A 48,976-nucleotide genomic window follows, 5' to 3' on the forward strand; every position below is an offset into this window, starting at 1 on the left:
CACCGTCTGCGGCCTCGCCCTGCCGGAAGGCCTGACCGACGGCAGTGAACTGCCCGCCCCGATCTTCACCCCGGCCACCAAGGCCGAGGTCGGCGAGCACGACGAGAACGTCTCCTACGAGGAGGTCGCCCGCCAGGTCGGCGCGGACACCGCGGCCCGGCTGCGCCAGGCGACCCTCGCCGTCTACTCCCGGGGCCGGGACATCGCCCGTGAGCGCGGCATCATCCTCGCCGACACCAAGTTCGAGTTCGGCTTCGAGGGCGACGACCTGGTCCTCGCGGACGAGGTCCTCACTGCGGACTCCTCCCGCTTCTGGCCGGCCGACCAGTGGCAGCCGGGCCGCGCGCAGCCGTCGTACGACAAGCAGTTCGTCCGCGACTGGCTGACCTCGGCGGAGTCCGGCTGGGACCGCAAGAGCGAGCAGCCGCCGCCCGCCCTGCCCCAGCAGGTCGTCGACGCCACCCGCGCCAAGTACGTGGAGGCGTACGAGCGCCTGACCGGCACGAGCTGGTCGTAGAACGCGTCGCCAAGGACACGAAGAAGCCCCCCGGCCGGAACCGGGGGGCTTCTCGATGGAGCGAACGACGAGGTTCGAACTCGCGACCTCAACCTTGGCAAGGTTGCGCTCTACCAACTGAGCTACGTTCGCATGCGCCGTGGCGCGAGAACCACTATACCCAACCTCGCTCCCGCGCGAGCCGTACCGCCGCATGCCGGTTCTCCGCCCCGAGCTTCGAGGCGGCCGACGACAGATAGTTCCGCACGGTGCCCTGCGACAGCGCGGCCCGCTCGGCGATCTCCGCGACGGGCGCCCCGTCGCCGGCGAGTTCCAGGACCTCCGCCTCCCGAGCGGTCAGCGGCGAGTCCCCGGCGGCGATCGCGTCGGCGGCCAACTCCGGGTCGACGTAACGGTTCCCGGCGTGCACGGTCCGGATGAGCTCCGCGAGCCGCTGCGCGCTCACGGTTTTCGGCACGAAGCCGCGCACCCCGGCCTGCAGCGCCCGCTTCAGATGTCCGGGCCGCCCATGGCTGGTGACGATGAGCACCTTGCAGCCGGGCAGTTCGGACCGCAGGGATGTGGCGACCTTCACACCGTCGGCCCCGGGCATCTGGAGATCCAGTACGGCGACATCGGGCCTGTGCGCCCGGGCCATCGCCATCGCCTCGGGCCCGGTGGCCGCCTCGGCGACCACGACGAGGTCGTCCTCCAGGGACAGCAGCGCGGCGAGCGCCCCGCGGATGAGGTGCTCGTCGTCGGCGAGCAGCAACCGGACGGGCCCCACGGCCGTCATGAGGTGACCTCGCTCACGGAACGCGCCGCGGCGGCCGGAGCGGCGCCGGAAGCTGTGGACGGCGACGGCAGCGGAATCTTCGCCGTCAGCCGGAACAGCCCGCGTCCCACGGGTCCTGCCTCCAGCGTCCCGTCGATCTCCGCCAGCCGTTCCCGCAGCCCGGCGAGCCCCGAGCCGGCCGGTCCGGACCCGGACTCCACCCGCGCTTCGCTCACCCCGTCGTTCTCCACGGACAACACCACCCGCCCCTCCAGCACCCGTAGTCGTACGTCACACCGTTGCGCGTCCCCGTGCCGCAGCACGTTGGTCGCGGCCTCCCGCACCACCCATCCCAGGGCGGACTGCACCGCGGGCGGCAGGCCGGCCGCCGGCACCCCGCCGATCGTGCAGTCGATGCCGGCCGCCGCCAGCACCCCTTGCGCCCCGGCGAGTTCCGAGCCGAGGTCGGCCTCCCGGTAGCCGCGCACGACCTCCCGCACCTCCCGCTGCGACTCCTGTGCGAGCCGCTGCACCTCGACCATCTGCGGCACGGCCTCGGGCCGTCCCCGCTGGGCGAGCTGGACGGCCAGTTCGCTCTTGAGGGCGATCACGGCGAGGTTGCGCCCCATGACGTCGTGCAGATCCCGCCCGAACCTCAGCCGCTCCTCGGCGACGGCGAGCCGGGCCCGGGTCTCGCGGGCCTCGTCGAGTTCGTAGACGGCGTTCAGCAGCCACACCGAGAAAACGGCCGTGAAGGCGATGAACGTGCCGCCGACCAGCACGATCAGTGCCGTCAGGAGCGCCGTGAGAGCGGAGGCGCCGAGCGCGAACGCCATGACCCAGGCGCCGGCCGCGAAACCGCCCGAGATGCCGAACGCGCGCCGGCGGTCGCGGACGCCGAGGGCGATGATGCCGGGGCCGAAGATCAGGATCACTCCGAAGACGCCACTGGCGGCGGTGGCGACGCCCTCGCGGTCGGGGCCGCGCTCGGCGAGGCCGAGTGCTACGGCGGCGATCACGGCGGTGACGGCGCCCAGTGTCCACATCAGTCCCGTGGGCTGGGGCCTGCGGCCGCGCGTCCAGTCGATCGCCCGGGACACGGTCACGAAGCAGAGGGCGGCGTGCACGGCCACCACCAGCATGGCGGCACCGCCCAGCCGCGCGCCGAGTGGAGCCACGGACGTGAGCCCGACGGAGAAGAACTCCATCACCGCGAAGAGGTGGAACGACGACCGGGTGTACGTCTCGACCTTCTCCGGTGTGCTCTTGTGCCGCCACCACCTGCCCGGCATGCGCATCGCCCCGTCACTCCCCCTCGGTCAGCACCACGGTCTTCGGTCAGCACCACGGTCTTCGGTCAGCACCGCGGTCTTCGGTCAGCACCGCGGTCTTCGGTCAGCGCCGCGGTTCCCAGCGGAACCACCGCCGTACAGCAAACACCGCGATGAGGATCCAGGCCACGGCGGTCGCGAGAGCGCCCAGTGCCTCGTACGCGGAGAGGTCCCCGGTCCAGCCGCCGCGCACCAGCGTGACGACGGGCGTCAGCGGCAGCAGCTCGCACACGGAGGCCACCTTGTCCGGCAGCAGCTCCAGCGGTACGAACATGCCGGAGCCCATCATCGAGACGAGCAGCAGCGGCATGGGCGTGGCCTGGGCGCTCTCGCCGGTCCGGGTGAAACTCGCGGTGGCCGCGGCGAGGGCGGCGCACATCACGAGCCCCAACAGCAGGCCGAGCACGACCAGGTGGGGCGCCGACGGCGCGGACAGGTCCAGCAGCGCGACGCAGCCCGCCGTCAGCAGCAGGCACTGCGCCAGCCCGGTGAGGGCGGCCGGCAGCGCGGAGCCGGCCAGGATCTCGACGTCCCGCAGCTCCCCGGTGCGCAGCCGCTTCAGGACGAGTTCCTCACGCCGGACGACGAACACGCCGACGAGCACCGAGTAGACGGCGAACAGCAGGGAGAATCCGATCGCGGCGGGCAGCACCAGGGTGCCCGTGTCCAGCCCGGCCCCGGCGAGGTCCATCTCCTCCGCGGCCGACCGCACGCTGACCGGCATCACCAGCGGCACGAACAGGGCGGCGACGAGCGCGCCCCGGGTCCGCCCGAGCAGGGTCAGCTCGGCGCGGGCGAGCGCGGTCATGCGGCTGAGCGGGGTCGTCGCCGCCACCGCCGGGCGGGGTGTCGTGTGCGTGGCGCTCATGCCGCGTACTCCTTCGTCGTCGTTCCCGTGGCCTGCTCGGCGGAGACGTTCTCGGCGATGTGGAGGAACGCCTCTTCCAGGGAGGCCGAGCGCACGTCCAGGCGGTGCAGCTCGACCCGGGCCCGCTCGGCCCACACCAGCAGTGCGGTGGCCGTGCGCTGCAGTTCACGGGTGCGGAGCCGGACGGTCCGGCCGTCGGCCTCGTGCCCGGTCACGCCGAGTTCGCCGAGCGGCGGCAGATCGCCGACGAAGTAGCCGTCGGGCAGCTCGAAGGAGATCCGCGACGGCTCCGCGGCGGTCACCTCGGCCGGGGTGCCGGTGGTGGCGATACGGCCCTCGTGCATGATCGCGAGCCGGTCGGCGAGGTTCTCGGCCTCCTCCAGGTAGTGCGTGGTCAGCAGCACCGTCGTCCCGCCGTCGCGCAGCGCGCTCACCAGCTCCCAGGTGGCGCGGCGGCCTTCGGCGTCCAGCCCGGTGGAGGGCTCGTCGAGGAAGAGCACCTCGGGATCGCCGAGCAGGGCGAGCGCCAGGTCGAGGCGGCGCCGCTGGCCGCCGGACAGCTGCTTGACCCGGGTGCCGGTCCTGGACTCCAGGCCGACCAGCGCCAGTACCTCCGCGGGCGGCCGTGCCCCGCTCACGCATCCCGCCCACATCCGAGCGGTCTCGGCGACGGTGAGCTCGGAGGGGAAGCCGCCTTCCTGCAGCATCACGCCGGTGCGGGGCCGTACGGCGGCCCGGTCCGTGTACGGGTCGTGGCCGAGGACCCGCACCCGCCCGCCGGCCGGCCGCGCGAGTCCCTCCAGGAGTTCGACGGTCGACGTCTTGCCCGCGCCGTTGGTGCCGAGCAGCGCGAAGATCTCGCCGCGTCGGACGGAAAAGCTGATTCCGCGTACCGCCTCGAACCCGCCCCCGTACACACGTCGCAGGTCAGTGACCTCAATCACGTGTTCGTGTCCGTTGGTTTCCATGATTCAAGCGTCCCGGCCGCGCGGGCCCGGAAGCAGTGCGCGCTGTCATCACTCGGCATGACAAATGTCAGAAGGCCGGAAGGAGCGGGCGGAACACGACGAAGGCCCCGGTCCTGATGGACCGAGGCCTTCATTTCCGAGCGGACGACGAGGCTCGAACTCGCGACCTCAACCTTGGCAAGGTTGCGCTCTACCAACTGAGCTACGTCCGCATATGCTCCCGATCAGCTTGCACTGATCGGTGCGGGCACCAGCCTACCTGATCCACAACAGTGGTTGGTACGGCGATGCAGAGCGGGTGACAGGAATCGCACACTGCGCCTTCCCCCTGGAAGGGGGATGTTCTACTACTGAACTACACCCGCATGTTTCCGTGAGCCGGGCCTTTCGGCCTCGCCCCTCGGCGTGCTCCAGACTCTAGCTGATCAGCCGGGGTGGTGCGCAAGTCGGCTGCCGCGAGGGGCGGGTGACCGGGCATCGGTCCGGGCTCGACGGACCGTCACTGCGCGGCGGTGAACGCCTCGTAGACCTTCTTGGGGATGCGCCCGCGCGCGGGGACGTCCATCTTGTTGGCCTGCGCCCAGGCGCGCACGGCCGACGGGTCGGGGGCGACCTCCGTCTGCCGGTACGCCTTGCCCGAGCGGGACCGCTTGCGGCCGGCCTCCACGTAGGGCGCGAGCGCCTTCCGCAGCTCTCCGGCGTTGCCTTCGCTCAGGTCGATCTCGTACGACTTGCCGTCCAGTCCGAAGGCGATCGTTTCCGCCGCTTCCGAACCGTCGATGTCGTCAGAGAGAGTGACCACGACCTTCTGCGCCACGAATATCGGTCCCTTCATGCGGCACTATGCCAATTTATTTGTACAGTGCCCGGCAATACATTGTGAAGCCCGACTAAATCCTTCCGCGTGTCCGAAGGCAATAGGTTTCGGGTGTCGATCCGGAATCTTTCCCGAAAATTTCGCGTGTGGGTCCGTCGATGCCGGATCGTGATGACGGTCACGTAGTTTCCTACAAGTCAACGCGCGTAGAAATTTTGTGCGGGTAGTCTGAAGGAACCTGCTCAGCACCACACACCGGGAGTGCCAGTGGCACGCGTCGTAGTCGACGTCATGCTCAAGCCGGAGATCCTCGACCCCCAGGGCCAGGCGGTGCAGCGCGCACTGCCGCGGCTGGGTTTCGACGGGATCTCGGACGTCCGCCAGGGAAAGCGTTTCGAACTGGAAGTTGACGGGCCGGTCGACGAGGCCGCCCTCGCCCGCATTCATGATCTTGCGGAGTCCTTCCTCGCGAACGCCGTGATCGAGGACTTCACGATCCGGGTCGAGGAAGTCGCGGAGGCCGCGAAGTGACCGCTCGTATTGGCGTCGTCACTTTTCCCGGCAGCCTGGACGACCGTGACACCCAGCGCGCGATCCGCGTCGCCGGCGCCGAGCCGGTCGCCCTCTGGCACAAGGACAAGGACCTCAAGCAGGTCGACGCCGTGGTGCTGTGCGGTGGTTTCTCCTACGGCGACTATCTGCGCGCCGGGGCCATCGCCCGTTTCTCACCGGTGATGGAGCCGCTGCTGGAGCAGGCGAAGGCCGGTCTGCCGGTGCTCGGCATCTGCAACGGCTTCCAGATCCTCACCGAGGCCCACCTGCTGCCCGGCACGATGCTGCGCAACGACCACCTGCACTTCATCTGCCGCGACCAGAAGCTGCGTGTGGAGAACGCCGAGACCTCCTGGACCACCGACTACTCGGCCGGCCAGGAGATCCACATCCCGCTGAAGAACAACGACGGGCAGTACGTCGCCGACGAGCGCACCCTCGACGAGCTGGAGGCCGAGGGCCGGGTCGCCTTCCGGTACGTCGACTTCAACCCGAACGGCTCCCAGCGGGACATCGCCGGCGTCACCAACGCGGCCGGGAACGTCGTGGGCCTCATGCCGCACCCCGAGCACGCCGTCGAGCCGCTGATCGGCACCGGTCGCACCGACGGCCTCCCGTTCTTCACCTCGATCCTCAAGAAGCTGGTCAACGCATGAGCCGGACGCCTCTGGACACGGTCGAGCACGCGGCCGCGACCCCCGACGTCGAGCTGCCCTGGGCCGAGCTGGGCCTGAAGAAGGACGAGTACGAGAGGGTCGTCGAGATCCTCGGCCGCCGCCCCACCGGGGCCGAGCTCGCCATGTACTCGGTGATGTGGTCGGAGCACTGCTCGTACAAGAGCAGCAAGGTCCACCTGCGTCAGTTCGGCGAGAAGGCCCCCGAGTCCGACGCGATGCTCGTCGGCATCGGCGAGAACGCCGGTGTCGTCGACGTCGGCCAGGGCTACGCGGTCACCTTCAAGGTGGAGTCGCACAACCACCCGTCGTACGTCGAGCCCTACCAGGGCGCGGCCACGGGTGTCGGCGGCATCGTCCGCGACATCATCGCGATGGGTGCCCGCCCGGTCGCCGTCGTCGACCCGCTGCGCTTCGGCGCTGCCGACCACCCCGACACCAAGCGCGTCCTGCCGGGTGTCGTCGCGGGCATCGGCGGCTACGGCAACTGCCTGGGCCTGCCCAACATCGGCGGCGAGGTCGTCTTCGACGCCTGCTACCAGGGCAACCCGCTGGTCAACGCCGGTGCCATCGGCGTCATGCGGCACGAGGACATCCACCTGGCCAAGGCCTCCGGTGCGGGCAACAAGGTCATCCTGTACGGGGCCCGGACCGGCGGCGACGGCATCGGCGGCGCCTCGATCCTGGCCTCCGAGACCTTCGACGACGCCAAGCCCTCGAAGCGCCCGGCCGTGCAGGTCGGCGACCCCTTCCAGGAGAAGCTCCTCATCGAGTGCACCCTGGAGGCCTTCGCCGAGAAGCTGGTCGTCGGCATCCAGGACCTCGGCGCGGCGGGCCTGTCCTGCGCGACGAGCGAGCTGGCCTCGAACGGCTCCGGCGGCATGCGCGTCACCCTGGACGACGTGCCCCTGCGCGACTCCACGCTCTCGCCCGAGGAGATCCTCATGAGCGAGTCGCAGGAGCGCATGTGCGCGGTCGTCGAGCCGGGGAAGGTCGACCGCTTCCTGGAGATCTGCGAGAAGTGGGACGTCATCGCCACCGTCATCGGTGAGGTGACCGACGGCGACCGCCTGGAGATCTACTGGCACGGCGGCAAGATCGTCGACGTCGACCCGCGCACGGTCGCGCACGAGGGCCCGGTCTACGAGCGCCCCTACGCCCGCCCGTCCTGGCAGGACGAGCTGCAGGCGGACGACGCGAACAAGCTGCCGCGTCCGGAGACGTCCGAGGAGCTGAAGGACCAGGTCCTGAAGCTGGTCGGCTCCCCGAACCAGGCCTCCAAGTCCTGGATCACCAGCCAGTACGACCACTTCGTCCAGGGCAACACCGTCCTCGCCCAGCCCGAGGACTCCGGCATGATCCGGATCGACGAGGAGACCGGCCTCGGCGTGGCCATCGCCACGGACGGCAACGGCCGGTACGCCAAGCTCGACCCGTACCACGGTGCCCAGCTGGCCCTGGCGGAGGCGTACCGCAACGTCGCCACCACCGGTGCCAAGCCGCTCGCGGTCTCCGACTGCCTGAACTTCGGCTCGCCCGAGGACCCTGCGGTGATGTGGCAGTTCGCGGAGGCGGTGCGCGGTCTGGCGGACGCCTGCCAGCAGCTCGGCACCCCGGTGACCGGCGGCAACGTCTCCCTCTACAACCAGACCGGCGAGGCCGCCATCCACCCGACCCCGGTCGTCGCGGTCCTCGGCGTCATCGACGACGTGGCCCGCCGCACGCCCGTCGCCTTCCAGGAGGAGGGCCAGCTGCTCTACCTCCTCGGCGACACGCGTGAGGAGTTCGGCGGCTCGGCCTGGTCGCAGGTCGTGCACGACCACCTCGGCGGTCTGCCCCCGAAGGTCGACCTGGAGCGCGAGCGCCTGCTGGCCGAGATCCTGATCTCCGCCTCCCGCGACGGCATGATCGACTCCGCGCACGACCTGTCGGACGGCGGTCTGATCCAGGCGGTCGTCGAGTCGGCGCTGCTCGGCGGCAAGGGCGCCCGCCTGATCGTCCCGGACGGTCTGGACGCCTTCACCTTCCTCTTCTCCGAGTCGGCGGGCCGCGCTGTCGTGGCCGTACCGCGCTCGGAGGAGGTCCGCTTCAACGACATGTGCGGTGCGCGGGGCCTGCCGGTCACCCGCATCGGTGTCGTGGACGGTGACACCGTGGACGTCCAGGGCGAGTTCGCGCTCCCCCTGGCCGAGCTGCGCGATGCGCACGAGGGCACGATCCCGGCGCTGCTGAAGTAGGCAACCGCTCCGAAGCCCCCGCCCGGTCCGCCGGGCGGGGGCTTCGCTGTGCCCGCACGGATGCGGGCGCCCGACTCTTGCATGTAATTACGTAGTTCCGTAATCTTTGGGCGTGGACCTGGAACAACGCGTCACAGACCTCGAGCGCCGTCTGGAGGCCCTGGAAGGCCCCCAGCGCACCGGCCCCCGCATCGACGGAGGCGACTTCTGGGCTCTGAACGGGCTGAAGGAGCAGCTGTCCGAGGCGGGGGTGGCCGACGGCGGTGTCCTCTACACCGGCTCCGTGGGCCTGCCGACGGGCGAGCAGTACGCCTGGCAGATGGCCGCCCTCACGGAGGACCTGCTGGGGGGCGACTGGACGACGGCCGCCGAGTCGTTCGCGGCGCTCGGCCACCCGGTCCGGATCCGCCTGCTCCGCGAGATCCTCGGTGGCCGGCGCACCGCCACCGCACTCGCCGAGCTGGAGGAGGTCGGCACGACCGGCCAGATCTACCACCACCTGCGCCAGCTCACCGCCACGGGCTGGCTCCACACGCCCGGCCGGGGCCGCTACGAGGTGCCACCGGGCCGGGTCGTACCGCTGCTGGTGGCGTTGGCGACAACCCGCCCGTAGAGGAACCGGGGGGAGAACTGAATGTCCGCACGCAAGCTCGGCATGGTGACCTACCGCGTTCTGTGGCTGGTCTTCTTCGGACTGATAGCCGCCGACCTGGGTTTCGGCCTGTCAGCCGGCCCCTGGTGGTGGAACTTCGCGCCGGTGGTCCTGGCGTACGCCGTCGTCCTCCTGGCGAACCGGTGGGGCGGCGCCCCGGACAAGCCTCGCGCGCCCCGTGAGCCCGTCGAGGTCGCTCCGCCCGTCACCGGCCGCTGGTCCGCGCTGAACAGCCCGGCCGACCGCACGCCCAGCCACGGCGTGCACAGCTACGGCCAGACGTTCGCCATCGACATCCTGGCCGAGCCCGAGCCGGGTGCCCGCCCGGCCTTCGGATGGCTGTGGCCGCTCGCCCGCCGCCCCCAGGACTTCCCGGCCTACGGCGCCCCTGTCCTGGCGGTCGCCGACGCCACCGTCGTACGAGCGCGAGGCCGGCAGCGCGACCACCTCAGCCGCACCTCCCTGCCCGGGCTGCTGTACCTGATGCTTCTCGAGGGGACGGTGCGCGAGGTCGTGGGCGTCAGCCGCATCCTCGGCAACCACCTGGTCCTCGACCTCGGCGACGGCACCTTCGCCGCCTACGCCCACCTCCGGCGCGGCTCCCTCACCGTCCGCGAGGGCGACCGCGTCCGCGCCGGACAGGTGATCGCCCGCTGCGGCAACTCCGGCAACTCGACCGAACCGCACCTGCACTTCCAGCTGATGGACGGCCCGGACCCGGACGCGGCCCGGGGCGTGTCCTTCACCTGGCGGGGGATCGGCGTCCCCCGCAACGGAGAGACCTTCGAGGCGGCTCCCCCTGTCATGGGCCGCACTTAGGCTGACCCTCATGCCACCGGCCAGGAAACGCACCCGCAGCTACGACCCCGTCAAGATCCGCGCGGCGGTGCTCGCCCAGTTCGGCCACGTGCGGGCCGCTGCCGCCGACCTCACCCCCGAGCAGCTCGCCCTGCCCACCCGGCTCGGCGACTGGACCGTACGGGACCTGGTGGCACACGTCGGGATGAGCCTCGGGGCGGTCTCCCGGCTGACCGGCCTGCCGGAGCCGGCCAAGCAGGACGGCACACTGCTCGACTGGCCCTCCGCGATCGCGGCCGACGCGCCGGACATCGCCGCTCACGCCCGCGAGCTGGCCCTGAGCCACCCGGATGCGGCCGCCCACCTCGCGGCCACCGAGGAGCGTTTCACCGCCGACCTCGCCGCCCACCCCGGCACCCGGCTGCTCGCCACCAGCGCCGGAGCCCTGACACTGGCCGACTACCTCGTCACCCGCACCGTCGAACTCGTCGTCCACACCGACGACCTCAACGCCGCCGTCCCCGGCCTGGACATCCCCTACGACCGTCAGGCCCTGGCCGCCTGCACCCGGCTCCTGGCCGACACGCTCGCTGTCAAGGCGCCCGGCGGTTCGACGGAGGTGCGGGTGCCGCCGTACGCGGTGGTGCAGTGCGTGGCGGGGCCGAGGCACACCCGGGGCACCCCGCCCAACGTCGTCGAGACGGACCCGCTGACCTGGATCCGGCTGGCCACCGGGCGGGTGGAATGGGCGCAGGCCGTCCAGGATGCCAAGGTCAACGCGAGCGGAGAGCGGGCGGACCTGTCGGCCCATCTGCCCCTGATGCAATAAGGGGAACCGATCCACCCGGGTCGCCCGTCGAAGTGGCATGGACAGGCAGAAGCAGCGCATGACCCTGACGGCCGCCGCCATGCTCGTCCCGCTCCTGGCGGCCTGTGGCAGCGAGAAGGCGGGCAGTGGCAGCGGCTCGGCCGGTGCCGACAAGCCGATCACCGGTGTGCGGTGGAACGTGGAGAGTGTCACCGCGGACGGCAGGACGCAGAAGGCCCCGGCCGGCGCCCACGTGACCATCGACAAGGGCCGGGCCGAGGGCAGCCTCGGCTGCAACGACTTCAGCGCCGAGGCCACCGTCGACGGCGACCGCGTCCGGCTCGGCAAGACCAGGGCCACCGAGATGGCCTGCGAGGGCACGCCCGTCGCGTTCGAGACGACCCTCGCGAAGGCCTTCTCGGAGAAGGAGCTGACGGCGAAGACGGACGACGGCCGTCTCACCCTCACCACCGGCGAGGGCGACACCGTCCGCCTGACCGAGGCGAAGGACGCCCCGCTGGCCGGCACCAAGTGGACCGTCACGACCCCGGGCGCCGACGGCCGGGCCCACCTCACCTTTGACGAGAAGAAGGGCACCGTCTCCGGCAGCCTCGGCTGCAACAAGGTGAACGCCAAGGCCACGGTCCGCGACGGCCATATCACCCTCGGCCCTCCCGCCACGACCCGAATGATGTGCGAAGACTCACTCATGGACGACGAGAAGAAGCTGCTGCGTCTTTTCGACGGAAAGCCGAAGTACCGAGTCGATCACCAAACCCTTACGCTGACCAGCGAAAACGGTACGAGTGTGCGAGCGGTCGCCGAGCGGTGATCCACCGGAAAGTCCGGTATCCCCAATTCGGACCAGTGGTCGACCTCGCCTACACTCGGAGGCGTGCCACGTGGTGACGGACGACTCAACCACGACCTGCTCCCCGGTGAGAAGGGCCCCCAGGACGCTTGCGGCGTCTTCGGTGTCTGGGCTCCGGGCGAAGAGGTCGCCAAGCTCACGTACTTCGGGCTCTACGCCCTCCAGCATCGAGGCCAGGAATCCGCGGGAATCGCGGTCAGCAACGGCTCACAGATCCTCGTCTTCAAGGACATGGGCCTGGTTTCCCAGGTCTTCGACGAGACCTCCCTCGGTTCGCTCCAGGGTCACATCGCGGTCGGTCACGCCCGCTACTCGACCACCGGTGCCTCCGTCTGGGAGAACGCCCAGCCGACCTTCCGCGCGACCGGACACGGATCCATCGCGCTCGGCCACAACGGCAATCTCGTCAACACCGCCCAGCTCGCCGAGATGGTCGCCGACCTGCCCAAGCAGGAAGGCGGCCGCACCCCGCGCGTCGCGGCGACCAACGACACCGACCTGCTCACCGCGCTCCTCGCGGCCCAGGTCGACGAGGACGGCAAGCCGCTGACCATCGAGGAGGCCGCCCACGCGGTCCTCCCGCAGGTCAAGGGAGCCTTCTCGCTGGTCTTCATGGACGAGCACACCCTGTACGCGGCCCGCGACCCGCAGGGCATCCGCCCGCTGGTCCTCGGCCGGCTGGAGCGCGGCTGGGTCGTCGCCTCCGAGTCCGCCGCCCTCGACATCTGCGGCGCCAGCTACGTCCGCGAGATCGAGCCGGGCGAGTTCGTCGCCATCGACGAGAACGGCCTGCGGACCTCCCGATTCGCGGACGCGAAGCCCAAGGGCTGTGTCTTCGAGTACGTCTACCTGGCCCGCCCCGACACCGACATCGCCGGCCGGAACGTGTACCTCTCCCGCGTGGAGATGGGCCGCAAGCTGGCGAAGGAGGCCCCGGTCGAGGCCGACCTGGTCATAGCGACGCCGGAGTCCGGCACCCCCGCCGCCATCGGCTACGCGGAGGCCTCCGGCATCCCCTTCGGCGCCGGCCTGGTGAAGAACGCCTACGTCGGCCGGACCTTCATCCAGCCCTCGCAGACCATCCGCCAGCTGGGCATCCGCCTGAAGCTGAACCCGCTGAAGGAAGTCATCAAGGGCAAGCGCCTGGTCGTCGTCGACGACTCGATCGTGCGCGGCAACACCCAGCGCGCCCTGGTCCGCATGCTCCGCGAGGCGGGCGCCGCCGAGGTCCACATCCGGATCTCCTCGCCGCCGGTGAAGTGGCCCTGCTTCTTCGGCATCGACTTCGCCACCCGCGCCGAGCTCATCGCCAACGGCATGACGATCGACGAGATCGGCACCTCCCTGGGCGCCGACTCCCTGGCCTACATCTCCATCGACGGCATGATCGAGGCGACCACCATCGCCAAGCCGAACCTGTGCCGCGCCTGCTTCGACGGCGAGTACCCGATGGAGCTCCCGGACCCCGAGCTGCTCGGCAAGCAGCTGCTGGAGACGGAGCTGGCCGCCGGCCCGGCCGCCACGGCCGCCGCCGACGCGATCCGCCGCCCGTAAGACGGCCCGTAACACCTGCCGTACAAACACGAAGGTTCTCATCGTCATGCCTGACACAACTGGTGCCAGCTACGCAGCCGCGGGCGTCGACATCGAAGCGGGCGACCGCGCCGTCGAACTGATGAAGGAGTGGGTGAAGAAGGCCCAGCGCCCCGAGGTCCTCGGCGGCCTCGGCGGCTTCGCCGGCCTCTTCGACGCCTCCGCCCTGAAGAACTACGAGCGGCCGCTGCTCGCCTCCGCCACGGACGGCGTCGGCACCAAGGTCGACATCGCCCGCCAGCTGGGCGTCTACGACTCCATCGGCCACGACCTGGTCGCCATGGTCATGGACGACATCGTGGTCTGCGGCGCCGAGCCGCTGTTCATGACCGACTACATCTGCGTCGGCAAGGTCCACCCCGAGCGGGTCGCCGCCATCGTCAAGGGCATCGCCGAGGGCTGCGTGCTGGCCGGATGCGCCCTGGTCGGCGGCGAGACGGCCGAGCACCCGGGCCTGCTGGGCGAGGACGACTTCGACGTCGCCGGCGCCGGTACGGGCGTCGTGGAGGCCGACCGGCTGCTCGGTGCCGATCGCATCCGGACGGGTGATGCGGTGATCGCCATGGCGTCCTCCGGGCTTCACTCGAACGGGTACTCCCTCGTCCGCCACGTCCTGCTGAACCAGGCGGGCCTGGCGCTGGACGCGCACATCGAGGAGCTCGGCCGCACCCTCGGCGAGGAGCTGCTGGAGCCCACGAAGATCTACTCGCTGGACTGCCTGGCCCTGATGCGCACCACCGAGGTGCACGCTTTCAGCCACATCACCGGCGGCGGCCTCGCGGCCAACCTCGCCCGGGTCATCCCCGACGACCTGCACGCGATCGTGGACCGCTCCACCTGGACCCCGGCCCCGATCTTCGACCTGGTCGGCCGCACGGGCAGCGTCGAGCGCCTGGAGCTCGAGAAGACCCTGAACATGGGCGTCGGCATGATCGCGATCGTGCCGCAGGAGTCCGTGGACGTGGCCCTGGCGACCCTCGCCGACCGTGGCGTGGACGCCTGGGTGGCCGGAGAGATCACGGACCGGGGCGAGCACACCACCGGTGCCGCCCTGATCGGTGACTACGCGAGCTGAGACACGGGGGCATGGCCCTGCAGGCAGCACAGAACCCGGTCGGTGACCGGAGTCACCGACCGGGTTAGTGCACTAGTGCAGGGTCAAGCGCCGCGACGATGCTGCGAGGACTGGCCGTCCTCGTCGTCGTCGTCCTCGTAGAGGTCGGCGTACCGTGCGTACAGGTCGTCGTCCTCATCGTCTTCGAACGGCTCGCCGTTAGGCGGCTGCGGATTCGAAGGCGATGCACCCAGCTCCTCAGCCAGGCGTGAGAGGTCAGTCCCACCGCTGTTGTACTTCAGCTGGCGGGCGACCTTCGTCTGCTTGGCCTTGGCCCGGCCGCGCCCCATGGCTCGACCCCCTCAACGACGGGGCTCGACGGCCCCAGAGTCTTGACACGCGTTCATGGTCCGGCACGGACTCTCCGCGGAGAGACCGGTCCGTAGGGCTTCCACGGTACCTGAGCCCGCGCCCATACGGTACGTCGCCCGCATGACGTGCCCGCGCCCAGGACCTTCGAGGCGCCCCGTCCTCGCTGGTCAACCGCGATTTTAACCACTTATCGGCGGTCGACCCGCCGGTAGAAGTGAGAGTTCTCTCTAACTGCCCACCGACGGGTACCGGCCAAACGTACGAGACGCCCGGGATCAGCCCGCGGTCATCGGGCCCGGCGGGCCAGGGCCGCGTCGTGCATCCGCTGCTCGGCGATCCGGTCGGCCGCCGCGGCCGGCGGAATGCCGTCTTCCTTCGCACGTGCGAATATGGCCAGCGTGGTGTCGAAGATCTTCGACGCCTTCGCCTTGCACCGCTCGAAGTCGAAGCCGTGCAGCTCGTCGGCGACCTGGATGACACCGCCGGCGTTCACCACGTAGTCCGGCGCGTAGAGGATCCCGCGGTCGGCGAGGTCCTTCTCCACGCCCGGGTGGGCGAGCTGGTTGTTGGCGGCGCCGCAGACCACCTTGGCGGTGAGCGCCGGCACCGTGTCGTCGTTCAGGGCGCCGCCGAGCGCGCAGGGGGCGTAGATGTCGAGGCCCTCGGCGCGGATCAGGGTCGCGGTGTCGGCGACGGCCGTGACGCCCGTCGGGTGCGCGGCGAGGATCCGGCCCACGGCGTCCTCGCGCACGTCGGTGATGACGACCTCCGCGCCCTCCGCCCGCAGGTGCTCCACCAGGTGGTGGCCGACCTTGCCGACACCGGCGATGCCGACCCGCTTGCCCCGCAGCGCGGGGTCGCCCCACAGGTGCTGCGCGGAGGCGCGCATGCCCTGGTAGACGCCGTAGGCGGTGAGGACGGAGGAGTCCCCGGCGCCGCCGTTCTCGGGGGAGCGGCCGGTCGTCCAGCGGCACTCGCGGGCCACGACGTCCATGTCGGCGACGTACGTGCCGACGTCGCAGGCGGTGACGTACCGGCCGCCGAGCGAGGCCACGAACCGGCCGTAGGCGAGGAGCAGCTCCTCGCTCTTGATCTTCTCCGGGTCGCCGATGATCACGGCCTTGCCGCCGCCGTGGTCGAGACCGGCCATGGCGTTCTTGTACGACATCCCGCGGGCGAGGTTCAGCGCGTCGGCGACGGCCTCGGCCTCGTTCGCGTACGGGTAGAAGCGCGTACCGCCGAGCGCGGGGCCCAGGGCGGTGGAGTGGAGGGCGATGACGGCCTTGAGGCCGCTCGCGCGGTCCTGGCAGAGCACGACTTGCTCATGTCCGCCCTGGTCCGAGTGGAACAGGGTGTGCAGTACATCAGCAGGTGCGCCGATTACGTCGGTCACTGTGGTGACTCCTGAGTAAGTTGCGGCGGGTGGAGACCAGCTCCCGTGTGGGTGGCGGGGACTGTTGAGCATGAGATTAGAGCCTGCCGGGCCCGCCGACCGCACCGTGCACAGGATCACCTCCGACCGGAGTACACCCGTGCGACGATTTGCATAGATTTCCCGCGCGATCGTAAGCGGGTTCCGCAGGTTTTCGCGGCGGCGCGCGGGGGAGGGAGCAGGCGTGCCCAAGGTGACCCCGGTGATCGTCCCCTACGCGACCTACCTGCGCGTCTACGAACCGCTGGCCGCCTTCCCCGAGCCGGAGCGCAGCCAGTGGGCCCGCTACGCCCGCCGTACCGACCGTCCCACGTACCAGGACGAACTCCGCCGTGCCCTGGCCGACTTGGCACCCGTCCCGCCGGTCCCGGTCCCGGTGCACGAGAGCGAGGACGCCTTCGTGCTCGACGTCGACGGCGTCGTCTGCGTCTGCCCCTGGCGCACCCGGCTGCGCGGCTGGCTGGCCCTGGACGAGCTGTCCGAGGAGCTCCCCCCGCCGGTCATGGACGCGGTCCTGCCCCCCGTCCTGCGACGTCAGGCGGCCCAGGACTACGAGCGCTGGCTGGCCATCAACCCGGACGCCCGGCCGTGGATCCGTACGGCCACCTGGCAGGTGCCGATCAACTGGTTCGTCCTGGTCTCCGACGAGGAGCGCGAGTACGACAGCGGCGCCTCGGCCGGCGGCCCGCCGGTGCTGCGCTACCGCACCCCCATGGTCCAGGCCCGTCGGCGGGTGGCCCGGGGTCTGCGGGCCCTGAAGGAGGCCATGGACGAGGGGCCGCTGATCGACGGCCTGATGGACGTCGGGCGCTGGCTCGAGGAGTTCCACCCGCGCTCCCTCGTGGAGCTGGACTACGGCGGTCTGGTGCACGCGCTGCCCGCGGGGGTGCTGGAGGACGATCACTCGGCCGCGGATGTGGCCGAGGGCATCGCCGCCCTGCGCAGGGGCGACGGGGAGGCCGCGGGGACGGCGTACGCCCGGCTCGTGGAGCGCTGGCGTTCCGTGCGGGATCTTCGGTCGGCCAACTGACCCTGACCTTGATGTCCGTACACACCGCTCGCATTCGGTCACGAACTGACGTTTGACGAACCGCCCGATTTGGGGTTTCGTCCTCGCACCGAGTTCCTGAAGCGGGCCGTGCGTCTCCTGAGGCTTCGTCAACAAGGGACGTAGGACCCGATCCGGGCAGACCTCTCAAGTAGGCCAAGCGTGACGGACTACACGTACGAGGCTCTTGCGTCCCTTGCCCCTCCTCATGCCAAAATAGGACAAGGAGCCCGGGGAGGGCTCCTTCCGTCCCATGGTGCTGCACTATGGGCGGAATCTCAGCATTGCACGCTTTGGGGGGTCTGGTGACTTCCTGATCACCCTGTGACTGATCGTCACAGCGGTGTGACTGTCCGCTATGGCATGGTCCATCGGCTTCCGTCGCTGATGAACACCTGGAGGGGCAATTCCATCGGTTTGGCCGACGCGGCTGGACAGATGGTGTAGTTGTAGTGCCGAGGACAAGCCGTTCGTCCTATAACCGACTCGACTCGCGTCCGCCATTTCGGGCAACGCGGGTCAAGGTGCAGAATTTAGAGGAAAGAACCGAGAAGGTTCGGTTCTCCCGAGGAGGCCGCTCATGACCGCTCGCACCCCTGATGCCGAGCCGCTGCTGACCCCGGCTGAGGTCGCCACCATGTTCCGTGTGGACCCGAAGACGGTCACGCGGTGGGCGAAGGCCGGCAAGCTCACGTCGATCCGCACGCTCGGCGGGCATCGGCGCTACCGCGAGGCCGAGGTCCGCGCGCTGCTCGCGGGCATCCCGCAGCAGCGCAGCGAGGCCTGAACAACTGAATAACCGGGCAAAACCGGCTGGTCCCCCACCGGTCGCGACGCCCGGAACCGCAGCTCCAAACGACGCGGGTCCTGCCCCAACAGGCCCCACGCCCACGCCAGTCAGAGCTTCTCAGGCATACACAGGGTGCGTCGTCGATCGCGCTGGACTCCGCCGGGTCCAGCGCGATCTTTTTTGTGCGCCCGCGATGGTCTGCAGATCCGGCTGTGAGCGGCCTTGTAGGAGCCTGGGGGAGGGGTGTCGGATCCCCTGTGCGCGGCACCCCGGACAGGGTGCAATTGCACATATTAAATTGACCCTTTGTAGGCGGGGTGTAAGTAACCCACTTTCCAAAACTCATGCGGTGACACCCGTCACATACCGAGCGGCTTGTTAGCTCCGCCTCGCGTGCGGTAGAGGAACCTCCCTCTCCAGCAACCCGCGTCCGTACGGGCGTTGGGACCGCTCGTGGATCAAGCCCGCGCCGGGCTCTCGTCCTCCCGGTCCGCGCGCGGCGCGGACTCCATCGCCAGCCGCAGCAGCCGATGGCAGATCGGGCAGTGCCGGGTGAGGTGCCGGTACGACGACGCGGCCGACAGGTGCGCGCGCAGCAGAGCCCGCGTCTCGTGCCTGGCCACTGCCGCCATACGCCACCTCCAGAAGGCCGTACGGGAAACGGCCCTGGTTCTGGGGTACCGAGGGAATGAGGGGGCGTCAAGACGGCGTGTGGGGGCCCGAAGGGCTTACGCGGAGGTCAGAGCACACAAAAGAGCCCGGATCCGAAGATCCGGGCTCTTTCGCTGCGGTCCTGACGGGATTTGAACCCGCGGCCTCCACCTTGACAGGGTGGCGAGCACTCCAAACTGCTCCACAGGACCAGGTTTCGCGGCGCTATCCGTGCGTTGCGCTGCGAGAAGAGACTGTACAGGAGGGTGAGCCCCGGGTCGAACTCACCCTGCGTGCCGGTCCCGTCACGGCGCCGCCGCGTCGATCGCCTTCACGATCCGCTTGTCGGAGACGGGATACGCCGTGCCCAGCGCGTGGGCGAAATAACTGACCCGGAGCTCCTCGATCATCCAGCGGATGTCCAGAACCGACGACGGAACCGGCCGGCCCTGCGGCAACTGCTCCAGCAGCCAGGCGTACTCGTCCCGCATCTCATGGACCTTCTCCATCCGCGTCGTGTCCCGCTGGACGTTCGTCGGCATCTGCTGCAGACGCCGGTCGGCCGCCACCAGATAGCGCATCAGATCCGGCAGACGCCGCAACCCCGCCTCCGTCACGAAGCCCGGCCTCACGAGGCCGTCCAGCTGCCCCCGTACGTCCTGGAGGTTCGCCAGCAGCGCCGGGCTGCGTACGGCCTTCAGGCGCCGCTCACAGGCCTGCCAGGCCGCCAGGACCTGCTGCACCTGATCCACCGTGCGGACGGTCGTGTCGACGATCTCGGCACGCACCTTGTCGTACAGCTTCCGGTACGACTCCTCGTCCCACGCCGGTCCCCCGAAGTCCCCGATCAGCTTGTCGGCGGCGGCCATCGCACAGTCGTCGAACAGGGCCTGGATCGAGCCGTGCGGATTCGCGGACAGGGCCAGCTTCTGCGCGTTCGTCAGGCGGTCGCTCGCGAATTTCGCCGCATTCACCGGGATGTTGCGCAGGATCAGCCGGCGCGTGCCCTTCCACATCGCCTGCGCCTGCTCCGCCTCCGTGTCGAAGAGACGCACGGAGACCGTGTCGCCGTCGTCGACCAGCGCCGGATAAGCCTTCACCGGCTGACCGGCCCGACGGGTCTCGAAGACCCGGGTGAGCGTGCCGATCGTCCAGTCCGTCAGGCCCGAACGCTCCAGGGACTCACCACCGGAGCGTTCCGCGGTCGCCGCGGCCGCCTGCGAGAGCGCCTTGCGGGCCTTCGGGCGCAGCTTGAGCTTCAGCGCCTCCAGATCCTTGTCCTCGGCCAGTTTGCGGCGACGCTCGTCGACGATCCGGAACGTGACCTTCAAATGGTCGGGGACCTTGGACAGATCGAAGTCGTCCACCTCGAAGGGCACACCGACCATGAGCCGCAACTCGCGGGTCATGGTCGCGGTGAGGGGCTCCTGAAGGGGGACTGCCCGGTCCAGGAACGCCTTCGCGAAGTTCGGCGCGGGCACGTAGTTCCGCCGGATCGGCTTGGGCAGGGACCGGATCAGCTCCGTCACCAGCTCCTCGCGCAACCCCGGGATCTGCCAGTCGAAGCCCTCGTCCGTGACCTGGTTCAGGACCTGGAGCGGGATGTGGACGGTCACGCCGTCGGCGTCCGCGCCCGGCTCGAACTGGTACGTCACCCGGAACTTGAGGTTCCCCTGGCGCCACGAGTCCGGGTAGTCGGCCTTGGTGACCTCACCCGCCTTCTCGTTGATGAGCATCTCGCGCTCGAAGTCGAGGAAGTCGGGCTGCTCGTGCCGCTTGCGCTTCCACCACGAGTCGAAGTGGACGCCCGAGACGACGTGTTCGGGAATCCGCTGGTCGTAGAAGTCGAACAGGGTCTCGTCGTCGACCAGGATGTCCCGGCGCCGGGCCCGGTGCTCCAGCTCCTCGACCTCGGTGAGGAGGCGACGGTTGTCCGAGAAGAACTTGTGGTGCGTGCGCCAGTCCCCCTCCACCAGCGCGTTCCGGATGAACAGCTCACGGCTGATCTCCGCGTCGATCCGCCCGTAGTTGACCTTCCGCTGCGCCACGATCGGCACGCCGTACAGCGTGACCTTCTCGTACGCCATCACCGCGGCCTGGTCCTTCTCCCAGTGCGGCTCGCTGTACGTGCGCTTGACGAGATGCGCGGCGAGGGGCTCGACCCACTCGGGCTCGATCCTGGCGTTCACCCGCGCCCAGAGCCGAGACGTCTCCACGAGCTCGGCGGACATCACGAAACGCGGAGGCTTCTTGAAGAGGGCCGATCCGGGGAAGACCGCGAACTTGGCGTTCCGGGCGCCCAGATACTCGTTCTTCGCGCCCTCCTTCACATCCTTCATGCCGATGTGCGACAGCAGGCCGGCCAGGAGGGAGACGTGAATGCGGTCGGCCGGGGCATCGTCCTCGTTGAGGTGGATGCCCATCTGCTTCGCGACCGTACGCAACTGCGTATAGATGTCCTGCCATTCACGAATGCGAAGGAAATTGAGGTACTCCTGCTTGCACATCCGGCGGAAGGAGGACGACCCCCGCTCCTTCTGCTGCTCGCGGAGATAACGCCAGAGGTTCAGATAGGCCAGGAAGTCGCTGGTCTCGTCCTTGAACCGGGCGTGCTGCTGATCGGCCTGCGTCTGCTTGTCGGCGGGGCGCTCACGCGGATCCTGGATGGACAGCGCGGCGGCTATCACCATGACCTCGCGCACACAACCGTTCCTGTCCGCCTCCAGGACCATCCGGGCCAGCCGCGGGTCAACCGGCAGCTGCGCCAGCTTCCGGCCGGTCTCCGTGAGCCGCTTACGGGGATCCTTCTGCACCGGGTCCAGGGCGTTCAGCTCCTGAAGCAGCTGGACACCGTCGCGGATGTTGCGGTGATCCGGCGGGTCGATGAAGGGGAACTTCTCGATGTCACCCAGGCCGGCCGCCGTCATCTGCAGGATGACGGACGCGAGATTCGTCCGAAGGATCTCCGCGTCCGTGAACTCCGGCCGGGCATTGAAGTCGTCCTCGCTGTACAGCCGGATGCAGATGCCGTCCGAGGTACGGCCGCAGCGGCCCTTGCGCTGGTTGGCACTCGCCTGCGAAACCGGCTCGATGGGCAGCCGCTGGACCTTGGTGCGATGGCTGTAACGCGAGATCCGCGCGAACCCGGGGTCGATCACGTACTTGATACCCGGGACGGTCAGCGAGGTCTCGGCGACATTCGTGGCCAGAACGATCCTGCGGCCCGTGTGCGGCTGGAAGACGCGGTGCTGCTCCGCATGCGAGAGCCGGGCGTAAAGCGGCAGGACCTCCGTGAACCGGTAGTTCTTCTTGGTGAGGGCATCGGCCGTGTCCCGGATCTCCCGCTCACCGGAGAGGAAGACGAGGATGTCGCCCTTCCCCTCCCTTTGAAGCTCCTCCACGGCATCCGTGATCGCGGTGATCTGATCACGGTCGGCGTCGTCACCGTCCTCCTCCAGCAACGGCCGGTAACGGACCTCCACCGGATACGTACGACCGCTGACCTCGACGATCGGCGCATCACCGAAATGCCTCGAGAAGCGCTCCGGATCGATCGTGGCCGAAGTGATGACGACCTTGAGATCGGGACGCTTCGGCAACAGCTGGGCGAGGTAACCCAGCAGGAAGTCGATGTTCAGGGACCGCTCGTGCGCCTCGTCGATGATGATCGTGTCGTAGGCGCGCAGCTCACGATCCGTCTGGATCTCGGCCAGCAGGATGCCGTCCGTCATCAGCTTGACGAACGTGGCGTCCGGATCGACCTGGTCGGTGAAACGCACCTTCCAGCCCACGGCCCCGCCGAGCGGAGTGTCCAGCTCCTCGGCGACACGCTCGGCGACCGTCCGGGCCGCGATCCTGCGGGGCTGCGTGTGCCCGATCATGCCCCGCACACCGCGCCCCAGCTCCAGACAGATCTTGGGGATCTGCGTCGTCTTGCCGGAACCGGTCTCACCGGCGACGATCACCACCTGATGATCGCGAATGGCCTCCGCGATCGCGTCCTTCTTCTGGCTGACCGGCAGCTGCTCGGGATACGAGACCTCGGGCACCAGAGCCCGCCGACCGGCCATCCGCTCCTCGGCCCTGCCCACCTCCGCCTCGATCTCGGCGAGCACAGCGGCCCGCGCCTCGGGCTTACGGATCTTGCGCGCACCTTCGAGCCTGCGCCCGAGCCGGTGCGCATCGCGCAGCGACAGCTCGGTCAGGCGGGGGGCGAGGGCGCCGAGGGCGGGGGCAGGGTGCGTAGACATACGGGATCCAGGATCTCATCCCCCGCAAAACAGAGGCGAACGGATTTCGACCGGAGAAGCCCCAACGCGTCACGATCCACTCCTGGGCCTTCGCCCAGCTCGGCGTCTTCATCGAATACAAAGCGCGCCGGGCCGGAGTGCCGCTGGTGACGATCGCGGCTGGTGGGCCTGGGTCAGCGGGGCCGAGTCACAGCCCCTGCCCTCACGCTGATCGCGTAGGGGCCGGATGCGCCGCTGCCGCCGAAGCCATCGACGGGGCGAGCTGCGAGCTGGGGTACTTCTCCGGTAGCGGACGTGATCGCTCGTACTACGGGTGTGAATCACGAGGCATACAACAAGGCCCCGATCCGCAGATCGGGGCCTTGGCTGTGGCTGGGGCCGGGGTCGAACCGGCGACCTATCGCTTTTCAGGCGATCGCTCGTACCAACTGAGCTACCCAGCCACGAGGTTTCACGTGAAACCTCAGCGGTCCTGACGGGATTTGAACCCGCGGCCTCCACCTTGACAGGGTGGCGAGCACTCCAAACTGCTCCACAGGACCAAGCTTCGTACGACAGTGTCGCACAGGGTGGTGCGTGCCCCCAACGGGATTCGAACCCGTGCTACCGCCTTGAAAGGGCGGCGTCCTAGGCCGCTAGACGATGAGGGCTATCGGCCCGCCTGGGCGCTTCTCAGCGCGTCGGGGACGTGAGAAGCATATGGGATGGCGGGAGCTATCGCCAAAACGGTTTACGGGGAGGCCGACGGGGTGGCGCCCGAGGGGGCGCTGGGGGAGGGTGTCGCGCCGGGCTGGTTCTCCTTCGGGAGGTGGCGGCTGACCTCCGCCGTGGTGAGGCCGAGGCCGCCCAGTTCGATCTCGTCCCAGGCCTGGAGATGGCGGGTGTCCCGGTCGAAGTACAGGATCGACGCCTCGATGGGGTCGGGGTGCTTGCCTTCGATGGCGCGCAGCCCGCTCCCGCCCGTGGAGCCCTCGATGCGCAGCCGGGTGCCGTACGGCAGCATCTCCATCTCGTCGTGGTGGAGGTGGCCCGCCAGGGCCAGGGGGACCTCGCCGTCGACCTCGCGGGCGGCGGAGGGTTCGTGGGCGATGGCGACGTCCACCGGGGTGCCGGCGGTGCTCTGGTCGCGCAGGGCGGTGGCGAGGCGGGCGCCGGCCAGTTCCTGGGACTGCCGGGCGCCGGTCTGCTGCGAGCGGTCGGGGGTGAACTGCGGGTCGCCGATGCCGGCGAAGCGCAGGCCCTTGATCGTCTGTGCCTTGCCGTCGTCCAGGACGTGGACGTTCTTCAGGTCCTGCATGTAGCGCTGGGTGATCATCGAGTCGTGGTTGCCGCGGACCCAGACGTAGGGGGCGCCGAGGTCTTCGATTGGGTCCAGGAAGCCGTTCTCGGCGGCGGTGCCGTGGTCCATCGTGTCGCCGGAGTCGACGATCACGTCGACCTTGTACTGCTTGACGAGCGAGGCGATGATCTTCCAGCTCGCCGGGTTGAGGTGGATGTCGGAGACGTGTAGGACGCGGATCGTGGAGGGGTCGGGCGCGTAGGCCGGCAGTGTCGAGGTGGCGTCGTAGAGCTTGGTCACGTTGGTGACGAGGCGGGCCAATTCCTTCTGGTAGACGTCGAATTCGGTGACGATGCTGCGTGCGTTGCCGACCAGGGAGGGGGCCGAGGTGAGGAGGCCGGAGAACTTGGGTTCCAGGACGGAGTCGGGGCGCCAGGTGGCGTAGGCCGTGCCGCCCGAGGCGGCGAGGAGGGTGAGGGCGAGGCCGCCGGCGGCCAGGGCGCGGCGGGGTCGGCGGTAGACGGCGAGGCCGAGGGCGGTGGCTCCGGCGACGACGGCGACGCTGGAGCGTACGGCCAGGTCGAGGGTGCCGCGGCCGACGTCCGCGGTGACTTCGTCCTGGAGGCCGGAGAGGCGTTCGGGGTGGTCGACGAGGGCTTGGGATCGGTCGGGGTCGAGCTGGTCGACGTTGACGTCCAGGCGGACGGGGGCGATGTGGCTGTCCAGTTGCAGGGCGCCGAGGGGCGAGATGTTGATTTTGGTGCCGCCGGTGAACGACGGCCGCAGCGTCATCGTGGTGTCCATGGGGCCGACCGGGACCCGGACGTTGCCCACGACCAGCAGTCCCAGCCACGCGCCGCAGAGGACGACGGCCACGAGTCCCACGGCGCGGGTCCACGGGTGTGGCTGTGCGACGAGTTCGATGGTGGTGGGCGCCTGGCGGGAGCGGTAGCGGCGGGCGAGGGCTTGAGGGATCTTGCGGATGGGGTTCAGGACACTCAGGACTGCGGCGGGGACGCGGGCCATTGATCCCGTATGCCCAAGTCCGCGGCCGGATATGCGGCGCCGGGAGGCTCTCGTACGGCGGGGTCGTGGCCGACAATGGGCCTGTGCTGGAGATGACGCGTGAGGAGTTCGAGGAGCTGGTCGCCGAGGCGCTCGACCGGATCCCGCCGGAGTTGACGCGACTGATGGACAACGTCGCGGTGTTCGTCGAGGACGAGCCGCCGGCGGACGATCCCGAGCTGCTCGGGCTGTACGAGGGGACTCCGCTGACCGACCGGGGTGAGTGGTACGCCGGTGTGCTGCCGGATCGGATCACGGTGTACCGGAATCCGACGTTGCGGATGTGCGAGTCGCGGGAGGATGTCGTCGCGGAGACGGAGGTCACCGTGGTGCATGAGATCGCGCACCATTTCGGCATCGACGACGAGCGTCTTCACGCCCTGGGGTACGGCTGACCGGGTTGTGAATACGGGGCGCGTGTCCTCTTGTGGGCGGCGGGAGTTGGAGGTGTTGACTCCATCACCCGTTCCGGAGGTGGCCCCGTGCGCCCCTTGTACGTACCCGTCCGACTGGCCGTCACGGTCGTGGCGGTTGCCGCTGCCGCCGGCTGCATGAGTGTCGGTGACGACGACGCGGGCGGGAGCGTCAGGCCGTCGCACTCCTCGGGGCAGCGGGCCGGCGAGGCGTCCGACGGCGGTCCGGCGGTGTCGGGGGGTGGTGGCGGTCCGGGCGCGGTCGGGACTGATGGCGAGCGGGGGCGCGGCAAGGGCAGGAAGGGCAAGAAGGGCAAGGGCGGTGGGGCGGGGGAGTCGGTCGCGCCGGAGGTGTCGCCGAGCGCCGAGGTGAGCCCGCCCGGTCCGGGGGGTGACAGGCCGGGGAAGCCGGCCCGGCCGTCGCCGAAGCCGCCGGCGCCGCCGACGCCCACCCGGACGGTCGAACCGGAGCCCACGCCGACGCCGCAGGAGCCGACGACGTCTCCCGAGCCGACGCCGGAGCCGTCGTCGTCGGCGCACGAGCCGCCGGGGCCGCAGCTCGAGCAGCGGGAGCCGGCGCCGGAGGCGGGGTCGCCGGCGTAGGGGTGGGGGCATGCGGGTGGGGTGGAAGTTTTCTTTCCGGGGCGGGAACAATCCCGGTTGCCGGGTGGTTGGAGAGGTCTGGATGCTGTCCGGCCCTCGGGCAGTGGTCCGCTGTCTCCTGCACAGTCCGGTTTGCCTTGTGGGGCCCGGAGTGCGTATGGTGGCAGATCGTTTGATCCCATCTTGCCCGGCGCCACTGCAGAGCGCGCCGTGTGGCGCGTACTCTCCCTTGCCGTGGTGGACCGCATTGAGGCGGTCGTATTGCGATTCGCGAATCACGGAGTTGACGGGCGCGTGCCGACTGAGACTCCGGAAGGTTTCGCATTCGCATGTCCATCGCCAGTACTGATCACGTCGTCGTGCCCGAGAACGAGGCAGTCGAGGACGCCCCCGAGGTCACCTTCGAGGACCTCGGTCTTCCCGAGGGTGTCGTGCGCAAGCTCGCGCAGAACGGTGTGACCACTCCCTTCCCGATCCAGGCCGCGACCATCCCGGACGCGCTGGCCGGCAAGGACATCCTCGGCCGTGGCCGCACCGGCTCCGGCAAGACCCTGTCGTTCGGTCTGCCGACCCTGGCGCGTCTCGCCGGCGGCCGCACCGAGAAGCACAAGCCGCGCGCGGTCATCCTCACCCCGACCCGTGAGCTCGCGATGCAGGTCGCGGACGCGCTTCAGCCGTACGGCGACGTCGTCGGCCTGAAGATGAAGGTCGTCTGCGGCGGTACGTCGATGGGCAACCAGATCTACGCCCTCGAGCGCGGCGTCGACATTCTCGTCGCCACCCCGGGCCGGCTGCGCGACATCATCAACCGTGGCGCCTGCTCCCTGGAGAACGTCGAGGTCGCCGTCCTCGACGAGGCCGACCAGATGTCCGACCTGGGCTTCCTGCCCGAGGTCACCGAGCTGCTCGACCAGGTCCCGGCCGGCGGCCAGCGGATGCTGTTCTCGGCCACGATGGAGAACGAGATCTCCACGCTGGTCAAGCGCTACCTGAGCAACCCCGTCACGCACGAGGTCGACAGCGCCCAGGGCAACGTCACGACCATGTCGCACCACATCCTCATCGTGAAGCCCAAGGACAAGGCGCCGGTCACCGCCGCGATCGCCTCCCGCAAGGGCCGCACGATCATCTTCGTCCGCACCCAGCTGGGCGCCGACCGTATCGCCGAGCAGCTGTGCGACTCCGGTGTGAAGGCCGACGCGCTGCACGGCGGCATGACGCAGGGCGCGCGTACCCGTGTGCTCGAGGACTTCAAGAAGGGCTACGTCAACGCGCTCGTCGCGACCGACGTCGCGGCGCGCGGTATCCACGTCGACGGCATCGATCTGGTGCTGAACGTGGACCCGGCCGGTGACCACAAGGACTACCTGCACCGCTCCGGCCGTACCGCTCGCGCGGGCCGCTCCGGCACGGTGGTGTCCCTGTCGCTGCCGCACCAGCGGCGTCAGATCTTCCGGCTGATGGAGGATGCGGGCGTCGACGCCTCGCGCCACATCATCCAGGGCGCCGGTGCCTTCGACCCGGAGGTCGCCGAGATCACCGGGGCCCGGTCGATGACCGAGGTCCAGGCCGAGTCGGTGGGCAATGCGGCGCAGCAGGCCGAGCGTGAGGTCGCAGCGCTCACCAAGGAGCTGGAGCGGGCGCAGCGGCGTGCGAACGAGCTGCGTGAGGAGTCCGACCGGCTGCTGGCGCGGGTCGCGCGTGAGCGGGGCGAGGAGCCCGCGGCCGTGGTGACCGGGGAGGCCGGTGAGGTCGTGGCCGCCGCCGTGGAGGTGTCGGTGCCCGAGCAGCCGACCGCGAAGGATGTGGAGCGCGAGGAGCGCCCCGAGTCCTCGGCTCCGTACGAGCGCCGGGAGCGGCGTGACGATCGCGGTGGTTTCCGCCGTGACGACCGTGGCGAGCGGGGCGGTGACCGCGGTGGCCGTTCCTTCGAGCGTCGTGACGACCGTGGTGGCCGTTCGTTCGAGCGTCGTGACGACCGTGGTGGCCGTTCGTTCGAGCGTCGTGACGACCGTGGCGGTTTCAACCGTGACCGTGACCGCGGTGGTCGTTCGTTCGAGCGTCGTGACGACCGTGGTGGCCGTTCCTTCGACCGTGACCGTGACCGCGGTGGTTTCCGTCGTGACGACCGGGCCGACCGTGGTGACCGGGGTGAGCGCGGTGGTTTCCGTCGGGACGACCGTGGTGACCGCGGCGGCGACCGTGGTGGCCGTTCGTTCGAGCGTCGTGACGACCGTGGTGGGTTCAACCGGGACCGTGACCGTGGCGAGCGCGGTGGGTTCCGCCGTGACGAGCGCGGTGGGCACCGTGGCAGCGACCGTCCCTTCAACCGGGACCGCCGTGACGACCGTCCGGGTTTCCGCTCCGGTGGGCATGACCGTCCCGGCCACGACCGCCCGTACGGCCGTCGTGACGACCACCGGGGTGGCGGCTCGTTCCAGCGTCGCGAGGACAAGCCGCGCTGGAAGCGCAACGGCTGACATCAGCGCATGAGGAGCGCCGTGGCTCTGCCCCAACGGGCGGGCCGCGGCGCTCTGTCGTCGGGGGGGCTCTGCCGGGCTGGGCGGGACACGCCCGAAGCGGGTCGATCCGTGGCCCTTTTCGGTCCTTCTCGGCCGTGTTCGTCCCTCCGGCACGGCCGGGAGCCGGATACCCGATCGGAGACTCGGCGTCGTCCGGCTATGCTCGTGGGGGCAACATCGCTTGGGCCCTTAGCTCAATTGGCAGAGCAGTGGACTTTTAATCCATTGGTTGTGGGTTCGAGTCCCACAGGGCCTACGGAGGCGGGGGAGGGTTCACCCCCTCTGACCTGCTGTGCAGCGCCCGGGTCGGCTTCGGTCGGTTCGGGCGCTGACTCGTTTTCAGGCTCGCGCGTGAGCGATGCGTGAGCGCATGTGCCCGTGGCTTGCTGAGTGCCCGGCCTGGGCCGGGCGGATCGGTGGCTGCCGGACGTGACCGGGGGATCTCTCACTGCTTCTGTGCGTGAGCGTTGCGGGGACTTGACGCAGGTTCCCGCCGGGTGGGGCGGCAGATCGGACGTGGCGAGGAAGCCGTGGAACGGTTCCGAGACCGTCTACGGTGTGAAGCCGCGAGCCGGATCCCAGCAAGCCGCTACACCCGCCCAACGCGGCGTCAGCTGCGGGAGGTCAACGGTGTGGTGGGGCACGGGCCGGCTTCAGTCTGCTTCTGGGTGGCGTTCGGTGGGGGCGACGACGGTCGTGAGGAAGGGCACTGCTCCCCTCCGCTGGTAGAAGCGCATCGCGCCGTCATTGCCCGCCATGACGGCGATCTGAACAGTGGCCACGCCCTCGTCGGCGAGGAGTTTCATGGCCTGGTCGTACAACTGGCCGCCCAGCCCCATTCCGCGGTACTGCTTTCCGGCAACGAGAGTCTCGAGCACGCCCACCCGCTCGCCCCAGTCACGCGAACCCGAGGCGGCTTTGATGCGGACCATTGCGTAGGCGGCGAGCTCCCCTTCCACATGCGCGGTCAGGCATCGGCTGAAGTCCTCGGTCATCCATTCCAGGTACTGGCGGCGACGAGATTCCCAAAACGTCTTCTCGGGATGTAGCTCTCCAAAACGGTCAAGATGGGGTGATGTCTGGGCGTGATGCTCGGTCAGCTCTCGCCAAAGAGGGCGAAGAGTATTGATAAGATTTACCGAAAGTAGGTTGACTTTGATCATGGATGGGTTAGCCTTTCCTGCGAGTTACGTCGACAGCGGGTGGCCGCACTGAAGGCCCGTGGGGTGAGTAGAGAGGCTGCCATACAAGGCAATCTTGAAGCTCATCTTTTCATGCCCTCAAGGCATGGTCAATGCGCCGATCGCGCTGGTAAGGAAAAGTAAAAATCAATGCACACTCTCATAGTCGACAACTATGATTCCTATACCTACAATCTATTCCAGCTCATAGCTGACGTTGTCGGTGAGAAGCCGACAGTTGTGCAGAATGACGAGCTCTCCTGGACGCAAATCCAGCAACTCGAATTTGACAACGTCGTGATATCCCCGGGTCCAGGCACCCCTACGGCGGCCGAGGACTTGGGCGTATGTGCCGAGGTGCTGATGAAGTGCCAGAAGCCCGTTCTCGGGGTCTGCCTCGGTCATCAGGGCATCGGCTGGGCGGCTGGGGCCGATGTTGTGCGCGCGCCGGAGCCGATGCACGGTCGCATCTCCAAGATTACCCACGACGACGAGCTCTTCGCCGGCATCCCCCAGGGGTTCTCCGCGGTCCGTTACCACTCGTTGGCCCTGGCCACGCCACTCCCGAGCGCTCTTAGGGCCATTGCGTGGAGCGATGACGGCGTATTGATGGGCGTGCGTCGAACCGACAAGCCGCAGTGGGGGGTGCAATACCACCCCGAAGCCGTCTGCAGTCAGTACGGTGAGCAGTTGGTGGCGAACTTCATGGCTCTTACGGGCGACCGCCTGGCCGTCGCCTGATTCACGCATCGCGAACTTCCTCCTTTCCCTGACCAGGAAAACCATTGAATCTCAAGAATGAGCTTCGGCTCGTCCATGCTCAAATACAAAGCGCCATACCCGCTGCGGCCATGTTTGAAGAATTCTACGGATCTTCACGTGATGCTTATTGGCTCGACAGCAGTCGGTGTGTCCGGGGGGCCCGGTTCAGTTTCATGGGTGATGCGACTGGCCCGCTGGCCGATGTGATCACCTATCGCCACGGCTCGGCGCAGGTGGAATCCAAGACTCGCGGAGATATCCATATTTCCGTCTGGGAATACCTTTCCCGTTGGACGGGTGTGGAGGTCGAGCAGGAGACGGAGCTCCCGTTTGATTTCAATGGGGGTTTCGTCGGCTATCTCGGGTACGAGCTCAAGGCTGAATGCGGTGGTTCGGACCGATACCGCTCCCGCTATCCCGACGCCGCGTTCATCTTCTCGGACCGATTCCTCGCCTTCGACCATGAGGAGGACCGGGTTCATGTCTGTGCGGTGACCGACCAGGCGCATCTGGCGTCAGCCCGTGAGTGGGTGGACGAGGCGATCCAGCGCATAGCGGTGGCTTCCCACGACGTAGTGAGTCGGACCCCGGTGGCGAGAGCCGCCCGGGCTCCCCTGGTCCTCCGCCATGACAAGGACGCGTATCGGGCTCTGATCGGGCGGGCTCAGGAGCTCATCCGGGCAGGGGAGACCTACGAGGTCTGTCTGACAACCAGTCTGACCGGTGAGCCGGTGGACGATCCCTTGGCTCTCTACATGGAACTCCGGCGGATCAACCCAGCTCCATACGCGGCCTATCTCGCGTTCGGAGAGATCCAGGTCTTGTGTTCCTCCCCGGAACGCTTCGTGAAGCTGGACCATGACCGCCGCGTCGAGACCAAACCGATCAAGGGGACCATTCAGCGCGGTGCCACCCCTGAAGAGGACAGGGCACTTGCCGAATGGCTCCGCGGAGACGAGAAGACGCAGGCCGAGAACATGATGATCGTCGACCTTCTCCGCAATGACCTAGGCCGCGTCTGCGAGGTCGGGACCGTGAAGGTGGACAGCCTCATGCACGTCGAGACCTACGAGACCGTCCATCAGCTCGTGTCGACGATCTCCGGCACTCTGGCAGAAGGTACGGGCGCGGTCGACTGTGTCCGGGCGTCCTTCCCAGGTGGCTCAATGACAGGCGCGCCCAAGATCCGCACGATGTCCTTCATCGATGAACTGGAAGGCGCTCCACGCGGCATCTACTCGGGCAGCCTCGGCTATCTGGCCCTCAACGGCACCGCGGACCTCAACATCGTGATCCGGACGGTGGTGAACGACCCGGAGGGGGTCCACGTCGGCGCCGGCGGAGCCATCGTGCATATGTCGGATCCGGATGCCGAATTCGCCGAGGTCGAGCTGAAGCTGGAGCCTCTCCAGCGCGCGCTGAACGTCTCTCCCGTCACCCTCAGGAACGGTCTCGCATGACAACCACCCCGCATGACACCACCTTCCTGCAGGTCGGGCTTCCGGATGTGCACGGACGCCTTACGGGCCGGCGGCTGCTGGTCAGCACCGATCAGCAGACCCCCGCGCCGTCCTTCACCGCCCGCGACTACGTCCTGGCCACCGACATCGATCTGAACGAGGCCGAACCGGAGGCCGATACCGCAGGACTGCACTGGTACACCGGCGACGGCGACATCGTCGTCAGGGCGGCCGCGGACTCCCGCGTCTACGACCTCGGCGACGCGGGCAAGCTCGTACTGGCAGACGCTCATGACAATGCGGGTCGCCCGATCCACGCAGCCCCCCGTCAGGTCCTGAAGGCCGTTTTGGCTGACGCCGCCCGGCTCGGCCTGCAACCGGCCATCGGTACCGAGGTGGAGTTCTACGCGTACGGCCAAAGCCCCCAGGCGCTCCGGGACGACACCTTCCGCGACCCTCGTCCGCACTCTCCGTACATCCCGGACACTCTGCTGGATACTCACCCCGGTGATCGTGCTCTACTCGAAGCGATCTGCCGCGCGTGCGGGCAGGCGGGCCTCGAAGTGGAAGGCTACGCGAACGAGGGCGCGCCAGGACAGTTCGAGATCAACTTCGGATACGGCGACTTCCTGCAGGTCTGTGACTCGCATGTCGTGTACAAGACCATCGTGCGGGAGACGGCTCGCCTGCACGACCGCACTGTCACCTTCATGGCGAAGCCGACCGACGACAGCTTCGGCAGCTCATGCCACATGCACTTGAGCCTTGGCCAGGAGGACGGCAACGCCTTCCACAACGAGAAGGTGCTGCACTCGTTCATGGCGGGCGTGCTTGCGCTGCTGCCGGAGAGCTCGCTGTTCTACGCCCCGTACGTCAATTCCTATAAGCGGCTTCCGGTCGGCTCTTCCGCCACGCGCCCAGCGTGGAGCCGCAGGCGTCGCTCAACCCTCCGTCTCATTTCACCGGAGACCAACCCCCGGCTGGAGCTCCGGGTCGCGGGTGCCGATGCGAACCCCTACCTCGCCGCCGCCGCCTTTCTCGCTGCCGGCCTGTACGGCGTTGAGCACCGGCTGGACTGCCCGGAGGAAGGCGAGGTGCTGGGGACGTTCCCGTCGACCCTCTCTCAGGCCATCGCTCTGACCAGGAGCGGCACCGCGCTGCGCAGCGTTCTGCCGACGGGCGCGGTCGAACTCGTCACCGCGGTGGCTCAGGTGGAACTGGAACAGTTCGATCGCACCGTCACGTCCTTCGAACGGGAACGGCTGCTCGAACGGATCTGAGCCGCAGCGCGCGCCGAACCCGTACAGAACTCACATCAACGGAGAGAGAACAGTGGCAGAGGCGGAAAGCCGTCGCCATCTTGTCCTGGTGGACGCACCAGGTGGGCCTCAGGTGACTGACATCATCAACTCCTTGGCCGGGCTGGCCACCTGTACTGTCGTCAGCCTGCGCTGGGGCAGCCCGTCGGAGCACGTGCGCCGGGTCGACCGTCTGCGGGCACTCGGGCCGGTCCACATCATCGAGCGGGCGGACCAAGTGGTGGACGCGGTGCTGGCCGTAGCCGCTGGAGGCCGGCCCATCGACGGTGTGCTGGCCTTCAGCGAGATCGTCAGCTATCACGCGGCCGTCGCAGCCACGGCCCTGCGGGTTCCGGCGAACTCCCCCGAGGCCACCATCCGGATGCGTCGCAAGGACTTGCAGCGCCAGGCGCTTAGCGCTGCTGGGGTGCCCTGCCCCGCGTTCGCCGTCGTCACCGACGAGGATGAACTGGAGGCCGCGTCGTCCCGTCTGGCCTTTCCCGTCATCCTCAAGCCCGCCATCGGTGTCGGAAGCCTCTGCGTCACCATGGCCGAGAACCGTCAACAACTCGTCGAAACGTTCACCCGAGCGAGTCGGCAGTATCGCGATGACCCCCGGGTGAACGGTGCCAGCCCCGTGTTCGTGATCGAGGAGGTCATCCAGGGCGACAACTGGCACGCCGACGAACGGATGGGAACACGCGTCAGCGTGGAGTCACTGCTGGACGCCGGAGAGATCCACCACTTGGCCATCACCGACAAACTCCCGCTGGCCCCTCCGTTCCGGGAGGTGGGTGACGTCATGCCCTCAGCACTGCCCGAGCAGCGGCGTGCCGAGATTCTCGACGTTACGACCCGGGCTCTGCGGGCGCTCGGCGCGACGTCTGGAGCCACCCACACAGAGCTCATGCTCACCTCGCACGGCCCGGTGATCATAGAGGTGAACGGGCGTATCGGCGGCGGTGTCTTTGAGTTGCTGCGGACCGCGGCCGCATACGACATGGCGAGGGAGCAGGCCAGGATCGCCCTTGGTGAGCGGTTGGAGGAACTCCCCCGCTTCTCGGGATACGCGGCCTTCGTCACCCCGCAACCCCCGTCGGGCGACCACGAAATACTCGCCTTGGGTGGCCGGGAGGAGATCGCGGCGGTGCCCGGCGTCGTAGAGGTGATCCAGACGAAGTTCTCCGGCGCGGTCCTGACGAAGGATGCGGGAACCAACGCCCACACCTTCCGGGTCCTCACGGTCGGCCGGGAACCCGACGAGTTCTTTACCCAGCTCAAGGCCATTGAGGACAGCATCCAGCTCGAACTTGGCCCGGCGCTGTCCCGTGGTGCGCAGGAGCCGCACCGTGTCTGACGCCGATCGTGAATACGTTCAGTCCCTGGCTCGTTACCGGGCACAGATCGACGGCCTCGACGAACAGATCATCGCCCTCTTCTCCCGGCGCCTGGGTGTCAGCGAAGCCGTGGGCGCCCTCAAAGCCGAGAGGGGCAATGCCGTGGGCGAGGAAGGCCGGGCTGAGCAGGTGCTCGACCGATACCGGCAGGCAGGCCGGCTGAGCCAGGAAGGACTAGCCGCCGACTGGTTCGCCCGGCTGGGCGAACTGATCCTGGACGCCAGTGCCGAGTTGCAGGACCGCATCATCGACGCCGACGCCGACGCCGACGCCGACGCCGACACCGACACCGAGAGCGACAGCGCACAGTGACCCCGGGTACCTACTGGATCGACGGCCGTCTCGTCACCGATACCGAGGGCGCGGCATCACTGGCGGCCCACGGGCTGCACTACGGTTACGGCGTCTTTGAAGGAATCCGGGGCTACGCCGTCGGAGGCGATGTCGCCCTCTTCAGACTCGACGACCACCTGCGGCGCTTCGAACGGTCCGCCCAGATCCTCGGCATCCCTCTCGGCCACTCCAGCGCGGAGATCACCCAGGCCGTCGTCTCCCTGACCGAACGGGCGGGCCTCGGGGACTGCTACATCAGGCCCATGGCCTTCTACGGCGGAGGCCCGCTCGGGATGGGCACGGCAGGCCGAGCCGCCCATGTGGCCGTCCTGGTCGACGAGTGGGAACAGGAACGCCTCGACTCGGAACCCGAGGGGATCCGGGTCGCTGTGAGCACGTGGCGCCGCCCTGGACCGGACACACTGCCTTTGCAGGCCAAGACCACGGGCATGTACCTCAATTCAGTACTCGGCAAGCGGGAGGCCCATGCCTCGGGTGCCGACGACGCGCTCTTCCTCACCCAGGAGGGGCTGGTCGCCGACGCCAGCGGGGCGAACGTCTTCACCGTCTCGGACGGCGTGCTGCGCACTCCGCCCCGCTCAACCGGTGTGCTGTGCGGCATCACCCGCGACACCGTCATGGAGCTGGCGGTTGGCAATGGTCTGCGGGTGGTGGAGGAACCGGTCACACTCGCCGACCTGTTGACGGCGGACGAGGTCTTTCTGACGGGAACCGGCCTGGAGATCCGCCCGGTCGAGGCGATCGGCGACAGCGTCTACGGATGCGGACCGACGACCCGGCTGTTGGCGCACGACTACCAGAAGGCGGTCCGGGGCGAGGTCGATGGGCTCCGCGACCATGTGACCTGGCTGCGGCGGGACACCCCGTGAGCCCCTATCGGGCGCTGCTGCGCACACCCGGCTCCCTGCGAGCAGAAGTGTTCTCCCTGCTGGGACGCCTGGGTTACGTCATGTGCGGACTCGGCTCCCTCTTTCTGGGAACCGATCGGATGGGCATCACAGCCGGCGGTCTGGGAGCCGGTGCCTTTGCGCTCGGTGCGGCCGTAGGAACTCCCCTGTCCGGTCGGCTGAGTGCCCAGTACGGCACGCCTAGGGTCTTTTCTCTGCTGGCGGCGACCAGCGTACTGGGCACTTTGACGGCCCTGTTGAGCACCACTGGGTACAGTCTCCCCGGATTCGCTCTGGGGTGCGTGATCATCGGCGCGACCGCCCCGCCCGTGGGGGCAGGCATGAGGGCGCTGTGGGCAAAGGCCGACATCGCGGAACACCTTCGAGGTCCGGCCAACTCGCTCGAATCCGTGGGCATGGAAGTGCTCTTCATCCTCGGCCCGCCGCTCGTCGGTCTGCTCGCCACGGCGGATCCAGTCCTCACGCTTGTCGTCGCCGACGGTTGCGTACTGGTTGGAGCGATCGGCTTTGCCACAGCCCCACTGGTCCGACGGCTCCTCGGCCCGACGACGGACCGCTCGGGCGGGCCATCGCGCCGGGTGCTGAGCCGTCCCGTGGTGTGGCTGCTGTGCGTTGCCGGCCTCACCGCGGCTGCCTCTGGAGCGATGGACGTCGCCGTGGTGGCCGCACTCCGCGAGAGCGGCTCCGCGCAGAGCGCGGGGCTCGTGCTGCTCGCTCCAGCGGTGGGCAGTGTGCTGGGCGGCATCGGATATGGCCTGGTGTCCACGGAGCGGACGCCGGGTCGCAGGCTCGGTCTGTTGCTGCTCGCCTGGATGTGCACCCTGATCCTGGTCGCAATCCAGACAACGCCGTGGCCGCTCGCGCTCGCACTTTTCCTGTCCGGTATTCCGATGGCCGCGCTGGGGGTCGAGGAATTCAACCTGCTCGGACGCGCGAACCCGGACCCGCGACGCATCCAGGAGGTCTACTCCTGGGCCGGCTCCAGCATCAACGTCGGCGTCTCCACGGGAAGCGCCGTCTGCGGCTTCGTCGCAGCCCACTCCCCCCAGGGCCTCGCCTTGTGGACTCCTGCAGCCGCTGTCCTGGTTGCCTGCCTCCCGTACACCGTCGCCCGCTCGTCGTGGAGGAGATCTGTCTCAAACAACTCCGACACGGCGACCGAAGTTCTCCGCTGACCAATCGTCACCGTTCCAGAAGGCAGTGAACCACCATGACATCACGACGAGTTCTCGTCCTGGGTGGAAACGCCCGCACGCTCGGCAAGGCCGCTGCCATGGGTCTGGAAGTCGTGAACTTCCAGAAGCCCGCCCTCTTCAACCCAGAAGTGGTCCGACACTGCGCACAGGTCCATCTGATCGACTACCAGGACATCGAGCTGGTGACGGGGCTCGCGCGCACGCTGCACGCTGTGCACCCCTTCGAGCGCATCCTCACCCAGAGTGAGATAGGCCAGTTGGTCGTCGGGCACCTCAACGACGAACTGGGGCTACAGGGCAACGGCCTCACCGTGATGCGCACGCTCCACGACAAACTCGCCCTGCGCACACTGTTGAACGCCAAAGGCATCGGGCCGGTGGACGTCGTACGGGGAACGCATCGCGATGCGCTCCACCGTTTCGTTGCTGAGCACGGGAGCGCGGTCGTCAAGCCCGTTATGGGATCCGGCAGCCTGGGTGTGCGCAAGATCCGCTCAGTGGCCGAAGTGGACGAAGCCTGGGACTGGCTCTCCTCATTCGGTATCGGCACGTTCATGGTCGAGGAGCTCCTGGAGGGCCGGGAGGTGAGTGTCGAGACGTTCTCCTTCCGGGGCGAGCATTATGTCTTGGCCGTGACGGGCAAGGAGACCGGTGGCGGGGTGGTCGAACTGGGGCACGTCGTGCCGGCTCCGCTCGACGTGGCGGACCAGCGGGCTGTCGCCGATTTCACCGCTGCTGTCCTCGACACCGTGGGAGTTGTGGAGGGCACCGCGCACACCGAGCTCATCCTCACGGCAGCCGGTCCGCGGGTGGTGGAGTCGCACGCCCGGTGTGGCGGTGACCGCATCACCAAGCTCGTCGAACTGTCGACAGGTATCGACATGGAGGAGCTACCTTTCCACCTGCTGGACACGACAGGCTTTACCGTTCCGTCGCCGGAGGCCAAGGGTGCCGCGGCCATCCGGTTCCTCACGGCTGAGCCCGGCCGTGTCGTGGCAGTCGAAGGCGTCGAGAAGGCACGCGCCCACGAGGCTGTGATCGAGCTTGACGTGAAGGTTCAGGACGGTGATCTCGTACGCCCCCTGCACTGGTCGGAGGACCGGTGCGGACACGTCCTCGTCTACGCGGCCAGTACCTCCGAGGCCATCGCGCAGGCGGACAAGATCAGCTCTTCGGTCGAGATCAGAACGGAAGCCGTCGCCGACATCCCGGAGGTTCACATGAATGACGTGCTCGCCGAAGTCGACGAGATTCTGGACCCCTTCGCATGAGCCCCGACAGCGCGGCGGCGACCCGAGCCCGAGCAGAGAGCGCAGCAGCGACACCGACTCTTGAGGAGCAACAGCACCTCATCGCACGACTCGACGACAAGATCATCCGACTCATTCGTCAACGGAATGTCGAATGTGCGCAGCTTGAGCAGGTACGCCAATCTCTCGGGCAACCGCGTGTGGAACTCTCCTGGGAGAACAGCATGCTCCAGCGTTATCGGAACGAACTCGGCGCACAGGGCACCGACTTCGGGCTACTCCTGCTCAAGATGTCGCGGACTTAATGGGCGTACAGCTCTGACCAGACGGTTCCGGACACCGAAGCATCATCCGACTCCCATACCTCATCAAGACCGTTAATCCATTGGTTGTGGGTTCGAGTCCCACAGGGCCTACAAGGAAGCCCCGGTTCGGATCGTCTCCGGACCGGGGCTCTTGTCGTTGCGGGGGCTGGTCAGCTGGTGGTCAGCATCCCCGACCGCAGCCGGGCCACCGTGCGGGAGATCAGCCGGGAGACGTGCATCTGCGAGATGCCGAGCCGGGCGCCGATCTCCGCCTGGGTCAGCTCCTCCACGAAGCGCAGGTGGAGGATGAGGCGCTGGCGTTCGTCGAGTTCGGCGACCAGGGGGGCCAGGGAGTGGAAGTCCTCGACGAGTTCGAGGGCCGGGTCCTCCTCGCCGATGAACTCCGACAGGGTCGTCTCGCTCTCGTCGGGGTCGCCGGTGACCGTCGCGTCGAGGGAGGAGGACACGTAGCCGTTGGCCGCGATCTGGGCCTCGACGACCTCGTCCTCGGACAGGTTCATCAAGGCGGCCAGTTCGGCGACCTTCGGGGCGCGGCCGAGGCGGGAGGACAGTTCCTCGGTGGCCTTGGCGAGTTCCGTCCGGGCCTCCTGCAGGCGGCGCGGCACGTGGACGGCCCACGAGGTGTCACGGAAGAACCGCTTGATCTCGCCGATGATGTACGGCACCGCGAAGCTGGTGAACTGCACCTCGCGGGAGACCTCGAACCGGTCGATGGCCTTGATCAGCCCGATGACGCCGACCTGGACGACGTCCTCCATCGACTGGCCGCTGGTGCGGAACCGGCGGGCGGCGAAGCGCACCAGCGACATGTTCATCTCAATGAGGGTGTTGCGGGCGTACTGGTATTCGGGCGTGCCCTCCTCGAGCACGGCGAGCCGGCCGAGGAACTGCCCGGTCAGCTCGCGCGCGTCCTGCGGGGCGAGCTTCTGGGGCTCGGCGATCTGCGGCAGCTCCTCACCGGTGTAGGTGGCGGAATCCGTCGTCGTGCCGATGCGCATGGTCGCCGTCACGGGCCCTCCCTGTCAGTCCGGCCCGCTCCGATCCCCCGACAGGCCACCTCCAGCGCCGCTACCCGCCCTCGCCGTGGTCATGCCCCGCATATGCCCCGGCGAGACGTTGACCACAGTCGGCGCAGGTCGAGGCGGTGGCGGGGTACCCGGACCTGTGCTGCGACGGTACGGGCAGGGAGGGTGGGCGGTGGGGTGCGCGAGAGAAGGCCGAGGGGTTCGCAGAGCGGACAGTTGCCGTTTGACAACTATAGGTGGAGAGCAACAGCCTAGGCATGCCGAAGGTGTGCGGGGAAGAGACCGGAAGGGACGACTCCGTGCGACGGCGCGTCTTTCAGGCAGTCCGGGTACTGGACGAGCGGGAGTCTTCGGAGTCGTCGTGTATCTGGGCCGCCGCCGCGTCGCAGAACGCCTCCAGCCCCTGCAGCAGTGCGGCCCGCTTCGCCGTGGGCATCTGGTCGAGCACCGCGCGCAGCGCCTGCTCCCGGCGCACCCGCAGGTCGGCAAGGAACGCGCGGCCCCGGCCGCTGAGGTGCAGGCGGACCTCGCGCCGGTCGGCCGGACTCACCTCGCGCTCGACGAACCCGGCCGCCTGCAGCCGGTCGCACAGCCGGCTGGTCGAGGGTGGTGTGGAGGCGAGGGAGTCGGCGAGCGTGCGCAGGTTGATGCCCTCGTGGTGTTCGAGGATGAGCAGCACCCGCAGCTGGGACGCGGAGGCCGGCGCGGTCGAGGCCCGGCCCCAGAGGACTTCCAGCAACTCCGCGGCCGTGGAGGTCACACGGGCGACCTCTGTCGGCTCAGGGCGGGGTCGGAGGGAAGTCACAGTCACACTCTCGCAGGCACCGGGATGGCCGTCAGCGTACTAGTGCCGCGGCAGACAGCTTCGGCCCGACGGGACCAACGGCGCCCGTCGCGGCCTCAGGCCTGAGGTGAACCGCCCGGGACCCGCATCCCCGGCCCGTGGACAAGGACCGATTTCCGAGGGACGCGTCGGCGTCCTACCGAGGAGGGTGAACAAACCCCCGTGAACACGATCACGAGCAGATTCGTGGCCGCCGAGCGCGCCCTGCGCACGGCGGCGCCCCATCAACTGCTGGACGCGGTCCGTCGTGTACTGACCGATCAGTACGCGGCGGACTCCGTCGAGCTTTACCTGGCCGACTACGGACTGACGGTGCTTCAGCCGGTGTCCGTGCTGCCGCACACCCTCCAGCCGGTGTCCGTGCACAACAGCCCGGCGGGCCGGGCCTTCGGTGCGCAGGAGCCGTACGTGGAAACCCTTTCGAGCGACCTCGTGCGGGCGCATCTGCCCGTCACCGTGCGCGGTGACCGCCTCGGGGTGCTGACCGTGACCCTGCCGGGTGCGGAGCACGCCGAGGGCTGCCTGGACGAGCTGGCCGAGATCGCCCAAGTGCTCGGGCACGAGGTCGTCGTGGCCGAGCGGGACACCGACCTGTATCTCCAGGCGCGCCGCCGGGACCGGCTCACGCTGGCCGCCGAGATGCAGTGGCAGCTGCTGCCGGGCCGCTCCTGCGCCCGCCCCGAGTACGAGCTGGGCGCACAGCTGGAGCCGGCGTACGCGATCTTCGGCGACAACTTCGACTGGTCCGCCTCGGCCGACCGGCTCAGCCTCTACGTCACCAACGGCATGGGCGAGGGCATAGAGGCCTCCCTGCTGACGAACCTGGCGATCAACGCCCTGCGCAACGCGCGCCGGGCCGGGCTGTCCATCGACGACCAGGCGGCCCTGGCCGACCAGGCGGTGTACGCGCACTACCGGGGCCGCTGCTACCTGTCGGTGCTGATGCTCGACTTCGACCTGGCCACCGGCCGGGTCCGGGCGGTGGACGCCGGGTCGCCGCAGATGCTGCGGCTGCGCCGGGGCGCGGTGGAACGGGTGCCCTTCGACGCCCAGCTGCCGCTCGGCATGTTCGAGGAGACCGACTACGTGATCCAGGAGTTCCGGGCCGAGCCGGGCGACCGGCTGGTCTTCGTCAGCGACGGGGTCCACGACGTCGCCTCCCCGGGCGGCGAGACCTACGGGGACGCCGCCCTGGCCCGGGCGATCCAGTCGACCCGGCTGCTGCCGGCCGCCGAGGTGCCCCGGGCCCTCCTGCGCGAACTGCCGGGCCACCGCGGCGCGTCCACCCCGAACGACGACGCCCTCGTGGTGTGTCTGGACTGGCGTGGGCGTTAAGGGGACGGGGCAGGCGCAGGTCGGGGGCGACAGTGGGCGATTGTTTGGTCGTGCCGTACGCCGGCACTAATGTTTGTCATACGGCAAGTAACGGCTGAGGCGCCGTGGCGCGACCTCGGTCCGGCCCGTGCAAGGGAGCGATGCAAGTGTCGGTGTCGGAAGAGAACGCGGAACAGGAGCCGGCCGTATACCAGGTGAGTGCCTTCCTGGAACGGCGTCGGGAGCAGATCGCCCAACGGTGGGCGGACGCCGCGCTGTTCCGCACGGTCTTCACCGTGTCCCGGGACGAGGCGGTGGAAGCGGGCAGGGCCGTGACGGCGGCGCTGGCGGCCGTGGCGGCGTCCGGGCGGCTGGACGACATCCGGGCGTCCGGATTCGAGGCCGTGCGCGACCAGCTGGGCCGGATGGCCGCCTCCCGCGCCCGTACGGGCGCCGACCCGGACGGGGTCGCCGGCGAGGTGGCCGCGCTGCGCGAGCCGGTGACCGAGCTGCTGCGCGCCGAGTTCCCGGAGCCGTACGCCCCCGAGGCCCAGGAGGCCGTGGTGGCGCTGACGGTGCTCATGGGCACGCTGCGCCTGGTCGTGATGGAGACGGCGGTCAGTGCGGGCGAGGAGCTGATCGCCCGGCAGCGCGAGCAGCTGCACGAGGTGGCCACCCCGGTGATCAAGCTGTGGGAGAGCACCGTCGCCGTACCGCTGATCGGCACGCTGGACAGCGCGCGCAGCCAGGTGGTCATGGAGAGCCTGCTGGACGCGATCGTCGCCGAGCGCGCCCGGTACGCCATCCTCGACATCACCGGCGTGCCCACGGTCGACTCGCTGGTCGCCCAGCACCTGATGAAGACCGTGGCGGCGGCGCGGCTGATGGGCGCCGAGTGCATCGTCTCCGGCATCCGGCCAGCGATCGCGCAGACCATCGTCCACCTGGGCATCGACCTCGGCACGGTGCTCACCCGCTCGAGCCTGGAGGACGCCCTCGCCTACGCGCTCAGCCGGCAGGGGGTCGAGATCGCGCCGCTGAGGGCGGCCGGCGCGGCGGCGGACGCGGGCACCCGGTGACCGGGATCGCGGGACACGGGCCCGTGGGCGGGCACGGCTTCACCGTGCCGGTCCTCCAGCTGGGCGACGTCCTGCTGGTCACCCTCCAGGGCGAGTTGCACGACGGGATGGCCGAGCAGCTCCAGCAGGACATCACGGCCCGGATATCGCACAGCCGGGTGAGCGGGGTGGTGATCGACATCTCCGGCGTGGAGATCGTCGACTCCTTCCTGGGGCGGGTCCTCGCCGAGATCGCTGCCGGAGCCAAGCTGCTGGCGGCCCGTACGGTACTGGCCGGGATGCGCCCGGCGGTGGCGATCACCCTGGTCGAGCTGGGGCTCACCCTGCCCGGCCTGCGGACGGCCCTGGACGTCGAACGTGCGATGGAGATGCTCGGCGTGACCACGCGCCGGGGCGAGGGGAGTCCATGATGCAGGCTTCCCGCCATGCCGGTCCGGCCACCCTGCCGATCGGCTCGGACGCCGATCTGGCGTGGGTGCGGCAGCAGGTCCGGCAGGCCGCCGCCGAGCTCGGCTTCGGGCTCGTGCAGCAGACCAAGCTCGTCACCGCGGCGAGCGAGCTGGCCCGAAACACCCTCGTCCACGGCGGGGGCGGTCATGTGCAGATCACCCCGCTGGACGCCGGATCGTCGCACGGGCTGCGGCTGGCCTTTGTCGACAACGGGCCCGGCATCCGTGACCTGGACCAGGCGCTCACCGACGGCTACACCAGCGGTGGCGGGCTCGGGCTCGGGCTGAGCGGGGCCAAGCGGCTGGTGCAGGAGTTCGAGGTGGACAGCCGGCCCGGTGAGGGGACCACCGTCACCGTCACGGCCTGGGCCACGGTCGTGCCGCCCACCCGGACGGTGCCGTGATGAGCAGGGTCTGGGACATGCCCGTCGAGGACGACTCGACGCGGGTGCGGGACGTACGGGTGGCGGCCGAGGAGGCCAGTGCCTGCGCCGGCCTGCCCCCGAACCGCACCGCGACCGCCGCGCTCGTGGCGACGGAGCTGGCGACCAACCTGCTGCGGCACGCGGAGGGCGGGCGGGTGCTGATCAACCTCGTCGAGCGGGCGTACGACGACGGCCCCCGGACGGCCGTGCAGCTCGTCTCGCTCGACCACGGACCCGGTATCCCGGACGTCGCGGCGGCGATGCGCGACGGCTACACCACGACCGTCGCCGCCTCGCTCGGAGCCGGGCTCGGGACGTGCCGGCGCATAGCGAACGACTTCGATCTGCACAGCGCGCCGGGCCGGGGCACCGTCGTGATGGCCCGGATCGGCCACGAGCCGGCCGTCCGCAACCAGGGGCCGCCCCCGCCGGGCCCGCGCGCCGGGGGTGTCAACGTCCCCCTGGGCCGGGCCGAGCAGTCCGGGGATGCCTGGGGCCGGGTGCGCGCCGGTGACCGTCTGACCCTGCTGCTCGCCGACGGGCTCGGTCACGGGGCGAAGGCCGCGGAGGCCTCCACCGCGGCGGTGAAGGAGCTGCGCGGCCTGGCGGAGCTGCCGCCGGCCGAGATCCTGCGCAGTCTGGGCCGGACCCTGCGCCCCACCCGGGGTGCGGCCGTCGCCGTGGCCCAACTGGATGTACGGCAAGCGCAGTTGAGCTTCGCCGGGGTCGGCAACGTCGGTGCCCGGCTGCGGACCGACGGCATGTGGAAGCCGCTGCTGTCCCACCCCGGCATCGTGGGCGCGCAGGCGCCTGCGTCCGTGCCCGTGCAGCGGGTTCCCTGGCACGCGGACAGTCTGCTGGTGCTGCACAGCGACGGCCTGCCCAGCCGTTGGACGCCGCCCGACGACGGCGTACTGCCCGGCTGCGACCCGGCGGTGGCGGCCGCGGTGGTCCTCCGGGACGCGGGGAGCGCGGCCCGTCCGGTGCGGGACGACACCTGCGTGGCGGTCCTCACCGCCGGCGGCGTGAGCCGCCACGGCTCGGGGGCCTGAGCGGGTTCCGGCGAACGGCCGGTGGTGTGCGCCGCCACGGGGCGGGGGGCTGAGGGCGTTCGTGTGAACCGCAGGTGGTGTGAGCTGGCCCGCGCGCCACGGCTCGGGGGCCTGAGCGGGTTCCGGGGAACCGCCGGTGGTGTGCGCCGCCACGGGGCGAGGGGGCTGAGGGCGTTCGTGCGAACTGCAAGTGGTGTGAGCTGGCCGCGCCACGGTTTGGGGCCTGACGGCGTTCCGGGGAACCGCCGGTGGTGTGCGCCGCCATGAGCGCGTTCCGGCGAAACCACCGGCGGCGTGCGCCGCCATGGCTCGGGGCCTGACGGCGTTCCGGCGAATCGCCGGTGGTGTGGGCCGCCACGGCTCGGGGGCCTGAGGGCGTTCCGGCGCGCCGGCGATCGGTGGGCTCGCTGCCCGGACTCACCGGTGACCGGTGAAATCCGCCGCCCGTACGTCTCCCGGCACTCACTCGGTCCCGTCGACGCCCGGTACCGGCGTGTCCCGGGCTGCCAGAAACCCCCGCAACCCCCTGCTCAGCGCCGCCCGTTCGGCCGGTTCCATCGCCGCCAGCGCTGTGGCCAGGGCTTGGGCGCGGCGGTCGGCGACATCGCGCAGGACGTGCTGCCCGTGTGAGGTGAGCCACAGTTGCACCTCACGACGGGTGTCGGGGTGCGGGGTCCGTTCCAGGAGGCCCGCCGCCGCCAGGCGGTCGCAGAGGCGGCTGGCCGTGGGGAGGCCGATGTCCAGGCCGTCCGCGAGGGCGGTCAGGTTCAGGCCGGGCGCCGCCTGCACGGTGCGCAGCGCCCGCAACTGGTGTGGTGACAGGCGCAGGGAGGCTTCCTGGGCGGCGATCGACCACAGCTCCGCCAGACTCTCCACGGCATCGGCGATCTGCGCCGCGACGGCCTCCGGGCCCTCGCCCGGTCCCTTCGCCCGGTGGTTGCCGGGGCCGCCGAGATCGGTCACGAAACGGTCACTTCCAAAAAGCTCCGGGTACTGATGAGGTCACCCTCTTGCAAAGGCTGTACCCGAGGAAGCGAGGGGCAAGCAGCCCGGTTCAGTGCCCGGCCGGACCGGTGACCGCTCAGCCGGCGTTGAGCTCCGCCAGCGCGGCGAGCGGCAGCGTGTGCTGCGTCTGGAGGACTTTCGCGCGCAGGTAGCGGACGTTGTGGGCGGTGGTGAAGACGCCCGTGGGGATCCGCTCGCGGACGCCGACGCCCAGGGACCGCAACTGGCCCGCCTTGTCAGGGTTGTTGGAGAGCAGGTCCAGTTCGCCGATGCCCAGGGCCCGGAGCATCTGGGCCGCCGCCGTGTAGTCGCGGGCGTCCTCCGGCAGCCCCAGTGCCGCGTTCGCCTCGTACGTGTCGAGCCCCTGGTCCTGCAGGGCGTACGCGTCGAGCTTGTTGTAGAGGCCGATGCCGCGGCCCTCCTGGCGGAGGTAGAGCAGCACCCCGCCGCGCTCGGCGATGCTCTCGACCGCCTCGCGCAGCTGCGGGCCGCAGTCGCAGCGGGCGGAGCCGAACACGTCCCCGGTCAGGCACTCGGAGTGCAGCCGCACCAGCGGGACCGGGCCGGGCTCGCCGAGGACCACGGCCACGTGCTCCTGGCCGTCGGCCAGCCCGTGGAAGGTGACGAGCTCGGCGTCCGCCTCGTAGCCGTCGTGGAAACGCAGCGGGACCCGGACGCGGGAGCGCGGGGTGGCGATGGCGGCGGGGGTGTCGGGCATGCGGGGCCTCCGGGTTCCGTTTCCTGTTCGGCTGCACAGCCGTATCTGCTTCAGATTTGAAGCAGATCCACGATCGGAACCCTACTCGTGCTTGAAATTTGAAGCAACGAGAATCCGGCTCTGTGTGACGCTCGTCACGAACAGGCCGTCGACGACCTCCGCCGCCACGGCACCTCGTCCGCCGCCGCCCGCGCCCCGTCCTCCTGCAGCCCCTGTGCGATTGCCGCCGAGATCTCCTCCAGCTGACCCACCTGCTCCTCGCTGAGCCGGTCGAACAGGGAGCTCCGCACGGTCGCGACATGCCCGGGCGCCGCGCGCTCCAGCACGGCGAAACCCTCGTCGGTCAGCGCCGCGACGCTGCCCCGCTTGTCGTACCGGCAGGCCTCGCGCCGCAGCATGCCGTCCTTCTCCAGTCGCGTGACCGCGTACGTCAGCCGGCTGCGCGTGATCTTCAGCCGCTCCGCGAGGTCGGTCATGCGCAGTCGCCGCTGCGGGGACTCGGACAGGACGGACAGGATGGAGTAGTACAGGTGTGGCATGCCGGCGTCCTGCTGGAGCTGCCGGTCGATCGCGTCCTCCAGGAGCAGCGAGGCGGCCATGTAGGCGCGCCAGGCGCGCTGCTCCTCGGGGGTGAGCCAGCGAGTCGTCATGCCGCCAGTGTAGGTTTGTTTCAAACTTGAACCAAGCCCTGCCCAGTCCCGCCGTCCCGACCAGCCGCGGAGCGTCGATGCCTCACCCGTACGTCCTGCTGTCCGCCGCCGTCTCCCTCGACGGCTACCTGGACGACACCGGACCCGACCGCCTGCTTCTGTCCAGCCCGGCCGACTTCGACCGGGTCGACGAGGTGCGGGCCTCCGTCGACGCGATCCTGATCGGCGCCGGCACCATCCGCGCCGACAACCCGCGGCTGCTGGTGAACTCGGAGCAGCGCCGGTCCGCCCGGACGGCCGCGGGCAAGCCCGAGTATCCGCTCAAGGTCACGGTCAGCGGCTCCGGCGACCTCGACCCCGACGCCCGCTTCTGGCACACCGGCGGCGACAAGGTCCTCTACACGACCGACCAGGGCGCCGCACGCGCCCGTGCCCTGGGTCTGGCCACCGACGTCGTCCCGCTCGGCGCCGACCTGGACTGGCGGCGGCTGCTGACGCACCTGCACGACGTACTGGGCGTCGAGCGGCTCATGGTCGAGGGCGGCGGCCTGATCCACACCCAGCTCCTCACCCAGGGCCTCGCCGACGAACTCCAGCTGGTCCTCGCCCCCCTCTTCGTGGGCGACGCCCGGGCGCCCCGCCTCTTCGGCCCCGGCGGCTACCAGGGCGGCCGGCTCCGGCTGCTGGAGTCGCGGCGGATCGAGGACGTCGTCCTGATGCGCTATGAGCCGACCGCCCCGGGCACCGGCTCCCTGCCCACCGCCGCCGACCACCACTGGCTGGCCCGCGCCTGTGAACTGGCCGAGCTCTGTCCACCGTCGGACACGGCGTTCAGCGTGGGCGCGGTCGTGGTCGCCGCCGACGGCACCGAACTGGCCCGCGGCCACTCCCGTGAGGCCGGCGACCCGGTGGTGCACGCCGAGGAGGCGGCCCTCGCGAAGCTCGACCCGGCCGACCCGCGCCTGCCCGGCGCGACGGTCTACAGCAGCCTGGAGCCGTGCGCCCGCCGCGCCTCCCGCCCGGCCCCCTGCGCCCGGCTGATCCTGGACGCGGGTGTCCGACGGGTCGTCACGGCCTGGCGCGAGCCGGACACCTTCGTGACGGACGCCGACGGCAGCGGCCTCCTGGCGGCTCAGGGGGTGGAGGTCCTCGTCCTCCCGGAGCGCGAGGAGCAGGCAAAGGCCCCGAACCGCCACCTGCTGCGCTGAGCACGGAGCCGGAACGGCGGGTGTGTGCGAGCTGTCCCGCGGATGGCGTACACTGGTGACACAACGACGCGGGGTGGAGCAGCTCGGTAGCTCGCTGGGCTCATAACCCAGAGGTCGCAGGTTCAAATCCTGTCCCCGCTACTGAAGGCCGAGGGC

The 48,976-nt window shown here is 69.4% G+C and carries 46 protein-coding genes and 9 tRNA genes; 32 read left to right on the plus strand and 23 right to left on the minus strand.

Going from position 1 to position 48,976, the window contains the following annotated elements; translation table 11 throughout:
* Nucleotides 1-517 (plus strand): phosphoribosylaminoimidazolesuccinocarboxamide synthase (locus tag ABT116_RS08145; protein ID WP_351629535.1); only part of this gene is annotated, 517 nt, incomplete at its 5' end.
* A gap of 56 nt (nt 518-573) precedes the next feature.
* On the opposite strand, the gene ABT116_RS08150 is transcribed toward ABT116_RS08145, so the two are convergent.
* The 8 genes from ABT116_RS08150 to ABT116_RS08185 form a co-directional block, all read right to left on the minus strand.
* Nucleotides 574-649 (minus strand) — tRNA-Gly (locus ABT116_RS08150).
* A gap of 22 nt (nt 650-671) precedes the next feature.
* A complete protein-coding gene (locus ABT116_RS08155) occupies nt 672-1,292 on the minus strand; it encodes a response regulator (protein WP_351629536.1) in 621 nt (206 codons plus the stop codon).
* A complete protein-coding gene (locus tag ABT116_RS08160; RefSeq protein WP_351629539.1) occupies nt 1,289-2,569 on the minus strand; it encodes a sensor histidine kinase in 1,281 nt (426 codons plus the stop codon). Before ABT116_RS08160 ends, ABT116_RS08155 begins: the two co-directional genes overlap by 4 nt.
* Before the next feature lie 97 nt (nt 2,570-2,666).
* Nucleotides 2,667-3,470 carry an ABC transporter permease gene (locus tag ABT116_RS08165; RefSeq protein ID WP_351629542.1) on the minus strand — a complete coding sequence of 268 codons (804 nt, stop codon included), beginning with the start codon at nt 3,468-3,470 and terminating at the stop codon, nt 2,667-2,669.
* Complete coding sequence (locus tag ABT116_RS08170; protein ID WP_351629549.1) at nt 3,467-4,438, minus strand: ABC transporter ATP-binding protein; 972 nt, start codon at nt 4,436-4,438, stop codon at nt 3,467-3,469. Before ABT116_RS08170 ends, ABT116_RS08165 begins: the two co-directional genes overlap by 4 nt.
* 139 nt (nt 4,439-4,577) lie before the next feature.
* Nucleotides 4,578-4,650, minus strand: a tRNA-Gly gene (locus ABT116_RS08175).
* A gap of 81 nt (nt 4,651-4,731) precedes the next feature.
* Nucleotides 4,732-4,803: transfer RNA gene (locus tag ABT116_RS08180), tRNA-Gly, on the minus strand.
* A gap of 134 nt (nt 4,804-4,937) precedes the next feature.
* Nucleotides 4,938-5,255, minus strand: a complete 318-nt coding sequence (locus tag ABT116_RS08185) for a histone-like nucleoid-structuring protein Lsr2 (protein WP_344460887.1) — start codon at nt 5,253-5,255, stop codon at nt 4,938-4,940.
* A 267-nt stretch (nt 5,256-5,522) separates the two neighbouring features.
* On the opposite strand from ABT116_RS08185, the gene purS reads away from it, so the two are divergent.
* The 9 genes from purS (at nt 5,523) to purM (ending at nt 14,515) form a co-directional block, all read left to right on the plus strand.
* Nucleotides 5,523-5,786, plus strand: coding sequence for a phosphoribosylformylglycinamidine synthase subunit PurS (purS, locus tag ABT116_RS08190; protein WP_351629552.1), 264 nt, complete (start codon nt 5,523-5,525; stop codon nt 5,784-5,786).
* Entirely contained in the window at nt 5,783-6,463 is a 681-nt protein-coding gene (gene purQ / locus ABT116_RS08195; protein WP_351629555.1) for a phosphoribosylformylglycinamidine synthase subunit PurQ, read from the plus strand. The genes purS and purQ overlap by 4 nt, the downstream gene beginning before the upstream one ends.
* Nucleotides 6,460-8,718 (plus strand): phosphoribosylformylglycinamidine synthase subunit PurL, encoded by a 2,259-nt coding sequence (gene purL, locus ABT116_RS08200; protein ID WP_351629558.1) that lies wholly within the window; start codon nt 6,460-6,462, stop codon nt 8,716-8,718. The genes purQ and purL overlap by 4 nt, the downstream gene beginning before the upstream one ends.
* Nucleotides 8,719-8,830: 112 nt before the next feature.
* Complete coding sequence (locus ABT116_RS08205) at nt 8,831-9,331, plus strand: ArsR/SmtB family transcription factor (RefSeq protein ID WP_351629561.1); 501 nt, start codon at nt 8,831-8,833, stop codon at nt 9,329-9,331.
* A gap of 21 nt (nt 9,332-9,352) precedes the next feature.
* Complete coding sequence (locus ABT116_RS08210; protein ID WP_351629564.1) at nt 9,353-10,189, plus strand: M23 family metallopeptidase; 837 nt, start codon at nt 9,353-9,355, stop codon at nt 10,187-10,189.
* A gap of 10 nt (nt 10,190-10,199) precedes the next feature.
* Nucleotides 10,200-10,997, plus strand: coding sequence for a maleylpyruvate isomerase family mycothiol-dependent enzyme (locus tag ABT116_RS08215; RefSeq protein WP_351629567.1), 798 nt, complete (start codon nt 10,200-10,202; stop codon nt 10,995-10,997).
* A 37-nt stretch (nt 10,998-11,034) separates the two neighbouring features.
* Entirely contained in the window at nt 11,035-11,808 is a 774-nt protein-coding gene (locus ABT116_RS08220) for an META domain-containing protein (protein WP_351629570.1), read from the plus strand.
* 63 nt (nt 11,809-11,871) lie between these two features.
* On the plus strand, nt 11,872-13,401 hold the full coding sequence (gene purF / locus ABT116_RS08225) for an amidophosphoribosyltransferase (RefSeq protein WP_351629572.1): 1,530 nt from the start codon (nt 11,872-11,874) through the stop codon (nt 13,399-13,401).
* 46 nt (nt 13,402-13,447) lie between these two features.
* Nucleotides 13,448-14,515 (plus strand): phosphoribosylformylglycinamidine cyclo-ligase, encoded by a 1,068-nt coding sequence (gene purM, locus ABT116_RS08230; RefSeq protein WP_351629574.1) that lies wholly within the window; start codon nt 13,448-13,450, stop codon nt 14,513-14,515.
* Between the two features lie 83 nt (nt 14,516-14,598).
* Here the strand turns inward: purM and ABT116_RS08235 are convergent, their stop codons facing one another.
* Both ABT116_RS08235 and ABT116_RS08240 read right to left on the minus strand, forming a co-directional pair.
* Entirely contained in the window at nt 14,599-14,844 is a 246-nt protein-coding gene (locus tag ABT116_RS08235) for a DUF3073 domain-containing protein (RefSeq protein WP_053669978.1), read from the minus strand.
* Nucleotides 14,845-15,152: 308 nt separating this feature from the next.
* Complete coding sequence (locus tag ABT116_RS08240) at nt 15,153-16,259, minus strand: Leu/Phe/Val dehydrogenase (RefSeq protein WP_351629577.1); 1,107 nt, start codon at nt 16,257-16,259, stop codon at nt 15,153-15,155.
* Between the two features lie 223 nt (nt 16,260-16,482).
* Here ABT116_RS08240 and ABT116_RS08245 point away from each other — a divergent pair, with 223 nt between their 5' ends.
* Both ABT116_RS08245 and bldC read left to right on the plus strand, forming a co-directional pair.
* Nucleotides 16,483-17,328 carry a DUF8083 family protein gene (locus ABT116_RS08245; protein WP_351629579.1) on the plus strand — a complete coding sequence of 282 codons (846 nt, stop codon included), beginning with the start codon at nt 16,483-16,485 and terminating at the stop codon, nt 17,326-17,328.
* Nucleotides 17,329-17,926: 598 nt separating this feature from the next.
* Complete coding sequence (gene bldC, locus ABT116_RS08250) at nt 17,927-18,133, plus strand: developmental transcriptional regulator BldC (protein WP_003949541.1); 207 nt, start codon at nt 17,927-17,929, stop codon at nt 18,131-18,133.
* Between the two features lie 461 nt (nt 18,134-18,594).
* Here bldC and ABT116_RS08255 read toward each other — a convergent pair whose 3' ends face one another.
* From ABT116_RS08255 to ABT116_RS08285, 7 genes are all read right to left on the minus strand, one after another.
* Nucleotides 18,595-18,768, minus strand: coding sequence for a DUF6274 family protein (locus ABT116_RS08255; RefSeq protein ID WP_351629582.1), 174 nt, complete (start codon nt 18,766-18,768; stop codon nt 18,595-18,597).
* 156 nt (nt 18,769-18,924) lie between these two features.
* Nucleotides 18,925-18,999, minus strand: a tRNA-Asp gene (locus tag ABT116_RS08260).
* A gap of 93 nt (nt 19,000-19,092) precedes the next feature.
* Complete coding sequence (gene hrpA / locus ABT116_RS08265) at nt 19,093-23,037, minus strand: ATP-dependent RNA helicase HrpA (protein ID WP_351629584.1); 3,945 nt, start codon at nt 23,035-23,037, stop codon at nt 19,093-19,095.
* Nucleotides 23,038-23,406: 369 nt separating this feature from the next.
* Nucleotides 23,407-23,480: transfer RNA gene (locus ABT116_RS08270), tRNA-Phe, on the minus strand.
* Nucleotides 23,481-23,504: 24 nt separating this feature from the next.
* A tRNA-Asp gene (locus tag ABT116_RS08275) sits at nt 23,505-23,579 on the minus strand.
* A gap of 35 nt (nt 23,580-23,614) precedes the next feature.
* Nucleotides 23,615-23,687: transfer RNA gene (locus ABT116_RS08280), tRNA-Glu, on the minus strand.
* An 80-nt stretch (nt 23,688-23,767) separates the two neighbouring features.
* Complete coding sequence (locus ABT116_RS08285) at nt 23,768-25,342, minus strand: metallophosphoesterase family protein (protein WP_351629587.1); 1,575 nt, start codon at nt 25,340-25,342, stop codon at nt 23,768-23,770.
* An 83-nt stretch (nt 25,343-25,425) separates the two neighbouring features.
* On the opposite strand from ABT116_RS08285, the gene ABT116_RS08290 reads away from it, so the two are divergent.
* The 4 genes from ABT116_RS08290 (at nt 25,426) to ABT116_RS08305 (ending at nt 29,175) form a co-directional block, all read left to right on the plus strand.
* A complete protein-coding gene (locus tag ABT116_RS08290; RefSeq protein ID WP_351629589.1) occupies nt 25,426-25,776 on the plus strand; it encodes a metallopeptidase family protein in 351 nt (116 codons plus the stop codon).
* An 87-nt stretch (nt 25,777-25,863) separates the two neighbouring features.
* Nucleotides 25,864-26,397 carry a hypothetical protein gene (locus ABT116_RS08295; protein WP_351629590.1) on the plus strand — a complete coding sequence of 178 codons (534 nt, stop codon included), beginning with the start codon at nt 25,864-25,866 and terminating at the stop codon, nt 26,395-26,397.
* 329 nt (nt 26,398-26,726) lie between these two features.
* Complete coding sequence (locus ABT116_RS08300) at nt 26,727-28,877, plus strand: DEAD/DEAH box helicase (RefSeq protein ID WP_351629593.1); 2,151 nt, start codon at nt 26,727-26,729, stop codon at nt 28,875-28,877.
* Nucleotides 28,878-29,102: 225 nt separating this feature from the next.
* Nucleotides 29,103-29,175 (plus strand) — tRNA-Lys (locus ABT116_RS08305).
* 397 nt (nt 29,176-29,572) lie between these two features.
* Here the strand turns inward: ABT116_RS08305 and ABT116_RS08310 are convergent.
* The gene (locus ABT116_RS08310; RefSeq protein ID WP_351629594.1) at nt 29,573-30,082 is read right to left on the minus strand and encodes a GNAT family N-acetyltransferase; all 510 of its coding nucleotides are present in this window, start codon (nt 30,080-30,082) and stop codon (nt 29,573-29,575) included.
* Nucleotides 30,083-30,250: 168 nt separating this feature from the next.
* On the opposite strand from ABT116_RS08310, the gene ABT116_RS08315 reads away from it, so the two are divergent.
* From ABT116_RS08315 to ABT116_RS08355, 9 genes are all read left to right on the plus strand, one after another.
* Nucleotides 30,251-30,841, plus strand: a complete 591-nt coding sequence (locus ABT116_RS08315) for an anthranilate synthase component II (RefSeq protein ID WP_351629597.1) — start codon at nt 30,251-30,253, stop codon at nt 30,839-30,841.
* Nucleotides 30,842-30,951: 110 nt separating this feature from the next.
* Nucleotides 30,952-32,322, plus strand: a complete 1,371-nt coding sequence (gene pabB, locus ABT116_RS08320) for an aminodeoxychorismate synthase component I (protein WP_351629599.1) — start codon at nt 30,952-30,954, stop codon at nt 32,320-32,322.
* Nucleotides 32,319-33,602: a type I glutamate--ammonia ligase gene (locus ABT116_RS08325; RefSeq protein WP_351629601.1), complete on the plus strand. Its 1,284-nt coding sequence runs from the start codon at nt 32,319-32,321 to the stop codon at nt 33,600-33,602. The genes pabB and ABT116_RS08325 overlap by 4 nt, the downstream gene beginning before the upstream one ends.
* A 52-nt stretch (nt 33,603-33,654) precedes the next feature.
* Nucleotides 33,655-34,977: an ATP-grasp domain-containing protein gene (locus ABT116_RS08330; RefSeq protein ID WP_351629604.1), complete on the plus strand. Its 1,323-nt coding sequence runs from the start codon at nt 33,655-33,657 to the stop codon at nt 34,975-34,977.
* Nucleotides 34,970-35,329 carry a chorismate mutase gene (locus ABT116_RS08335; RefSeq protein ID WP_351629606.1) on the plus strand — a complete coding sequence of 120 codons (360 nt, stop codon included), beginning with the start codon at nt 34,970-34,972 and terminating at the stop codon, nt 35,327-35,329. The genes ABT116_RS08330 and ABT116_RS08335 overlap by 8 nt, the downstream gene beginning before the upstream one ends.
* Complete coding sequence (locus tag ABT116_RS08340) at nt 35,326-36,240, plus strand: branched-chain amino acid transaminase (RefSeq protein ID WP_351629608.1); 915 nt, start codon at nt 35,326-35,328, stop codon at nt 36,238-36,240. The genes ABT116_RS08335 and ABT116_RS08340 overlap by 4 nt, the downstream gene beginning before the upstream one ends.
* Before the next feature lie 320 nt (nt 36,241-36,560).
* Nucleotides 36,561-37,454 carry an MFS transporter gene (locus tag ABT116_RS08345; RefSeq protein ID WP_351629611.1) on the plus strand — a complete coding sequence of 298 codons (894 nt, stop codon included), beginning with the start codon at nt 36,561-36,563 and terminating at the stop codon, nt 37,452-37,454.
* Between the two features lie 98 nt (nt 37,455-37,552).
* Nucleotides 37,553-38,746 carry an ATP-grasp domain-containing protein gene (locus ABT116_RS08350; protein WP_351629613.1) on the plus strand — a complete coding sequence of 398 codons (1,194 nt, stop codon included), beginning with the start codon at nt 37,553-37,555 and terminating at the stop codon, nt 38,744-38,746.
* Entirely contained in the window at nt 38,743-39,030 is a 288-nt protein-coding gene (locus tag ABT116_RS08355) for a chorismate mutase family protein (RefSeq protein WP_351629615.1), read from the plus strand. Before ABT116_RS08350 ends, ABT116_RS08355 begins: the two co-directional genes overlap by 4 nt.
* Before the next feature lie 170 nt (nt 39,031-39,200).
* Here the strand turns inward: ABT116_RS08355 and ABT116_RS08360 are convergent, their stop codons facing one another.
* Nucleotides 39,201-40,049: an RNA polymerase sigma factor SigF gene (locus tag ABT116_RS08360; RefSeq protein WP_351629638.1), complete on the minus strand. Its 849-nt coding sequence runs from the start codon at nt 40,047-40,049 to the stop codon at nt 39,201-39,203.
* Nucleotides 40,050-40,392: 343 nt separating this feature from the next.
* Nucleotides 40,393-40,887, minus strand: coding sequence for a MarR family transcriptional regulator (locus tag ABT116_RS08365; RefSeq protein WP_351629617.1), 495 nt, complete (start codon nt 40,885-40,887; stop codon nt 40,393-40,395).
* Nucleotides 40,888-41,082: 195 nt separating this feature from the next.
* Between ABT116_RS08365 and ABT116_RS08370 the strand changes: the two genes are divergently transcribed.
* The 5 genes from ABT116_RS08370 (at nt 41,083) to ABT116_RS08390 (ending at nt 45,239) form a co-directional block, all read left to right on the plus strand.
* Nucleotides 41,083-42,255: a PP2C family protein-serine/threonine phosphatase gene (locus ABT116_RS08370; protein ID WP_351629620.1), complete on the plus strand. Its 1,173-nt coding sequence runs from the start codon at nt 41,083-41,085 to the stop codon at nt 42,253-42,255.
* A 146-nt stretch (nt 42,256-42,401) separates the two neighbouring features.
* Entirely contained in the window at nt 42,402-43,313 is a 912-nt protein-coding gene (locus tag ABT116_RS08375; RefSeq protein ID WP_502983840.1) for an STAS domain-containing protein, read from the plus strand.
* Nucleotides 43,310-43,723 carry an STAS domain-containing protein gene (locus ABT116_RS08380; RefSeq protein ID WP_351629625.1) on the plus strand — a complete coding sequence of 138 codons (414 nt, stop codon included), beginning with the start codon at nt 43,310-43,312 and terminating at the stop codon, nt 43,721-43,723. Before ABT116_RS08375 ends, ABT116_RS08380 begins: the two co-directional genes overlap by 4 nt.
* Nucleotides 43,723-44,166: an anti-sigma regulatory factor gene (locus ABT116_RS08385; RefSeq protein ID WP_351629641.1), complete on the plus strand. Its 444-nt coding sequence runs from the start codon at nt 43,723-43,725 to the stop codon at nt 44,164-44,166. Before ABT116_RS08380 ends, ABT116_RS08385 begins: the two co-directional genes overlap by 1 nt.
* Nucleotides 44,166-45,239 carry a SpoIIE family protein phosphatase gene (locus ABT116_RS08390; protein ID WP_351629626.1) on the plus strand — a complete coding sequence of 358 codons (1,074 nt, stop codon included), beginning with the start codon at nt 44,166-44,168 and terminating at the stop codon, nt 45,237-45,239. Before ABT116_RS08385 ends, ABT116_RS08390 begins: the two co-directional genes overlap by 1 nt.
* A 462-nt stretch (nt 45,240-45,701) precedes the next feature.
* Here the strand turns inward: ABT116_RS08390 and ABT116_RS08395 are convergent, their stop codons facing one another.
* From ABT116_RS08395 to ABT116_RS08405, 3 genes are all read right to left on the minus strand, one after another.
* Entirely contained in the window at nt 45,702-46,202 is a 501-nt protein-coding gene (locus ABT116_RS08395; protein WP_351629628.1) for a MarR family winged helix-turn-helix transcriptional regulator, read from the minus strand.
* A gap of 118 nt (nt 46,203-46,320) precedes the next feature.
* Nucleotides 46,321-46,962 carry a GTP cyclohydrolase II gene (locus tag ABT116_RS08400; protein ID WP_351629630.1) on the minus strand — a complete coding sequence of 214 codons (642 nt, stop codon included), beginning with the start codon at nt 46,960-46,962 and terminating at the stop codon, nt 46,321-46,323.
* Between the two features lie 134 nt (nt 46,963-47,096).
* Nucleotides 47,097-47,612, minus strand: a complete 516-nt coding sequence (locus ABT116_RS08405) for a MarR family winged helix-turn-helix transcriptional regulator (protein ID WP_351629633.1) — start codon at nt 47,610-47,612, stop codon at nt 47,097-47,099.
* 77 nt (nt 47,613-47,689) lie between these two features.
* Here ABT116_RS08405 and ABT116_RS08410 point away from each other — a divergent pair, with 77 nt between their 5' ends.
* Nucleotides 47,690-48,820: a dihydrofolate reductase family protein gene (locus tag ABT116_RS08410; protein WP_351629635.1), complete on the plus strand. Its 1,131-nt coding sequence runs from the start codon at nt 47,690-47,692 to the stop codon at nt 48,818-48,820.
* A 67-nt stretch (nt 48,821-48,887) separates the two neighbouring features.
* Nucleotides 48,888-48,961, plus strand: a tRNA-Met gene (locus ABT116_RS08415).
* Nucleotides 48,962-48,976: the final 15 nt, after the last annotated feature.

This window comes from Streptomyces sp. NPDC002130 (genome assembly GCF_040296465.1).
Lineage (GTDB): Bacteria > Actinomycetota > Actinomycetes > Streptomycetales > Streptomycetaceae > Streptomyces.

What these genes read in the sequence shown, in the direction of transcription:
- ABT116_RS08310 (WP_351629594.1), bottom strand. Translation starts at nt 30,082, where the DNA reads ATGATCAAAGTCAACCTACTTTCGGTAAATCTTATCAATACTCTTCGC.
- purM (WP_351629574.1), top strand. Translation starts at nt 13,448, where the DNA reads ATGCCTGACACAACTGGTGCCAGCTACGCAGCCGCGGGCGTCGACATC.
- ABT116_RS08210 (WP_351629564.1), top strand. Translation starts at nt 9,353, where the DNA reads ATGTCCGCACGCAAGCTCGGCATGGTGACCTACCGCGTTCTGTGGCTG.
- bldC (WP_003949541.1), top strand. Translation starts at nt 17,927, where the DNA reads ATGACCGCTCGCACCCCTGATGCCGAGCCGCTGCTGACCCCGGCTGAG.
- ABT116_RS08170 (WP_351629549.1), bottom strand. Translation starts at nt 4,438, where the DNA reads ATGGAAACCAACGGACACGAACACGTGATTGAGGTCACTGACCTGCGA.
- pabB (WP_351629599.1), top strand. Translation starts at nt 30,952, where the DNA reads ATGTTTGAAGAATTCTACGGATCTTCACGTGATGCTTATTGGCTCGAC.
- ABT116_RS08285 (WP_351629587.1), bottom strand. Translation starts at nt 25,342, where the DNA reads ATGGCCCGCGTCCCCGCCGCAGTCCTGAGTGTCCTGAACCCCATCCGC.
- ABT116_RS08390 (WP_351629626.1), top strand. Translation starts at nt 44,166, where the DNA reads ATGAGCAGGGTCTGGGACATGCCCGTCGAGGACGACTCGACGCGGGTG.
- purL (WP_351629558.1), top strand. Translation starts at nt 6,460, where the DNA reads ATGAGCCGGACGCCTCTGGACACGGTCGAGCACGCGGCCGCGACCCCC.
- ABT116_RS08160 (WP_351629539.1), bottom strand. Translation starts at nt 2,569, where the DNA reads ATGCGCATGCCGGGCAGGTGGTGGCGGCACAAGAGCACACCGGAGAAG.
- ABT116_RS08385 (WP_351629641.1), top strand. Translation starts at nt 43,723, where the DNA reads ATGCAGGCTTCCCGCCATGCCGGTCCGGCCACCCTGCCGATCGGCTCG.
- ABT116_RS08165 (WP_351629542.1), bottom strand. Translation starts at nt 3,470, where the DNA reads ATGAGCGCCACGCACACGACACCCCGCCCGGCGGTGGCGGCGACGACC.
- ABT116_RS08360 (WP_351629638.1), bottom strand. Translation starts at nt 40,049, where the DNA reads ATGCGCATCGGCACGACGACGGATTCCGCCACCTACACCGGTGAGGAG.
- ABT116_RS08255 (WP_351629582.1), bottom strand. Translation starts at nt 18,768, where the DNA reads ATGGCGGCAGTGGCCAGGCACGAGACGCGGGCTCTGCTGCGCGCGCAC.
- ABT116_RS08155 (WP_351629536.1), bottom strand. Translation starts at nt 1,292, where the DNA reads ATGACGGCCGTGGGGCCCGTCCGGTTGCTGCTCGCCGACGACGAGCAC.
- ABT116_RS08300 (WP_351629593.1), top strand. Translation starts at nt 26,727, where the DNA reads ATGTCCATCGCCAGTACTGATCACGTCGTCGTGCCCGAGAACGAGGCA.
- ABT116_RS08350 (WP_351629613.1), top strand. Translation starts at nt 37,553, where the DNA reads ATGGGTCTGGAAGTCGTGAACTTCCAGAAGCCCGCCCTCTTCAACCCA.
- ABT116_RS08220 (WP_351629570.1), top strand. Translation starts at nt 11,035, where the DNA reads ATGGACAGGCAGAAGCAGCGCATGACCCTGACGGCCGCCGCCATGCTC.
- ABT116_RS08325 (WP_351629601.1), top strand. Translation starts at nt 32,319, where the DNA reads ATGACAACCACCCCGCATGACACCACCTTCCTGCAGGTCGGGCTTCCG.
- ABT116_RS08235 (WP_053669978.1), bottom strand. Translation starts at nt 14,844, where the DNA reads ATGGGGCGCGGCCGGGCCAAGGCCAAGCAGACGAAGGTCGCCCGCCAG.
- ABT116_RS08315 (WP_351629597.1), top strand. Translation starts at nt 30,251, where the DNA reads ATGCACACTCTCATAGTCGACAACTATGATTCCTATACCTACAATCTA.
- ABT116_RS08410 (WP_351629635.1), top strand. Translation starts at nt 47,690, where the DNA reads ATGCCTCACCCGTACGTCCTGCTGTCCGCCGCCGTCTCCCTCGACGGC.
- ABT116_RS08400 (WP_351629630.1), bottom strand. Translation starts at nt 46,962, where the DNA reads ATGCCCGACACCCCCGCCGCCATCGCCACCCCGCGCTCCCGCGTCCGG.
- ABT116_RS08215 (WP_351629567.1), top strand. Translation starts at nt 10,200, where the DNA reads ATGCCACCGGCCAGGAAACGCACCCGCAGCTACGACCCCGTCAAGATC.
- ABT116_RS08405 (WP_351629633.1), bottom strand. Translation starts at nt 47,612, where the DNA reads ATGACGACTCGCTGGCTCACCCCCGAGGAGCAGCGCGCCTGGCGCGCC.
- hrpA (WP_351629584.1), bottom strand. Translation starts at nt 23,037, where the DNA reads ATGTCTACGCACCCTGCCCCCGCCCTCGGCGCCCTCGCCCCCCGCCTG.
- ABT116_RS08355 (WP_351629615.1), top strand. Translation starts at nt 38,743, where the DNA reads ATGAGCCCCGACAGCGCGGCGGCGACCCGAGCCCGAGCAGAGAGCGCA.